Origin of the sequence: Haloferula sp. A504, assembly GCF_044385805.1 — a bacterium.
Classification (GTDB): Bacteria; Verrucomicrobiota; Verrucomicrobiia; order Verrucomicrobiales; family Akkermansiaceae; genus Haloferula.
The window spans coordinates 115,343-173,013 of the sequence record NZ_JBISBU010000004.1 but is presented as its reverse complement, the minus strand read 5'-3'; the positions used below and the strand labels follow the sequence as shown (position 1 = coordinate 173,013).

The window sequence follows — 57,671 nt, the reverse complement described above, 5'->3', positions numbered from 1 at the left end:
AGAGTTTTTCGGTGCGAACCTTGCGGGTCTCTCCATTCACCCGCACGGACACCTCGGCCGGCTCCTTCGAACGGATGCGGAAGTCGGTGACCTTTCCATCCTTCCATTCGAAGTCGACCTCGTGACCGCCCCGGGCGCGCATTCCGGTGACCCTGCCCTTCGGCCAGGCATCGGGCAAGGCCGGCAGCAGGCGGATCGTGTCGCCATGGCATTGCAGCAGCATCTCCCCGATGCCCGAGGTTCCTCCGAAGTTGCCGTCGATCTGGAAGGGCGGGTGCTGACAGAAGAGGTTCACCCCGCCCTTCTTGATCAGGTTCCCCAGCATCATGTGGGCGTGGTTGCCGTCGTGCAGCCGGGCCCAGAAGTTCACCTTCCACGCCATCGACCAGCCGGTGCCGCCATCACCGCGGCGTTGGAGTGAGACCTTGGCCGCCTCGGCGAAACGCGGCGTCGTCTCGGGGGTGATCTCATCGTAGGGGTGCAGCCCGTACAGATGGGAGACGTGACGGTGGGTTGGCTCCGCCTCGTCGTAGTCCTCCAGCCATTCCTGGATCTGACCATGCTTCCCGATCTGGTTCGGCGCGAGCTTGCCGCGGGTCTCGACGAGTTGCTTGCGGAAGGCCTCGTCGATGCCGAGGATTTCGGATGCCTCGATGCAGTTGGCGAACAGCTCGCGCAGGATCTGCATGTCCATCGTCGGCCCCATGCAGATGCGGGCATTTTTGCCGTTGGGCATGATGAAGGTGTTCTCGGGCGAGTTCGACGGTGCCGTGACCAGCCAGCCGGTCTTCGGGTCGGTGATCAGCATGTCGAGGAAGAACTCGGCCGAGCCCTTCATGATCGGGTAGGCCCCCTTCAGGAACTCCTTGTCGCGGCTGTAATCGTAGTGCTCCCACAGGTGATCGCACAGCCACGGCGAACCGGTGGCCGTGGCTCCCCATCCGGCCTGCTCGCCCGGCGCGGTGAAGCCCCAGACGTTGGTGATCACGTGCGCCACCCAACCGTCGGCGTCGTAGTAGGCCCTGGCCGTTTCGGCACCCGGTTCCTGCAGCGATTCGATGAGCTTGAAAAGCGGCGTGTGACAATCACCCAGCCCGCACATCTCGGCCGGCCAGTAGTTCATTTGGACGTTGATATCGAGGTGGTAGTCGCAGTTCCACGGCGTCTGGATCCCCTCGGCCCAGAGTCCCTGCAGGTTGGCCGGCATGTTGCCCGGCCGCGAGCTGCTGATCAGCAGGTATCGGCCGAAGTTGAAATACAGGGCCGCCAGCGCCGGATCGGGACCGCCTTTCGAAAGGGCCGCATGACGCTCGTTGGTCGGAAGTCTCGCCGTCTCCCGGCTCTCCGGTTGGCCGTCATCGAGGGTCAGGCTCATCCGGTCGAAGTAGCTCCGGTGGTTGGCAATGTGGTCCGCCCGCAGCTTGGCGTAGGGTTTGGACGACGCGTTGGTGAGATCGTTCATCGTCGCCACCAGCGGGTCCGGCGTGTTGCGGCCGGCAAAGCCTTGGTAGTCGGTCGCCGCAGCCACCAGCAACACGACCTCGTCGGCCGCGTCGACATGGAGGGTGTCGCCCTTCACCGAGACCCGTCCTCCGGTGGGAACCGCCAGCAGGCGGGCCACGAATTTCATGCCATCGACTCCGGACTGGCCGCTCGCGGTATTCCCGGCCATGACCAGACCGGCCTTGCCGTCGGCGACGGTCTCGGCGTCCTGCAGGCGATCGAGCGTCGCCGAAAACGAGATCTTGCCCGGCTTGTCGGCGGCAAACCGGAAGGCCATCACCTGGTCGGGCGCACTGGCGAAGGCCTCGCGGGTGAAGGTCACTCCGTCCTTCGTGTACTCGACCGCGGAAAGGGCGTCACGGAGATCGAGGCTGCGACGGTAGTTCTCCGTGGTCTCGCGGGGGTCGAGGGAGATCGACAGCGGGAGCTGACCCCTCCGGCGATAGTTCGAGCAGTAGATCGCGATGACGTTGTCGCCAACCTTGAGGAACTCGCTGACATCCCGCTGGAACTTGTCGTGCCCGCCCGCCTGCCATCCGGCGAACTCACCGACTTCCCGGCCGTTGACGAAGACCCGCCCATTCCGTGCCCGGGACCCCACCCGCAGCATCCCCAGCGTGGCGAGTTGCTCCTCGGTCAGCTTCAGGTGGTGACGCAGCAATGCCTTGTCGTTGATCTCGAACTTCCGGTCACCCTTCACCGCCTTGCCGCCCTCGATGACGTAGTCGGTCCAATCGGTGTCATCCACCCCGACCTGGACGCCTTCCTCCACCATGCGGGTGATCTCGCGCCGGTGCTCGCGGATATCCTCGATCCCCGGCGTGGTGAGCATGCGGTATTTCCAAACGTTCAGCGGCAGCGACTCGACCTCCGACTTCCACACGAGATTCAGGTTCCCAAGTTCCTGGAAGCACCCCCACGGGCCATTCGCGCCACCACGCGACCCCCCACCCTTGCAGGTGAAGGTCTGGTTCACCAGGGCCTCGGCCTCGTCGTTCCTCCCAGCGAGGAGAAGCTCGCGGATCTTCGGCAGGTTCTTCGAGGCGTCCTCGCGATTCCAATCGACCCGCGACCCGGACCACACGGTTTCCTCGTTCAACGCGATCCGCTCGTGCCCGACGCCCCCGAACACCATCGCACCAATCCGGCCATTGCCGATCGGCAAAGCCTCGTGGGACCAGCTGCGGGCCGGGGTCTCATACCAGAGTGTCGTCGAGGGATCCGGTCCACCAGCTTCAGCAAAAGAGGAGAGAGGCATCAAGCAGACCGCCAGCAGAAGCCCTCGGGGCGACAGGACAAGTTTCATCCCCCATGCTACGGCGCTCCGCGCCCGGTTCAAACAGTCAAGTGTCTGCCCCGGGAGCCTCTTTTCTCCCTACGCCGCCGCCTCGTCCACCTGCCGGTCGACGTCTTCGCGCAGGTTCTCGATGATGTATTGCTGCCGGTCGGGCGTGTTCTTGCCCATGTAGAATCCAAGCAGTTCCTTCACACCCTTGCCTTCCTCGTATTCGACCGGATCAAGCCGCATGTCGGGCCCGATCATGAACTTGAACTCGTCGGGCGAGATTTCGCCGAGCCCCTTGAAGCGGGTGATCTCCGCCGCCTTGCCGAGCTTCGCCAGGGCCTGATCCTTCTCCTCGTCGCTGTAGCAGTAGATCGTCTCCTTCTTGTTGCGGACGCGGAACAGCGGCGTCTGCAGGATGAACAGGTGACCCTCGCGGATGATTTCCGGGAAGAACTGCAGGAAGAAGGTCAGCAGCAGCAGGCGGATGTGCATGCCGTCGACATCGGCATCGGTCGCGACCACCACCTTGTTGTAGCGCAGGCCCTCGATGCTGTCCTCGATCCCGAGCGCCGCCTGCAGCAGTGCGAATTCCTCGTTCTGATAGACGATCTTCTTGCCCAGCCCGAAGGTGTTGAGCGGCTTGCCGCGCAGCGAGAAGACCGCCTGGGTCTCGACGTCGCGACTCTTGGTGATCGAGCCCGAAGCCGAGTCGCCCTCGGTGATGAAGAGCGTGCTCTTCTCGCGCATCTTGTGCTTGGTGCCGAGGTGCGCCCGGCAGTCGCGGAGCTTCTTGTTGTGCACCTTGGCCTGCCGCGCACGGTCGCGGGCGAGCTTCTTCACGCCCTTCAACTCCTTGCGCTCCCTTTCGGCGGCAAGGATCCGCTTCTGCAGGGCCTCGGCCGCCGGGGGATTCCGATGCAGGTAGTTGTCGAGGTGCTCCTTGAGGAAGTTCCCGATGAAGGTTCGAAGCGTCTCCCCCTTCGGTGATATCGTGCTGGAACCCAGCTTCGTCTTCGTCTGCGACTCGAAGACCGGCTCTTCCACCCGCACGCAGATCGCCGCCTCGACACCGGACCGGATGTCGGCCGCATCGTACTGCTTCTTGTAGAAACCACGGATCACATTGACCAGCGCCTCGCGGAAGGCCGCAAGGTGGGTGCCGCCCTGGGTCGTGTTCTGGCCGTTGACGAAGGAGTAGTACTCCTCACCACTTTCCGCGGTGTGGGTGAAGGCGATCTCGATATCCTTGCCCTTCAGATGCACCGGCCCGTACAGCGCCTCGCTCTCCATCTCCTCGGCGAGCAGGTCGAGCAGGCCGTTCTTCGATTTGAAGCGCTTGCCGTTGAAGTTGAGCGTCAGTCCGGGATTCAGGTAGCTGTAGTAGCGGCACATCCGCTCCACCACCGCCGGCTTGAAGTTCGTCCGCTGCGGGAAGATCGTGCGGTCCACCTCGAAGGCCAGCCGTGTGCCGGGCTCGCCGTCGTCCTTGCGGGGCGACTTCATTTCCTCGACCACCTCACCCTTCGAAAACTCGATCGCCTTGGTGGTGCCGTCTCGCCACGCCTGGATCTCGAAGAAGCCGGAGAGCGCGTTGACCGCCTTGATGCCGACCCCGTTCAGGCCGACGGACTTCTTGAAGGCCTCACTGTCGTATTTGGCACCGGTGTTGATCTGGGCCGCGCAGTCGTAGAGCTTGCCGAGCGGAATCCCGCGGCCGAAGTCGCGGACCTCGACCCGGCCCTCGTCGTCGATGTCGATCCGGATCTCCTTGCCGTAGCCCATGATGTGCTCGTCGATGGAGTTGTCGATCGCCTCCTTGAGCAGCACGTAAACCCCGTCGTCGGGCGAAGAGCCGTCGCCGAGCTTGCCGATGTACATGCCCGGCCGCAGCCGGATGTGCTCGCGCCAATCGAGCGATTTGATGTCCGCTTCCGTGTATTCCGCTGCCATGGATTTACTTTGGGGAAGTTAAGGGATCCGCCCCACCCTTGGCAAGCTCGGGGCCGGTTATTCAAGAACCGGAGCGATCAGCTCCCAGCGCCGCTTGAAGGCTTCGGAAAGCTGCGCGAGCTTTTCTCCGGCGGCCTTGGCCCGGTCTGCATCGCCCGCCAGCAGCCCGAAGGCGATGGCCAGCTCGTGCCGCCGGAGCGTCTCAATGTCGCCTTTCGAGTCCCGGATCAACTGCCGGTGAAGATCGATCAGGCTCTCGGGATCCAGCTCGGTCCAGGCCAGGCGCTGCCGGGATTCGTCCGCCGTGATCAGGTCCAATCCCTCCGCGTCCCCCCCGGCGACCTTCGGGAAGGTGGTGCCCTCCCGGTCCTTCACCGGTCCGCCCCGCCGGACCGTTCCCGCCTGCTCGCCGAGTTCGGTCAGGAAGGCGACCGCCGCCTGATTGAGAAGAAACAGCGAGTCGCGCCGCTTCCGCTGCGATTCCGTTTCCGGTTTCCATCTTCGGAGCACCTCCTCGGCCTCGGAGAAGCGACAGGCCTGGAACAACTCCTCCAACTGATCCGGTCCCGCCATCTTGGCCGTCCCCATGCCCCGCGCCCGCCGCTCGAGTTCGAGCTGCCAGCAGCGGACATTGAACCGCGCCCTGCCCTGGGTCTTCAGCTCGCTGCGGACCTGCTCAAGTTTCCGGATCAGCGCCCGGCACTGCTTCGGATCGAGTTCGAAATCCGCCGGCTCGGCTCCACGCAGCTTTTCGAGGTCCGAAAGATAACCCCCGGCGATCGGAACGTAGGTCGCCACCCACGGGTTGTCGCGGTCGGACGGCGCATCGGAGAGGTGAAGAAAATGCGGCTCCGCCTGCTCGAGCATCCCCTGCTCCCAGTTCTTCAAGCCGCCGAGCAACGACATCAGGCAATTGATCGGCGAGTGATCGTCGCGGTCGACCGGCATCACCGGCTCCCACTTCTTGAGCCCCTGCAAGGCGGTCTCCATCCGGGTGTAGATGGCTCCGTTCAGGCCGTTGGCCTCCTTGATGTGTCGCATTGCACGGTTCGCCTCGACCCGCGCGCGGCTCGCCTCGCCCTCGAGATAGCTCGCGATCACCGCCTCGCACGCCGCCCATGACCCGGTGGGTTCGAGGACCCGCGGATGATCCCTCACCGCTCCGAAACGCTGGCGCGCCAGGGCGTAATCACCGCGCTTCAGGGCATCGGTCGCCTCGGCGTAGAAGCGCCCCACCTCGACGCCGCCCGGATTCGAAGCCCCCGGGGTCCCCGCCCCCCCTGAGGTCGCGGAATTTCCAGGGACGACCACCGACCCGCTCACTTCCGGCACCTCCACGTCCATGACGGTCTTGACCGCAAAAACAGCCGCCGCGACGACCAGCACGATGGCCACCGCCAAGGCAACCTTTCCGCCGACCCCCATGCCCGCCGATCCCTTGAGCCCCTTCACCGGGACGGCACTGGTGACCGCTGGCGGGACGTAGTTGACCGAAACCTCCTTGGCGTCCCGCAACGCGGAGATCAGATCCTCGTAGGAGCGATAGCGCCCGCTCGGCTCGTAGCTCATGCAGCGGTCGATCACCGCGCAGGTGTCGGGATGCAGCCACGCCGCCGCTTTTCCCAGCGGGGAAACACTGCGCTTGGCCAATCGCAGCCGATTGGTGTCCATCGACTCCTCGTCGCACGGCGGCCGCCCCGCCATCGCATGGTAGAAGGTCGCGCCAAACGCGTAGATGTCCGAGCGAAAATCCTCCTCCCCTCCCTCGATGGCCTCGGGGGGCACATAGTACGGGGTCGCCCAGATTTCCGTGGCCTTCGCCTTGCCTCCCTGGGTCACCAGCGCCAGGCCGAAGTCGACGATCTTCGCGCTCCCTCCGGACTCGATCAGGATGTTCCCCGGCTTGATGTCGCGGTGGATCAGCCCGGCGTGATGCGCCGCCTTGAGCCCCTCGGCCACCTCGATCGCGAGTTCCAGCGCCTCGGTCTCCGGGATGGTGCCCCGCTCGCTGATGTGATGCTCGAAATGACCGCCGGTCACGTATTCCATCGCAATGTAGAAGCGACCGAAGGCGCGCCCGGTGGTGAAGACGCGAACCACATTCGGGTGGCTGATCGAGGCCGTGATCCGCGCCTCTTCCTCGAAGGCACCGATCCGCTTCTCGTCGGCCGAGTATTCCTTGTTGAGCAGCTTCACCACGACTTCGCGGTCGAGCGTGTTGTCCTGGGCAATGAAGACCACACTCATCCCGCCGACGGCGTGGCGGCGCGTCAGCGTGTAAGACCCGAACTCCCGTTTCACCCGCGTGTGCTTGGTGCACGACGGGCACTCGACATTGGTGAAGGGCTCGACGGCGGAAATGTCCATCGCCACCCCACAGGCATGACAATAGGCGATCTCCCCCTCAGGCATGCGGGACCCTAGTCCCCAAACCGGATTCGGGAAACCTCAAAGCACGCCATCTCGTCACGCCTGCATTGACATCAGCGGTCTCCTCCCACGAGCCTCGACACCCGATGGAGGTCCGCGTGGAAAGTGATGCCGGCACCCGGCTCGACGCCTGGCTGGCGAGCCGGTTCGACGACCTTTCGCGCTCGCGGATCCAGGAGTTGATCCGCGGACAGCACATCCGCCGCAACGAGCAGCCCGCCAAACCCCGCGACGCCGTGGCGATCGGCGACACGATCCAGGTCGAAATCCCCGAGGCCATCCCCGCCGAGGCGGCTCCGCAGGACATCCCGCTCGACATCCTCCACGAGGACGATTCGCTGCTGGTCCTCGACAAGGCACCGGGAATGGTCGTCCACCCCGCCGCCGGTAATCCCGACGGCACCCTGGTCAACGCTCTCCTTCATCACTGCCGCGGACGGCTCTCCGGCATCGGCGGCGTCGAGCGGCCGGGCATCGTCCACCGTCTCGACAAGGACACCTCCGGCTGCATGGTCGTGGCCAAGACCGACGCGGCCCATCACTCGCTGGTCGAGCAGTTCGCGGGCCGCACGACGAGCAAGCGCTACCTCGCCGTCGTCCAGGGCAGGCCCGCCGAGAAGCAGGGCACGGTCTTCACCCACATCGGCCGCCACCCCGTGCACCGGATGAAAATGGCGGTGGTCAACCCGCCCGGCGGCAAGGCATCCATCACCGACTACCAAGTCCTCGTTCACGACCCGGGAAACGACAGCTCACTGGTTGGCTGCGACCTGCACACCGGCCGCACCCACCAGATCCGCGTCCACATGCACCATCTCGGCTGCCCTCTGATCGGCGATCCCATCTACGCCAAGCCCGCGAGGCAGAAGGCGCAGCCCGGACGCCTGATGCTCCATGCCCACCGTCTCGGCTTCGATCACCCTGACGATGGCCGGCGCCTGGATTTCGAGGCGCCGATCCCCCCCGAATTCACGCCCTGGCTCCAACTTCTCGACCATCCCCTTCCGTAAAAGGAAACACTCAATCGCATTGACTCAGCCATGGATGAAAACACCGAAGCCGACCGATTTTTCGAGGAACTGCTCCACGCCGTCGATCAGCAGTTGGAGGCCCCCGGAACCGCCTACGTCCGCAAGACGCTCGACCGGTTGACCCGGGCGGGCATGGAAGCCGACGAGGCCCGCGAGGCGATCGCCCGCTGCCTGGCCGAGGCGACCGACCGGATGTATCGTTCGCAACGACCCTTCAACGAGGACGCCTACCGGACGTCGCTCGAAATGATCAACCCGGGCGAGTGAGGTTTCTCCTCCTGCTCCGCCACCAACTCGCGCAGCGGCTTGCGGTGGATCCACACGCTCTGGACCAGCCCGAGCAGGAACATGCACATCACCACGAAGGTGCCCGAGTAGCTGATCAGCGGCAGCGGAATGCCGGTGATCGGCATCAGCTGCACGCACATGCCGATGTTCTCGAAAATGTGGGCGAAGAACAATCCCACCACGCCCCCGACCAGCATCCGCCCCATCGGGTCGCGGGCATAGCTCGCCACGAAAAGACAGGTCACCAGCAACAGCGTGAAGCCGGTGATCAGCAGCATGCTGCCGCGGAACCCCTGCTCCTCGGCGATCACCGGGAAGATGAAGTCGTTGTGGGCCGTGTTGAAGGGAATCAGCTTCCGCGCGTGCAGCGACCCCTGCTCCTCGCCCGAGAGGTAGCCAGTGCCACTCCAGCCCGCATGACCGATCGCCACCGCAATATGGTGCGGCGCCCAGGCCTCGGCACTCACGTCGACCTCGCGGCCCTCGAGCATGTCGAGCCACAGCTCGATCCGCGCCGTGCCCCGCTCCGAGGCCTGCGGCAGGACGATGAAATACAACATCGGCAGGATGGCCATCCCGACCAGCGCCATGAAGCTCAGGTAGCGGAAGGGCACGCCGCTCACGATCATCGCGACCAGTGCCACCGGCAGCCAGACCAGCGCCGATCCCATGTCGCCCATCTTCACCACCACCAGGAAGGGAATTCCGGCGATCACCGCGATCGCGCCCAGCTTGACCATCGGCTCCTCCAGCAACCACCCGACCTTCGGAATCATGCGGCCGAGCCGCGGAAGATCCTGCAGCAACCAGGCCAGCATCAGGATTCCCGCCGCGATCGCCAGCTGCGCCGGCTGGAAGCTCAATCCGCCGACCGTGATCTGGTGGACCTCGTCGTCGGAATTCATGATCCGCGCGCACAGGCCGACGCCGACGACATACAGCGGAATCCCCAGCCAGCGGAACCAGCGGTAGTCGATGAGCGCGGTCACCAGATAGACCCCGGAACCGATCAGGATCCACTGCTTCTGCTGGCTGGCGAAATATTCGCCGCCCTGGGGCAAATGCCGCGCCGCACTCTCGATCGAGAGCACGCCGAACACGAGCAGCCCGTACATCCAGAAGACGAGCGCCCAGTTCATTCCCAGCAGCTTGCGCAAAAGCGGCGTCATGCGTGCCCGAAACCTTCCCGAAAGCCCCCGCCTGCGCAAGTCTCGGCAACTGCGGACCGCCGATCTCCGAATCGGCCCGCCCCGCAACCGGGCGCTCCCACTCCCATCCTTGCCGATCCCCGCCTCCCGAGTGATCATTGCCCCATGAAGCGAGTCGCCATTCCCGCCGTCGTCCTGATCCTGGCCGGACTCGCCTTCTGGTGGTTTTCACCCACCCAGGTCCTCAAGCGCCGGACCGCTGCCTTCATCGATACCGCCAGGGTTCCGGTGTCGATGAGCGACCTCGGCCGCAGCGCCCGCGGCCGCCACCTCGCCGACTACTTCGCCCCGCGCATCGAGGTCGAATCGCCCGAAAACCTCGCGCACGAGGTCGGCCGGACCTTCACCCGGGACGAGGCCGCCGCGCTCTACTCCGGCGTCGCCCGCTACTGCCGCGAAGTCTCCATCACGGACCTCGAGTTTGTGTCCGTTGGATCCAAGAACGAGGAGGCGCGGGTCGTCTTCACCGCCGACACCATCGTCGACCTCCCCAACCGCCGACCGGTCGACGGACTCGTGACCGTCGAGAGCCGGTGGCGAAAGATCGAAGGCGACTGGCTTCTTGAAGCGTTCGAGTGGACGGAGTCGGCGAGACCTTGAGTCCTTCTGCGTTGGACCTTCCGGCGCAGGCATGCATTCTCCGCGCCCGCCGATGCTTTCGATCCAGAACCTCCGCGTGGAATACGGTGCCCGCGTCCTCTTCAGCGACCTTTCGTTCGCGGTTCAACCGCGGGAACGCATCGCCTTCGCCGGCCCCAACGGTGCGGGCAAGTCGACCCTGATGAAGTGCATCGCCCGGGTGATCGAACCCTCCGGCGGGCTCATTACCGCGCCCAAGCACTTCCGCGTCGGCTACCTGCCGCAGGAAGGCATCCACGTCACCGGCCGCAGCCTGTGGGACGAGACGCTCTCGGCCTTCGGCGAGACGCTTGAACTCCAGTCACGGATCGACCGCCTGTCCGGCGAACTCACCAAGCTCGATCCCCGCTCCTCGCCGTATGCCGAGTTGCTCGAGGAGATCGGAGGGCTCGAATTGCGACTCGAGGCCTCCGACCCGTCACGCATGAAGCCCAAGGTCGAGTCGGTTCTTCAAGGACTCGGCTTCAAGCGTTCGGATTTCGCCCGGGATTGCGGTGAGTTCTCCGGCGGTTGGCAAATGCGGATCGCGATGGCGAAACTCTTTCTCCAGGAGCCGGAGGCCCTGCTTCTCGACGAGCCGACCAACCACCTCGACATCGATTCGCAGCGATGGGTCGAGCAGTATCTTCACGCCTATCCGGGCGCGATCCTGATCATTTCCCACGACCTCGCGCTGCTCGACGCGCTGTGCACGCGGACCATCGCATTCCACCACGGGAGGGCCGAGGAATACGCCGGCAACTACTCCTACTACCTCAAGGAGTCGGTCCACCGGAAAGAGATCCACCGCCGCCGCTACGAGACCCAGCAGCGCGAGATCGAGGAGACCAAGCGCTTCATCAATCGCTTCCGCGCCCAGGCCAACAAGGCCTCGCAGGTGCAGTCGCGGATCAAGCAGCTCGATAAGGTCGAGTTCATCCCGCCGCCCGAGCAGGACGATGCCGTGATGAACTTCCGCTTCCCGCAGCCGCCGGCATCCGGGCATCTGGTGGCGAAGCTGGAGGGGGCCACCAAGACCTACGGCAATCTCACCGTGTTCCGCGGTTTCGATTTCGAGATCAACCGCGGCGAAAAGTTCGCGATCGTCGGACCCAACGGCGCGGGCAAGTCGACCTTCTGCCGCCTGATCACCGGCCAGGAGGCGCCCAGCTCCGGCGAGCACGCCTTCGGCCAGAAGGTCCGGGCGTCCTTCTTTTCCCAGAACCACGCCGACGAACTCGACCCGGAAAAAACGGTGCTCGAAACCGTCGAGGAAACGGCCACCCGCGAGGCCGCCATGCAGTGCCGGAACATCCTCGGCTGCTTCCTGTTCCGCGGCGACGACGTGTTCAAGAAGGTCGGAGTGCTCTCGGGAGGCGAACGGTCGCGGGTCGCGCTGGTCCGGATGCTGGTCCAGCCCGCCAACTTCCTGATCCTCGACGAGCCGACCAACCACCTCGATGTCCAGAGCCAGGAGGTCCTCCAGAACGCCCTCATCGACTACGAGGGCACGGTGCTGATCGTCTCGCACAACCGCTCCTTCCTCGATCCGTTGGTGTCGAAAACCCTCGAGTTCCGTCCGGGCGAGCCCCCCCGGCTTTTCGCCGGAAACATCACCTACTACCTCGACAAGACCGCCGAGGAGTCCCCGGAGCCGGCCGCCAAGCGTCCGCCGTCCGCCGACAAACCGGCCTCCGCCGCGCCGGCCAACCGCAAGGAGGAAAGGCGCCGGGAGGCGGAACTGCGCCAGAAGCGCTCGTCGGTGCTCAAGCCATTGGAAAGCGAGCTGGAGTCGCTGGAGTCCGCGATCGCCGAGCTCGAGGGCGCGCAGGCCACCCTGACGGCGGCCCTTTCCAGCGATGAGGTGGCCATGGATCCGGACAAGCTCCAGCAGACGGGAAGCGCCGTGCAGCAGGTCACCGAGAAGCTGGAGAAGGCCTATTCCCGCTGGGGCGAGCTTTCTGACGAGGTCGAGCGGGTGCGGATGAGCCTCGGGGATCGCTGAGGTGCCGCCCTGGATTCTGCGTAAACCGAATCCGGTTCCATTCCGTTTATCATTGAGAATCCGCGCCCATGCGGACCGTCAAAACCCATGATTCGTCCGATCGCTCTCATCGCTCTCGCCACCGTCGGCTTGAGTCCCGGGCAGACCGTGTTCATTTCGCGGATGTGGCACAACCACCAGCCGCTCTACTGGCCCGAGTGGAACACCAATGGCGGCGAGACCAACCGGGTCGAGTACGCGTGGGACTCGATCACCCTGAAGCCCCTGCGCGGCTATGCCGGAAGCCCCTCGCAGCACCCCGAGAACAATCTCGGTGAAATCTTCGGCAAGGCCGACCGTGTGGTGGCCTACCAGAACGGCCCGCGCGCCTCGCTGGAGAACGCACCCGGCGCGGCCTTCTGCGTTTCCTACTCGGGATCGCTCATCGACAACGTCCGGCAGCTCGGGGCCGGCGGGCACCTGTCGTATGGCCCGGGCTGGTGGGACGGCAACCGCACCGCCCGCAACTGGACGACTCCATCCGGATCCCGTCGACTTGATCTGGTTGGCTTCACCTACCACCACTCGCTGGCCCCGCTCCTCCCCAAGGAGGTCTTCCGCAAGGAACTGCGGATCTTCAAACAGGCGTGGTGGAAGGCCTGGGGCGGCAACAGCGACCTCTCGGATCATTCGAAGGGCTTCTTCCCCACCGAAATGGCCTTCTCACGCCACCTCGTGGATGTGCTGGTCGATGAAGGTTACGACTGGAGCATCGTCGCGAGCCATCACCTTTCGCGAACCTGCCCGACCTACTTCAATCAGTTCGACCTGGGCAACGACCAGTACAACATCAACAGCAGCCCACCCAACCGTGCCGACCTTCTGGGACCCTCGCCGACGACCGGCTGGTGGCGGGCCGAGCCCAATCCGGGCAATGCCGCCTGGAATGTCTCGCCCTTCGCCTACCAGCTGCACCGGGTGGAATATGTCGATCCCGAGACCGGCAACACCAAGTCGATGATCGCGGTGCCATCGGACGACGTGCTGTCCTACCAGTACGGCTATTCGAATGCCGGGGTCGGCAACATCAACGACCACATCGCCCCCCACGCCACCGACCCGGCGCGCCCCGCGCTGGTGATGCCGACGACCGACGGCGACAACGCCTGGGGTGGCGGCAACGATTCGTGGATGAACGCCACCAAACAATTCTTCGAGTCGGGCTACACGCCCACGGCGGTGCAGGATTTCGTCAATGCCCACGGCGCGGCCGCCGGAACGGTGCACATCGAGGACGGGGCCTGGATCTTCCCGACCGACGACTACGGTTCCCCCTATTTCCTGAAGTGGATCGAGCCGCCCCTCGGCGGCGACCCTGCCAAGCGCTATCCGGGCACCATCGCCGAGCTCGAGTCGCCCGGCTTCGCGCTCAAGTTCTGGGCCTGGGCACCGGTCATCACCGGAGCCAACTGGTGCGAGACCGCCGAGCAGGTGCTGGAGGACGAGGGCGGCAGCGTGGAAGCCTGGAAGATCCAGGCACCCTACGACTGGGACGGAAGCTGGACGAACCCCAACGACGTGGAGTTGGCCTGGCACATCTACCTCGGCGGGCTCGACTCCGGCTTCAACTACTACGGCGGGCTGGGCAACGACGACGAGGTCAAGGCGGCGCTGGCCACTACCCGCACGATCGAGAAGCTGCAGCCCTTCATGACCCCCGAACGCCGGGCGCAGGACCGGACGCCGCCAAGCGTCCTCAAGCCCCAGCGCTTCCCCTACAATCCGGGCGCCCACACCTTCGGCTGGTTCAACCGGATCCCCGGAGGCGACGAACGCTACCTCAAGGAGATGCCGTCGGAATTCTACGTCTGGACCCACGCCTACGACCTCTCCGGCGTCGAGCGGGTCGAACTCAAGGTGCGGGTCGACGGCGACGGCATCAACTCTATGGCCACGGTGGACAACGAGACCTACTCCGGCGGAAGTGAGGTGGGATCGTGGATCACCATTCCGATGACCCGGCGCGTGCTACCGAACGACCAGGGCTCGCTCAACGCTGCAGCCAACCATGGCGAGATCAACTACTTCATCACGCCCCCGGAGTTGGCCGACTACTATTTTGCCAGGATCACCGACGCCGAGGTCCCCGATTTCCGCGGCAAACTCCTCGACTACCACATCGAGGCCGAGGACCAACTCGGAAACATCCACAAGTCCGAGATCCAGCACGTCTTCGTCGAGGACGACGGCGGCGGCGAACCGGTCGATCCGCCCGCGATTCCCGACGGTCTGGTGGTCATCGAAGAGGAAGCCACCTCGGTCCGGCTCGACTGGAACGACGTCGACGGCGCCACCAGCTACGTCCTTTACCGCGACGGCCACCCCATCGGAAGCGCGGCTGGTTCCGGGTTTCTGGACCAGGGTCTGGCACCCCTGACGAGCTACGACTACCACGTGGTCGCCCGCAATTCCGGCGGCGATTCGGCGCCCTCGGCGACCGTCACCGCGACCACCACCGCCGCAACCGGTCCCCTGCCCTTCATCATGGACGGCTTCGCCGACTTTCCCGGTTACCTGCTCTCCGATCCCGGGATGACCCTCTACGCCGCGGTCCGGGGCAGCACCCTGTACCTCGCCACCTGGGCCCCGGGTGAGTTTGGGAACGACCATCACATCCTCGTCGGCTCGTCATTGGAAGCCACCGCCAACCAACCGGCCCCGTGGGCCAAGGCCGGCTTGACCGCGCTTCCGGCCGACTCGCCCTTCATCGGGGCCGAGGGCGACAATGACTACATCGTGTGGTCGAATGCAGGGAACGTCGGGACCACCATGATCCGCGGATCCCGCGGCGGGCAGATGGAGGCCACCATCGATCTCGTCGATGCCTTCGGCACCGTGCCCGCCACCGTCCACCTCGCCGCGCTCGCCTACCAGTCTCCCGACGGTGGCCTGCTTGCCTCGCAGGCGCCGGCCCCGGTCATCAACGACGACAACCTCGATCCCGACGAGTTCCTCGGCATCCCGGTCGAGGCGCTGCGCGACGAGAACGCCGACGGCCTCTACGACCGCCTCGATCCGCGGATCGACTTCGTGACCACCGGCTTTGCTCCCGGAACGGGCGGACACCAGATCACCTGGAACTGCTTCCCGGGCTGCCGTTACCAGATCGAGTCCTCACCGGATCTCGGTCCGGACAACTGGACGCCGGTGCCCGAAGCCGAGGTCACCGCGGGTCCGCTGGACCTCTCGCTCTCCCACCCAGTCGCCATCGAGGGCACCCGCCGCTTCTACCGGGTCCGGCTGCTGCCTTGACGATGGTGAGACGCTCGGACCGTGGCCGGGGCTTCCAGCCCCGTTGCCAGTCCTCCCAGCAAATTTGGCGACGGGCCTGGAAGGCCCGGCCACATCCACTCACGTATCACCTTCGCCTGCCTTGCGAGCGACATAGACCGTGCTGGCGGCTTCGCGTTCCTGATGCGGATTGGGGAAGGTCACCACCTCGGCATCGCAACTGGCGAAGACCTCTGCGAGCGCGGTCATGAAGGGATCCTCGGGCGGATCGTCCGACCACAGGGCGAAGACCCCGCCCGGATGAAGCTTGTCCGCCAACCGGCGCAGGCCCGACGCCGCGTAGAACGCCGCATGGCGCTCATGCAGCAGCTTCGAGGGCGAATGATCCACATCCAGCAGTACCGCATGAAATCGGCGACCGGGCGTGGCGGGGTCGAAGCCGTCGCCCAGAGCCAGTTCGAAGAAGTCGCCGTGACGGAACCGGCAACGTGAATCCTCCACCAGTCCCGGGCCCAGCGGGACGAGACCCTTCTCGTGCCACTCGATCACCGGCGCGAGGTAGTCCACCACGACCAGCGAACCCAGCGAGGGATGATCCAGCGCCTCGCGGGCGGTGTAGCCGAGACCGAGTCCGCCCACCACCACGTCCAGCGCACCCTCACCCGGATGCGCCTCCGCCGCCGCGTCGAGACCCAGGCGGGAAAGCGCGCGTTCCACCTCGGTGAACAGGCTCGTCATCAGGTAGGCATCGCCGAGGATGACCTCGTGGACCTCCAGGTTGTCCAGCGGCAGCAGGGTACGCCGACGCAGGATCAGCTCGCCGAGCGGTGTCTCACGATAGTCGAGCTCTTCGAACTGCGGCCGTGCTTGCATGGACATTGCTATCCCTGATGTGTCACGAATTCGAGTTCGCGGGAATGACGAAATGCCCAATTACCCAAGCACGAAGGAATGACGAAGGTCCGAAGCCGAAGGTCGCGGCGACAGGCGGGTGAGTGGACGGCACCCAACCTTGCCGTTTCGGGTTTGCATTGGGTATTCGGGTATTTGGGTGATTCGCCATTCGTTCGCCCGCCACAAATGAAAACACCCGCACCGGAGACTCCGGTGCGGGTGTTGAAACGATTCGGACCCCGGGCTCAGATGCCCTTTTCGACGATGTCGTTCATCAGGTCGATGACGCGGTTCGAGTAGCCCCACTCGTTGTCGTACCAGCTGACGAGCTTGAAGAACTTCTCGTTGAGCTCGATGCCGGAGCCGGCGTCGAAGATCGACGAGTGCGCGTCGTGGATGAAGTCGGAGGAAACAACCTCGTCCTCGGTGTAGGCGAGGATGCCCTTGAGGTAGGTCTCTGAGGCCTTCTTCATCGCCTCGCAGATCTCCTTGTAGGAGGTCGCCTTCTCGGTCTTCACGGTGAGGTCGACGGCCGACACGGTCGGCACCGGCACGCGGAAGGCCATGCCGGTAAGCTTGCCCTTCACGGCGGGAATGGCGAGGCCGACGGCCTTGGCGGCACCGGTGCCCGACGGGATGATGTTCATTGCCGCGGTGCGACCGCCCTTCCAGTCCTTCTTCGAGGGACCGTCGACGACCTTCTGGGTCGCGGTGTAGGCGTGCACGGTGGTCATCAGGCCCTCGTCGATGCCGAAGCCCTCCTTGAGGAGCACGTGGACAACGGGAGCGAGGCAGTTGGTGGTGCAGCTCGCGTTCGAGATGATGTGGTGCTTGGCCGGATCGTAGGCGTCGTCGTTGACGCCCTGGACGATGGTGGCAACGCCGTCGCCCTTGCCCGGTGCGGAAAGGATCACCTTCTTGGCGCCCTGGTCGAGGTGCCCCTGGGCGGCCTCTTCGGCGGTGAACAGGCCGGTGCACTCGAGCACCACGTCGACCCCGAGTTCCTTCCACGGCATGGCAGAGGGACCTTCGCGGACGCCCAGCACCTTGATCTCGTGGCCGTTGACGACCAGCAGATCGTCCTCGGGGAGGTCGGCGGAGGATTTCTTCGACTCGACGGTGCCGGTGAAGCGGCCCTGCGTGGAGTCATACTTCAGGAGGTAGGCGAGGTTGTCGGCGGGCACGAGGTCGTTCACGGCGACGACGTTGAATTTCGTCCCGAGGTGTCCCTGCTCGACGAGCGCGCGGAAGACGAGGCGTCCGATTCGGCCGAAGCCGTTGATGGCGATGGTGGTCATGATGCTTGTTGGTAGTTGCCGCACGAGCGGCGATGTTCCGTCCGCTTTCGTGCGGCACGGGAGGTGGAATCCGACGGTTTTGCGCCGCCGGGAGCGGAATTATCCATTCACCGGCGGAGCCGTCAATGCCCGCCTGCGTCACGCTGTCGTGAGCGTCGGGCGCGAGCATTGGCAGAGCCAGAAGACCACGCCTGCCAGCAGAATTCCTGCCAGGCCCACATGCAGGACCTGCACCGCCGCGTAGATGTGGACCTGCGCCATGATCACGCCGAGGATCATCTGGACGACGACCATGGCGAGAACCAGACGGGCCGCCCGGCCCTCGTTCCCCGCCGTGGCGCGCCTCCCCTTGAAATACGCGAACAGGGTCAGGGCGAAGATCACCCACGAAAACGAGCGGTGCATGAGATAGACCGTGGTCTGCTCGAGTTCGCCGATCCATTCGGAGCGCGGCTCGCCCTCGTGGCTCTTGGCCATCTCGTCGGTCATTTCCCGGATCTGCGTGCCCATGATGCCCTCGATCACCACCAGCACGAAGAGCGAGGCCACCAGCCACCACAGGCCGGAGCGCTTCGCCTTTTCGAGGGGCAGCCGCAGCGGCCGGTCGGTGCCGCGCCACACGGTGAAGGCGAGCACCGCCACCAGCAGCATGGCCAGCGCCATGTGGGTCGTGAGCACCCCGGGCTTGAGTCCGCTGTAAACGACCTTGGCCCCCATCCAGGCATTGATCAGCACCAGCAGCACCGAAACGAAGGCGGTGAAGACGACGATCCGCTGGTCCCGCGGGCGTCCGAAGGCCGCGATCAGGGTGACCACCGAGAGCAGGCCGACAGGCAGGGCCAGCAGGCGGTTGGTGAACTCGGTCCAGACGTGGCGGGCGTTGAACGATTCGAGAAGGGACTCCGGGGTGACGCTCCCCGGATCGCGCCCGAGCCGCTCCGCCTTCTTCTGGAATTTCTCGAAGTCGATCTTCGAGAGATCGACCTGTTCGACCTTCCACGGCGGGATCAGGCATCCCCAGCAGGTGGGCCAGTCGGGACAACCCAGGCCGGCGCCCGTGACCCGGACGATGGCACCCGCAAAAAGAAGCACCAGCACCGAGACGAGGGCCGCGAAGGCCAACTTCTGAAATCGATTCATGCGACTGCCCGAACCAAGTCCGGATGCCCCGCCCACGCGAGCGGAAAAACTACGACCGCCCGACCGCATCCGCGGTTTCCTCGGCCGGCAGGTCGCCCTCGTCCCCGTCGGTCTTCACCTCGGTGAGGATGCGCTTTTCCTCCTTGGGCCGGTGCGTCTCCTTGCCGACCGCCACGGCGATCCAGCGGAACTCGACGCTGTTGTCCAGGAGCACCTTGACCATCATCGTCAACGGCACCGCCAACAGCATGCCGATCGGCCCCCACAGCCAGCCCCAGAAAATGACCGAGGTCAGGACGACCAGCGTCGACAGTCCGAAGCGGCGCCCCATCAGCATCGGCTCCACGACATTGCCGAGGAAGGTGTTGATCAGGAAATAGCCGCCACCGACCGCCACCGCCTCCGGGGGCCCCATCATCAGCAGGGCCAGGATCGTCGGCGGGACCCCGGCGATGAACGATCCGACCACCGGGATGTAGTTCAAGGCAAAGGCCAGCGTGCCCCACAGGGGCCAGAAATCGAGTCCGGCGGCCCAGCACAACGCACCGGCCATCACGCCGGTGACGAGGCTCACCCCGGTCTTGATGCCGAGGTAGCGCTGGGTGTCCTTCAACGCGCTGAGCATCCGCTGGATGTTCGGCCCGCGGGCCTCGCATATCGCGTCCATGCGCCGCCCGAACATGCGGGCCTCGGTGAGCATGAAAATGGTCAGGATGATGACGATCAGCGAGGTTCCGAAGAACTTCACCACCCGTCCCACCACATCGGTGCCGACGTTCCAGAACTGGGCGAAGCTGAGTTCCTCAAGTTGTCCAATGAGAACCTCGGCCGCCTTGCTGACCGGCTGCGGCTCGTCGAGTTCGACCCCCTCCACAGGCTCGGGCGGCGGCTCCACCGGGATCGCCCGCGGGGGCACCTCGACCTCGCCTTCCGGCACCGCGGCTCCGCCGGGCAGCGACCAGGCCCGCAGCTTGTTCTCCGCCTCTTCGAGCGAATCCACCGCCGTCTCGAGCTTCTCGATCACCCGCGGGGCATACTCCCCCTTCCACTTCGTCTGCAGATCGCCGATCGCCGAGAACACCAGCAGCACGATGCCCGCCAGGAAGGCGAAATCCACCAGCACGGTGAGCAGCACGGCGATGGCCCGCGGCACCCGGTGATTGCGCAGCCAGTTGGTGATCGGGAAACTGATGGTCGCGATGAAGAACGACAGCAGGATCGGGACGAAGAAGCCCTGCGCCGCCTTCAAGCCCGCGACCACGACGATCAGCGACGCCAGCAGGAGCAGAACCTGCGGCGCGCGCGTGCGTCTCGGTGTGGAGGCAGCTTGGCTCATCCGTGCGGCGGAATCATAGCCCAGTCAGATTCCACGACAAAGAAATCCTTGTGCCAATTCATGCCGGTCGCAGTCCGCGGCGAACCGTCCACGCCCGGGAACCGACGGCGCGCTTGACCGGCACCTCGAAAAACCCGGCCATCCCCCGCCGCTCCCGCAGATCGAGCAGTGCCGGACCGACCGCGGGAAAGCGCCAGAGGAAACCCATTTCTTCGAGTCGTCGCGGCCGGACCCACCGGCTCTTGGTCACCAGCTCGGTCTCGGTTCCCATGATCTTCGCCCCGACCTCCAGCATCCAGCTGGCGGCGGGCAGCCCGACCGGAACGGCCAGCACCTCGCGAAACCGCCGCATCCACTCCCGGTTGGAGGGAGCCTCCGGAGCGGTGAGGTTGAAAACGCCATCCGCCAGCGGATTCGACTCCAGCAACTCGAGCGCGGCGATGAAGTCCTCCATGTGGATCCAGCTCACCCGCTGGTCGCCGCGTCCCATGGTTCCCCCGAGCCCCTTGCGCACCAGGCCCGAAATCCGGTCGAAGACCGAGTCCTCCTCGTTCGCCAGAACCATCCCGATCCGCAGGGCAAGCTTGCGGGTCGCGGCCGGGACCACCGAGTCGAAGAAACCCTGCTCCCAGGCGCGTGCGACCTCGCAGGAAAACCCCTCCCCCGGTTCGCCGCTGCATTCATCCTGCGGACGATCCGTGGCGTGGCGATACCAGGTCGCCGTGCTGGCGTTCATCCACACCCTCGGCGGCACCTTGCAGTTGCGGACCGCCTGCCCGATCAGCGCCGTTGTCCCGACCCGCGAGTCCATGATCTCGCGGCGATTCGCCTCATCGTAGCGACAGTTCACGCTCCTTCCGGCCAGATTGATCACCAGCGCCGCCCCTTCCAGCGCCAGCGCCCACGGTCCGAGGGATCGACCATCCCAGTCCAGAAACATCACGTCGGGCGGAAGCCCGGCCTGACGGCGCCCCACCGCAACGACCTCCCTGCCCCTGCGGCAGTAGTGCTGACACAGATAGCGGCCGAGAAATCCGTTCGCTCCAAAGATCACCACGGTGTTGTTGGTCATGACGTGTTGGACAGTATTTTCGGGTGTTTCAGGAAAAAATGAAATACGGCGCGAGAAGAAAAATCATTTCAAGAGCTTTGCAGCCAGCTGCACGGCGAAGCCGTGCTTCATGCCGGAGATCTTGTCGGCGACCTTCGAGGCAAAGGCGACGAACTCCTCGAGTTCCCGCATCTGTTCGTGAAAATCCTTTCCCTCCTTGCTCCCGATGTCCTCGGTCTCCTTCGCGCACTTGCTCAACACGTGGATCGCCGGCTCGATCTCGCGGCGTTTCCGCTCCCGGGCCACGGTGGTGAAAATGTGCCAGACATCCTTGTCCGCCTCGAAAAACTCCCTCCGCTGACCCTTCTTGACCACGCTCCGGACCAAGCCCCAGGCGACCAGTTCCTTGAGGTTGGTGTGGGCGTTTCCCCGGCTGACCTCGAGCGCCTCCATCACGTCGTCGGTGCTCATCGGCTCCGGCGCGGTGATCAGCAGGGCGTGGATCTGCGCCATCGTGCGGTTGATGCCCCACTGCGTGCCAAGCGCGCCCCACTGGCCGACAAATTCATCGCGGGCTGCCTGCAATTTATCCACCCCGATTTTCATACTTTCAGTATTTACCGAAAGATTCGTAACACTCAAGAAAAATCGTCCTGCAATCCCGGTACAACCCTCAATTGACCGGATTTTTGTGGCAATAAGGTCACCAGAATGTCTCTAACGGCGCTTGGCGGCATGAAGCCTGCTAGCTACTCCAGTAACGGTTTCGCGCCTGAACGGCTTCGCCGTCGCACAGATTACCCAGAACCAGACATTCCCATGAGGACGCTCCCCGCACTTGTTTTCGCAGCATTTGGTTTTCAAGCAACCCACGCACTCAATCCCGGCGACATTGCGTTTACCGGATTCAACGTGGACGGCGACGACGACTTTGCGATTGTGGCCTTGGTGGACATTCCCCCGAGCACCACGATCCACTTCACCGACAACGAGTCCGACGGGGCAGGAGGGCTGAATACGGGCGAAGGAGCGATTTCTTGGACGAGTGACCCCTCTCCGACTCCGGCCGGCACCGTGGTCGTGTTCACGGATACGGCGAGTTCGAGCACTTTGACGGCGAGCCTTGGCACGTTGGTCGACGGAACCGGAGGCATGAATTTGGCCGCTGGCGGTGATGCCATCTTCGCCTTTGAGGGTCCCAATGACACAACGGTCACCACCTTTCTCGCGGCAGTCGCCAATGAGGCCGGCAACTTCGGAGATCTGACCGGTTCTGGCCTTACCGAGGGGACAACCGCATTCACTTTCACCACATTCGGCAATCCAGATGGGGGTGAGTATTCAGGGGCTCGGAGCGGGCAGGCCACGTTCGCGGATTACATTCCGCTGATCGCGGACCCTTTCAACTGGACCACCGAGGACTCCGACGGAGAGGCAAGCCTTCCGTTCGATTCGACACCCTTTACGACCGGCGGCGCTGCCCCGGTGCAATTGTTTTTATTTCTGACTGACTTCGAAATCTCGGAAAGCGGCGGCTCCACCACGCTTTCGGTCTTCCGCGATGGACCAACTACCTCGGCCGCCACGGTCACGCTCACATCGAATGACACCGGTGAGGCCACCGTTCCACTCACCGCCGATTTTCTGGTCGGCGAAGACACTGTGGATGTGACCGTGACCGCTGTGGACGACTCCATATTCGATGGCCCGCAAACGGTGACCTTCACAGCTGCGGGAGTGGGCTTTTTCGACGGGACTGCTGACCTCACGGTGAACGACGACTTCGCGGACAACGCAGACCTGATCATCAACGAGATTTACCCCAACAATTTCGATCTCGATCTCAACGGCGACGGAATCGCCAATGGCGCCGATGAGTTCATTGAGCTTGTGAACACCTCGGGGTCCCCCTTGGACATTTCCGGATGGACGATTTCGGACGAGAGCAGCCTCCGACACACCTTCGCACCTGGAACCATCCTGGGCACCGATTGTGCGATTCTTGTGTTTGACGAGCTCCCGCCGACAACTACCGGCATCGATGGCACGCAAGCGGTTGCAGCCTCGACGGGATCGCTCTCCCTCAACCCGGCCGATACCCTGACCATCCAAGACAACACCGCGGCGGTCGTCATGACCTGCAGCTATGACAGTCCATTCGCACCCACCGCCCTCGACTCGGTCAATCTCGAATCCGACGCCACGCCGGGTCCGTACACAGATCACTCTTTCGTGGTCGGAAGCGGCGGGGCTCAGCTTTCGCCGGGAACCAAGGTCGACGGCTCGGCCTTCTGCACGCAGCCCATCCTCACCCTTAGTGCATCCCCTACCTCGTTCACCGAGAACACCGCCGGAACCGCTTCCACTGGAACCGTGACTGCCACTCCCGCCCCCACGAACGATCTCATCGTGACGCTGACCTCCGGCGACACCACCGAGGCCATCGTGCCAGCGACTGTCACGATTCTCGCAAACGACCCGAGTGCGACCTTCCCAATCACCGCAGCGGACGACCTGGAAGTGGATGGGGATATTGTGGTCACCCTTGCGGCATCTGCAACCGGCTACGTGGGCGACACGTCCACCGTCACGGTACAGGACGACGGCGACACGGTGATCACACCGAACCTCTCGCCTGGCTCGATTGCCTTCACAGGATTCAACTCCGACGGTGGCGACAATCTTGCTTTCGTCGCTCTTCAGGACATCGATGCAGGTCAGGTGATCTTCTTCACCGACGACGAATGGGATGGTGGGGCGGTTGGTGCGGGAGGAGGCTTCGTCGACTCGAATGAGGGCACCATTCGCTGGACCAGCCCCATTGGTGGGGTTCCGTCCGGCACCATCGTCCTCATCGATGAGCCCGGAAGCTCCGCGACCATCTCCACCAACATCGGTGTCGCCGCTGTGGAAGACAGTCAGGTGGCTCTCTCCACCTCCGGCGACACCCTCTACGCCTATCAAGGGAGCGACTTCCGTACCGTCACCTCGTTCGTTGCCCTGATCTCGAGCGAGGGCGCTCCAAACCTCACCGGAACCGGACTAACGTCAGGCACGACGGCCGTCCTCCTTCCGGACAGTACGGATGGTGGCGTCTATTCCGCAGGCCGGTCGATTTCGCCAACTTTTGCAGGCTACCTGCCGCTGATCGGTGATGTGGCTGGCAACTGGACGCTCGCAAGCGATGGTGCGAGCCTTGTGCCGTTCGACACGACCGCGTTCACGCTAGGCACCGCCGATCCGTATGATACTTGGGCAGACTCCAAGGGTCTTACCCCGTCAAACAACGGCGCAGAAGATGATGCCGAGAATGGAGGCAGCGGCGACGGTATTGCGAACGTGCTCGAATTCATCCTCGGTGGTGACCCTCTTGCCGTCGATCCATCGATTCTACCGACCGCATCGACTGACAACAGCGACTTCATCTTCACCTTCAACCGGAGCGATGAGTCAGAGAGTGTCACCACGGCGACATTCCAGTGGGTTGCCGATTTGGACTTCTCTGGAGCGAATATTGTCCCAATCGGAGCGATCAGTTCTCCCGCCGATGGCAACGGTGTTACAGTGACCGTCGAGGAGAATGGTAGCGCGGTAGACACGATCACTGTGCGAGTGCCGAAGACCAATGCACCCGCCGGTGCGCTATTCGGGCGACTGACGGGCACTCGTCCCTGAATCCTGTCAAGATTGTCGATCTGGGAAAAGGTGCTTCGGGAAATCCGGAGCGCCTTTTTTGTATGACGTCATCTTTGGCATTGGGATATCACCCAGCCGAGCTACGAAGGGCGCATGGACTTGTCCGAGTTTCGAAAGGAATACAGCGACCGCGGACTGCATCGTGAGGATCTGGCGGCCGAGCCGGTCGAGCAGTTCGGCTCATGGTTCAATCAGGCCGTGGAGCTCGGCATCCCCGAACCCAACGCGATGTCCCTCGCCACGGTCGACGAGGGCGGCATGCCGCTGCTGCGCACGGTGCTGCTGAAGTATTTCGACGTTTCCGGCTTCGTGTTTTTCACCAACTACGAAAGCCGCAAGTCGGCCCACATCGCCGGCAACCCCCGGGTTTCGCTGATGTTCCCGTGGGTCACGCTCGAGCGCCAGGTCATCATCCAGGGCCGGGCCGAGAAGATCAGTTCCGCGGAGTCGCTGCGCTACTTTGCCAGCCGGCCCCGGGAGTCGCGGCTGGGTGCCTGGGTCTCCTGCCAGAGCTCGGTGATTTCCTCGCGCAAGCTGCTGATGCAGAAGCTCAACGAGCTGAAGGACAAGTTCGCCCACGGCGAGATTCCCCTGCCCTCCTTCTGGGGCGGCTACCGGGTGGTGCCAAGCACGGTCGAATTCTGGCAGGGAGGGCCCGCGCGGCTGCATGACCGCTTTCTCTACACCCGGTCGGGCGAGAACTGGAAAATCGAGCGCCTGTCGCCGTAGTGCTTTGTCCAACTTGAACGGATGGATGGAGTCGTCGCCAACGGGTCATCGTGATTGATCGACTGGGTGGCGCCCGCCCCGGGCAGGCCCTCCCGGTGCTTGCCCGTGATCGGTCCGAGCGACGATGCCTGAATCACCTCCACGACCTGCATCCTCCCACGGATCCATCACTTCAATCTGGACGGAGCAGTAGTCCGGGCTCTGACTTGGCGCTTGGCCGCTCCGCGCCGATGGCCTAAGCAGGCGGCCCGCCCGGCGACGCTATCCGAACACACCCCATGCGCACCCTTCTCATCCTTCTCCGAAAGGAGCTGAAAGGCTACTTCCACAACCCCTTCGGGTGGGTGATGATCGCGCTGGTCGTGTTTTTCAACGGCATCGGGATCTCGACCTCGATGAAGGGCTTCACCGAGAGCCCGTCCCAGCACAGCCTGGTCTTCGCGACCTTCCACTCGCCGGTCTTCTGGTTCTGGTTCCTCTTCATCTTCCCGCTGATCACGATGCGGACCTTCGCCGAGGAAGAGCGGAGCGGCACGCTGGAGACCCTGCTCACCGCGCCGGTGAAGACCGGACAGGTCGTCCTGTCGAAATACGGGGCCGCCCTGATCTTCTACGTCCTGATGTGGGTGCCCACGGTCTTCCAGTTCCAGATCTTCCACTGGGTCGCCGAGCTGCCCGAGGGATGGACGCCCGGAGAACTGATCGGCACCTACCTGATCCTGTTCCTGATGGGGGCCGCCTTCACGGCCATCGGCTGTCTGGCCTCGTCGCTGACATCGAGCCAGATCATCGCCGGCCTCCTGACCCTCTGCCTGCTGATGCTGATCTTCTTCCTCGGCTACGTGCCGGTGATCTGGGGGGGTGCCTTCCGCGGTGCGGGCCTGTTCCGGCACATCTCCTGCCAGGAGCACCTGGCCTTCTTCGCCCGGGGCTGGATTGATTCCCGGCCGGTCCTCTACTACCTTACCCTCGCAGGCACCGTCCTCTTCCTCACCTATCACGTCGTCGACTACCGGCGCTGGAAACGATGAGCGATCCCGAATCCAAAACGGTTCACCCGCCGTCCCGCCGCCCGGGCACCGGCTTCCTGTCGGTGCTCCAGGTCGTGTTCGTGATCTGCCTCTTCCTGGCCGTGAATTTCCTCGGCTCCCGGCACTCGCGACCGATCGATCTCAGCGACAACCTGGGCTTCACCCTGGCGGGCTCGACCCGCCGCTACCTGGAATCGGACGCCGTGCGCAACCGGGAGCAAGCCATCGACCTGATCGTGGCCTTTCGCGCCGACTCGCCCTTCTATGATCGGATCCGCCCGCTCGCCGAAGAATACGCGCGACTGTCCGGTGGCAAGATCCGGCTGCGACTCGTCGACCCGATCCGGGCCAATGATGTCGCCGAGTCGCTCTCGGCCGAGTATGGCCTCGTCTTCAGCCAGGACATGGTGATCATCGACGCGCGGGCGCCCGAAGAGAGGAGTTCGACCGGAGACCAAGGCCGGAGTCCCCACGTCCATGTCGCCAAAATCGAGGACATGCTGGTCTTCGAGACCGACGCCAACCAGCAGCGCAAGGTTCGCGCATTCCTCGGTGAAGATGCGATGCGCGCCGGTCTCGTGGAGGCGATCGAGGGAAGGCGGCGGAAAATGTGGGTCCTCGCCGACAAGAGCGACCTGACGAGCACGGAGAACGAAGGACTGTGGACCGTCTTCGCGTCGAACCTGCTGTCGCAGAACATTCTGCCGGAGCGCGTTCCCTTCGCCGGTGTCGAGAGGGTGCCCGACGACATCGAGGCGATTGCGGTCATCGACGCCGCCTACGATTTCACCAGCGAGGAAATCCAGGTCCTGGAAGATTACTGGTCACGGCCGCGCGCGGCCATTCTTGTCACCGTGGGAACCCACGATCCACCCCGCAGGCTGCGGGCATTCCTGCGGGAGCACGGGGTCACGCCGCGCAGCGAACACGTGGTGAGCGAGATCGACGGACTCGTCCGCACCTCGGTCACCGCCGGCTTCACCGAGGGCATGGAGTTCACCCGCGATCTGTGGGAGAAGACCACCGGCTTCGAGGGGGTTACGCGGGCCCTCGAGGTCCGGGAAGGCGCCGAGGACCTGCTCAACCGCCGGATTCAACCCTTCACGCTGGTCGAAGCGGATCCGCGCTTCTGGGGCGAGACGGACTTTCCCGCGGAGAGCGTCGAGTTCAATCCCGAGGAGGATCTGGCGGCGCCGGTTCCACTCGCGGCGGCCGTGCTGCGCGGCAACGCCACCGACGATCGCACCGCCGGCAGGGTCTCGCGCATGATCGTGCTGGGCAATTCCGCCTTCATGCGACCGGACAACGTGCGCAAGGCCAACCTCGACCTGCTGGCGAGTTGCTCGAACTGGCTCGTCGGCCGCGAGGCGCTCGCCGGCGAATCCGCCCGCAACATTCCGCGCTACCGCCTGCCGCTTCTGGAGCCCCAGATCACCTACATCAACCGTCTCAATCTCGTGATCCTTCCCGCCCTGCTGCTGCTGATCGGCGCCTCGGTGTGGTCGGCGCGACGAGCCTGAGTCCATGCGTTCCGTTCTTGCCACCGTCTTGCTCGGACTGGCCGCCTGCATCGCGGCCGGCCTGACCGGTCTGCGTCTCGCCGACGGTGATCTCACACGCGTCTTCGGAGCCCCGGCCTCGAAGATCGGCGACCACCTCTACGATTTCGATCCGAACGAGGTGGTCGAGATGCAGCTCGCGGGAAACGGGGTCAGCGCCATCTGCCGACGGGGTCCCGACGGCTGGGAAGTGATCTCACCCTGGAAGGACCGCGTGGATCCCCGGGTCATCCAGGCCCTGTTCTCCTTCACCCTCGGCACCCGGGTCGAGGGTGCCATTCCCAGGAACAAGGTCGAGAGCTTGAACCTGGGATTCGAGGACGGCCAGATCGGGGTCCGCCTGGCGGACGCGGAGGATGACCCGCTGGCGAAGTTCATGATCGGCCATCGCACGGCATGGGTCGGGACGGACCCGGAAACCGGTGAGACCTTTCCCACCATCTTCCTCCAACCCCGCGACAAGAGCCGCAAGGACTTCCTCTACGCCTGCACCGATCCCTGGAACATCCACACCGTGCTGGGTGACGGCTTCAAGCGCCTGCGGGACCACCACCCCTTCCTCTTCCAGCCGCAGACGATCCAATCGATCCGGATCCGCAACCGCTCGGGAGAGCTGCGGCTTTCGCGGGAGCGACCGGACCAGACCTTCGGCATCGTCAAGCCGCTCGAATTGAAATCCCGGCGCGAGGCGGTGGTTGAGCTTCTGCAGGGACTCTACGACCTCGAGGCGACCGAGGTGCTTTCGCGGTCGGCCGTCACACTCCCGGGCACCGATCCGGAGACGCTGGATCAGATCGCGCTCCTCCGGTTCGGCCAGGAGCAGGAAACCCTGCTCGAAATTTACCCGCCCGAGTCGGAGTCGGCGTCGAGCGTGCTGGCAACCGTCAGCGACCGCCCCGGTGCGGTGTTCCGCTTGCCCCTCACTCCCCGGTCCGCCGACCTCGCCGAGAAGTCCGTGCCCTCGATCTCGGACCTGCCGATGTCGGTCAACGAGCTGCGCGACCCGACCCTCGCGTCGATCACCCCGAGGGGTCTCGCCGGCATCCTGATTTCGCCCGCGATCGGCGATGACATCCTCGTCCGCCGAAATGGCCCCGAGGATCGCTTTTCGGTCATGCTCGACGGCCGGCTGCACCGGCCCTCGGAGACGGCCCTGTTCTCGCTGCTCCAGGCCGTCAACGAAGGACAGGTGCTCGAGTTCGTCTCCGACTCCGCCACCGACCTCGGTCGCTACGGTCTTGAGAGCCCCTTCCTGCTCCTGCGCTTTCTCGGCTTCGATGGAAGCAAGCTGACCCTGAGCTTCGGCCACGACCCGGAAGGCAACCTCTACGCGATCCGCGGAGGAAGCACCACGGTGGTCCGGCTCGACCCGGCGATGCTGGGTCTGATCCCCACCCGCACCCGGGACTGGCGCCCTCCCCTGGTCTGGAAGATCTCGGAAGTGAACGTGAACAGTTTCGTGCGGCGGCAGAAGGGGTCGAAGGAACTGGTCCTCTTCACCGACTTCAACGCCGAAAGCTGGCGCGCGCGACTCGGCAGCGAGGACGTCACCGACCGGCTTTCCAAGGAGCGGGCGCGGAACCTCCTCGCGAACATCCTCGACCTCAAGGCCGTGGCCTGGCTGCCGGTCGGCCAGAGCGGCGCCGACCAGGCCCTCGCGGACCCCGACCTGGAAATCACGCTGACGGTGCAGACCTTCGACGCCGAAGGCGAACCGGCCGGTCCCGAGTTGATGACACTGAGCGTCGCCAAAGTCACCCGGGGGCCGACCACGATCTGCTACGGCCGGGTGAGCCAGGAAGCGAACCCCTTTCTCCTCGACCCGGAGGTGGTCGAACTCCTCGCCGTTGATCTGATCGGGGAACCTTGACGACGGTGACGGGAAAGCCCCGGGCGGCGCTCATTCGTCCGAGTCGAAGCTGACGTCCGACACCAGATTGCCGGAGTTGTTCCCGCGGGTGACGTTGTTGGTGTAGATGTCCTTGCGGAGTCCCTGCTCGAGAATCAACCCCGGCCCGGAGTTTTCCTCCATCCGGTTGCCCTCGACCACCATGCTGATGGCCGAAAACCGAACCACCATGCCTCCCCGCAGGTTGCCGTAGCAGGAATTCTCGGTCACACGACCGGAAGCCCCGGCAGCCAGAACGATGCCGTATTCACGGTTCCCGAAGATTTCGTTGCCTGAAATCTCGATCCCCTCGGATGCCGCGTCGACGAGGATCCCGGCCCGGCTGTTGCGCTTCGAAGTCGAGTCCTTCAGCACCGCCCCGGCCCCGTCCCAGACTTCGAAGCCATGCCCGAAGTTCGACTCGGCGGTGGATTCCCTGACGTTCAGGCGGCTGCCCTTCCCATGAGCGGCGGCACCGTCCCACCCGTTGCCCTTGAACAGGCAGCGGACCGCCTCGGCCACACCTCCCTCGATCACTTCAAGTCCGTGGCCGGACGCCGACTCGAAGCGACAATCCGAAAACGACACCTCCGCGCCCCGGAGCTGCACCGCCGGATACCGGGTGTCGGACGGGTCGAAGCCCTCCTTCTGGAATACCAGCCCGATCGCGGTGGCACCCTTGGCATTCGGGCCGAAGGTCAGCACCGGCGATTCCCCGGCTTTCGCGGTGAGGATCGTCTTCCCCTCGCCCGCTCCCTCGAGCTGGATGGCGACATCGATCGAAAGCCCCCCCGGAAACGTTCCTTCCCCGAGCACCACCCGGTCCCGGTCGCGGCATCTTTCGAGGGCCTCTTCCAGGCTGGGGACGTCCTGCGGCACCCGGAGCGTCCGGCTGTAGGAAGCCACCTTCTCGTAGAAGGCCTGGATCTCCTCGTCCTCGGGGGCCAGCGCAATGGCTTCACGCATCCAATCGAGCACCTGTGAATCGAACTTCCCCTGGTCACGCAGTCGCGCGGCCGAGGTCAGTTCCCGCGCGCGGCGGAATTCCTGCTGCTGCTGCTCCCTGGCATCATCGATCTCCTTTTCGAGGACCCTCAGAATTTCGTCGCCGGGCAGGTCGCTTCGCAGTTGATCAAGGGCCACCCCCGCCTCCTCCCACTCCCGGGACTCGATAGCCGACCGCACCCGTTCCGTCCCCTTCTCCCGCACCTGCAACCGCCGCGCCGTCTCGATGCGCTCCTTGAGTTCCAGCACCCCCTTCTCGCCCGGATACCTGCCAAGCACCTTGTCGGCCGCCTCACGGGCATCATCCAGACGGCCCGCCTCGAAGGCCGCGAGGGCTTCCCCGGACCAGTAGCCGACGAACTGCTCCTGCTCCTCACGCATGCCGACTTCGATGCTCCGCCTGCCGTAGGCCGCAATCTCGGAGCCGGGATCGAGTGCCTCGATCCGCTGGTATGCCTGCTTGGCCTCCGGCCATCGCCGGCCTTCGACCAGCTTGGCACCGAGCCCCTCCAGAAAGGCGGCCTGCTGCTCGCGTTGGACCCGCCGCTCGGCCTCCATGTGAAAATACAACCAGCCCCCGCCGGCTCCGCCGACGAGCATCAGCAGGATCGCATAGACGAGATAACGCACCCGGGCTCCACCTCCGGAGTCTTTCTCAGCCGCTGCGGAAGGCTTCACCGGGGCCGCCTCGGGAGGGGCCGGCTCCGTGGTCGCGGGGGAAGGCGGGGCCTTCGGTGCCGGCGTGATCTTGTGAACGGGATGCGCAGGCGGCACCGGTTCATCGATGAAGCCCTCCCTCTTGGAGTTGATGTTCCGACCGCTGACCGAGCCCGGCACCAGCGCCATCATGGCCTCGACCTTTTTCTCCTTTTGCCGGGCGACCTCCTCGCGGACCGCCGCCAGTGCCCGGTCGAAATCCTGAAGCCCTCCCTGGTAGCGGAGGGCGATGGTGTCGTTGGGCGCGTGGCGAACGAGGTCGGCGAGACGATCACGAGCCTCCTCGAACTCCTCGAGACGGCTTGCCGGATCCTCTTCGGGATCGACACCCAGAATCCGTCTCGCTTCTTCCAACGTCACCGGCGTCCCTTAGCACCGCCTTGGACGAAGGTGAAGGGCGATTCGCCGCGAGGTCCGAGAAACTCAGGGGTTCACCGGGACGAGGGACCAAGCCGGATCCGGGGCCTCGAAGGCGACGTGTCCGCCGTGGATCGGGTGTCGGAGCTCGAATCGCCGGGAATGGAGGCACATCGGGGGGGCGCCGGGCCCGAGGGTCTGGATTCTCCCCGTCCCGCCATTCGGCAGATAGGCGGGATCGCCGACAATCGCATGCCCGGCGTGCCACAGGTGGATCCGGATCTGATTGGTCCTCCCGGTTCGGGGACGCACCCGGACCAGGCTGGTGCCGTCGCCCCGGCGCTCGATCACTTCGACCTCGGTCTCGGCGGTCAGGCCTTTCTCGAAATCAACGCCCCTCAGGCCAACCGGTCCCGGCTCCGCCGCAATCGGCGCATCCAGCACGAAGCGGTCCCGCGCCGGCTCGCCCGTCACCAGCGCCATATACTCCTTCCGGATCCCCCCGCCGGAAAACTGTGGCTGGACCTGCTTGGCAAAATGCCGCGTCCGGGCACAGACCACCACGCCGGTGGTATTGGCGTCCAGACGATGCAGCGCCCTCGGGACTTCGGGATGCCAGGCCAGGCGCAGGAAGTGCTCCATCGTGTTCCTCCGGAAGCGCCCGCAGGGATGCATCGGAAGCGGTGCCGGCTTGTCGATGACGATCAGGGCCTCATCCTCGTCAATCAGACGGATCCGTCCGTCCACCGGTGGTTCGATCTCCTGGGGCTTCAGGCGGAGGTATTCCTCGCCCGCACGCACGCGGCGATCCGCCGCGGCAGGCCCGCCATCCGGTCCAAGCACCCGGCCCTGGTCGATCATGTGCTGCCAATCCCCGGGATCGGAGTGCGGAAGAATCGCAACCAGCGCCTCGATCAACGCCATCCGGTCGCAACGACCCGGAATCCGGATCGGCTTCCGAGAATCCTCGGGCGTCGAACCCGGGCAACTCCCGGCGAGCCGGTCCAGCTTCGCCTGCATCGCCACGATCCGCTCCCGCCGTTTCACCTCATCGGGCTTGTGACAGTAGGGGCACGACTCGTTCGGCACGTAGCGCGGATCCGCCGACTCCTCGGCCGTGAGCGGAGTCTGGCAGGCGAAGCAAACCACCGAGTCACTCTCACGCAAGGCCGGGTCGAGTCCGACGCGATGGTCGAAGACGAAGCACTCGCCGTGGTAGTGCTCCCCTCCGACCTCCTCGAAATACTTCAGGATCCCGCCGTCGAGCTGATAGACCTCCTTGAATCCCAGTTTCTCCATCATCGGGGCCGCCTTCTCGCAGCGGATGCCCCCGGTGCAAAAGGTCACGACCGGCTTGTCGCGCAGGTCGCCGGGAAGCCCGTCGGCCGCCTCCGGAAAATCCCGGAAGTGATCGATCCCGATCACCCTCGCCGCTTCAAAGGTCCCCAGCTTCACCTCGTAGTCGTTGCGGGTGTCGAGCAGCACGAAGTCGCGGCCCTCGTCCAACCACTGCTTGAGCTCGCGCGGCTTGATCCGGGGCGAGGTGTGGCGGGCGGGGTCGATGCCCTCGACTCCGAAGGCGATGATCTCCTTCTTCAAGCGAACCAGCATCCGCGTGAACGGCTGCTCGTCGCTCTCGCTGTACTTCGGTTGCAGGTCCCGGAGACCGGGGATCGTCCGGATCGCATACACGAGTTCCTCGACCGCATTGTGCCGACCCGCCACGAAGAGGTTGATCCCCTCCGGGGCGAGAAGGATCGTTCCCTTCAGATCCTGATCCCTGCAGAGCCTCAGAAGCCGGGTTCTCAACCTCGGCAAGTCATCCAGTGGCGCAAAGCGATAGGCCGAAATATTGCTGATCCTGTCCACGAAGCGCTTTGAGGATGGACGGTGCGGCACTTGATGCCAAGTCACGGGATGACGTGATTGCCGCAATCTCCAGCCTCCGCTTCGCAGGCCAAACGGTCGCAGCTGTTGGAAACCCGCCGCCACGCCCCGCATTATCTCGCGAAAGGGGCGCTGATTCCCTCAACCGTTTGTATTCGACCGAAATTGCAGTCATAGACGCGGCTGCCGCCCAAAACCGTAACTCCTGCGCCTCCGGCCGAACGTCCGACGATCCGGGCACGGATCACCAGGCAAGCGGAACGGAGCGCCAACACCAAAAAACCAATCTCTGGATGGCCCACCCCTTCATCCCCGTCCTCGTATTCTTCGCGGTCGCCCTGGCCGTCCCGATCGGTGCGCTGGTGCTGGCGAGGCTGTGGATGAATTTCTTCACCCCGATCAAGCGCGGAAAGGAGAAGAACGCCCTCTACGAATGCGGCCTCGAGCCGATCGCCGAAAGCCAGACGCGCTTCCACTCACAGTACTACCTCTTCGGCCTGCTGTTCCTGCTCTTCGACGTCGAGACCGTCTTTCTCCTGCCCTTCGCCGTCACCTTCCTCGACCTGAGCGTGGGCGCCTTCGTCGTGGCGATGCTTTTCCTCCTGCTGCTCGCCGAGGGCCTGCTGTGGGCCTGGAGCAAGGGGCTGCTCAACTGGCGCGGCAGCCAGAAATCCAACTTCACGATCTATGGCGATTGACCCGAAACTCGCCGGGGAACTCAAACCGGCCGGCATCCACGTGACCTCCTTCGAGTCGCTGATCAACTGGGGCCGTTCGAGTTCGCTTTGGCCGATGCAGTTCGGCCTCGCCTGCTGCGCCATCGAGATGATCGCCGCCACCATGGCGAAGTATGACATGGCCCGCTTCGGTGCCGAGGTCTTCCGCCCGTCGCCGCGCCAGGCCGACCTGATGCTCGTCGCCGGGACCGTGACCAAGAAGATGGCGCCGCTCGTCGTGCGCCTCTACAACCAGATGGCCGAGCCCAAATACGTGATCGCCATGGGTGCCTGCGCGATCTCCGGAGGGCCCTTCAAGCAGGGCTACAACGTGCTCAAGGGCATCGACCGCTACATCCCGGTGGACATCGTGATCCCCGGCTGTCCGCCGCGGCCGGAGGCGCTGCTCGACGGACTGCTGGCCCTGCGCAAGAAGATCGCGGGCGAGAAACTCATCGGCGACCACCGCGTCCGCCACGCCGATCCAAAAGGCACCGCGGAATTCCCGGTGCCGGAATACGGAGCCCACGACCTGCAACCGGCCGCCAACCGCGAGATCTGGAACCCCGACCCGGTCGTCCACGAGGAAGCCGCCGACTGATGAACCCGGACGTCGACACCATCCTCACCCGCCTCCGCGGGGCCCTGCCCGACGCCACCGTCGAGTTGCGGGCAAACCCGGGACCGGCCGAACAGCACTCGCTCTTGGTCGCGCCCGCCGACCTTCCCGGAGTCTGCCGCTTCCTTCACGACGAACTGCGTTTCGACTATCTCTCGAACGTCACCGGCATCGACTGGCCCGACCCGGTGCTGGCCGACAAGGTGGCGGTCCCGGAGGACGACGAGGATTCCGGGGATCCGGGAAAAGCCACGGAGCCGCAGGGCTTCCTCGAAGTCGTCTATCACCTCTATTCGCACCCCGACCGCGTCGGCCCGCTGGTCCTGCGGGTGCGCACTGGCGACCGCACGGACCGCGTGGAGATCCCCTCCGTGGTTTCCATCTGGCGCAGCGCCGAGTTCCAGGAACGCGAGATCTACGACCTCTTCGGCGTCCGCTTCACCGGCCACCCGGACCTGCGCCGCATCCTGATGTGGGACGAGTTCGTCGATCATCCGATGCGCAAGGACTACGTCGCCCCCGACGACTTCGAATACGAACCCACCCCGCACGCCGAGGTGCTGGAACGCGCCAGGACCCACTATCCCGCGACAGAGAAGGACTGAACCACGGATTTCACCCCTATCAAACCCAATGATCTCCGACGCCACGCCGTTGTCCGCGCCCACCCTCGAAGGGACCGACGACGACCAGTTGCTGCGCGTTTCGCTCGGGCCGCAGCACCCGTCGACCCACGGCGTGTTCCGGATGAACGTCGTGCTCGATGGCGAGACGGTGGTCCGCCTCAAGCCGGTCTTCGGATACCTCCACCGCAACCACGAGAAGATCGCCGAAGGCGGGCCCTACCTCCATGCGATGCCGTACACCGACCGGCTCGACTACATCTGCCCGCTGACCAACAACTGGGCCTACGCCCTTTCGGTCGAAAAGCTCGCCGGCATCGAGGTCCCCGAGCGCGCCGAATACATGCGGGTGATCCTCGCCGAGCTGACCCGGCTGATCAACCACACCGCCTTCATGGGATTCATCCTCGGCGACATGGGCGCCTGGGGGTCGGCGCTGATGTATGCCTTCCGCGAGCGGGAGAAGATCCTCGATCTGTTCGAGGATCTCACCGGCGCGCGGATGATGGCCAACTTCATGCGTTTCGGCGGCTGCCGCTACGACCTGCCCGAAGGCTGGATCGGCCAGGTCTCCAGGATCATCGACGACTACGGGCCCTTCCTCGACGAGATGGAACAACTCCTCATCGGCAACGAGATCCTGCTCGCCCGCGCCCAGGACGTCGGCCAATTGCCGCCGGAGCAACTCGTCAACGGCGGTGTCACCGGACCGATGCTCCGCGCCGCCGGGATCAGCTACGACCTCCGCAAGGTCGAGCCCTACGGCATCTACGACCGCTTCGATTTCCGCATCCCGCTCGGCGAAAAGGGTGATTGCTACGACCGCATCATGATCCGCTTTCTGGAGATGCGCGAGTCGCTGAAGATCCTGCGCCAGGCGATCGATGCCCTGCCGGAGGGCGACTTCATCAATCCCAAGGCGAAGCTGCGCAACTTCAAGCCGCCGGTCGGCGATGCCTACGGCCGCATCGAGGGCCCGAAGGGCGAACTCGGCTTCCATCTGATCAGCGACGGCACCACCGACCCCTACCGCTTCCGCGTGCGGGCCCCCAGTTTCGTCAATCTGACCCTGCTCGAAGACATGTGCCTCGGCCTCGACCTGGCCGACGTCGTCATCATCCTCGGCAGCATCGACATCGTGTTGGGGGAGGTGGACCGATGAACGAGAACTCCAAACCCACTGAGCCGCTGAAAGAAGTGGCGACACTGAAAACCGCGGAGACGCGGAGATCGCAGAGATTCGCGGAGAAGTCCAACTGGTTCCGAAGGGGCCAAACATCCCTAGCCGGGCGCTTCAGCGCCCGGCCACCCGTGTCTCGTCCCTTCGGGACGCCAGGAACACCCCCACCGACAACGCCAGACCCCTGTGGCAACCGAGCCCATACATCCAAATCTCTCCGCGTTCCTCCGCGACCTCTTCGCCTCTTCGCCTCTGCGCCTCTGCGCCTCTGCGCCTCTGCGCCTCTGCGCCTCTGCGGTAAACCCGGCTCTTTAACCCGATGAAACCTCCCACCCAGAACGGGCCAAAACCCAAATCGGCAAAGCCCGGCAAGTGGGTCGTGCCCGGGCTCGGGCTGCTCCAGGGCCTTGCGGTCACCGGCAAGAACATGCTCCAGAGCTTCTACAAGAAGGAGCGGATGACGACGGTGCCGTATCCGGAGCAGCGTGCCCCGATCAGTCCCAACTACCGCAACATCCCCTTCCTCTGCTACGACGACGACCCCGAAGCCGGACTGCGCTGCACCGCCTGCAAGATCTGCGAGAAGTCGTGCCCGCCGGAGTGCATCTACATCGTCATGGATCGCGATGAGAACGGCAAGGCGCTCAAGCGTCCCAAGGTTTTCGACATCGACGCCTCGGTCTGCATGGGCTGCGGCCTCTGCGCAGAGGTCTGTCCCTTCGACTCGATCTACATGGACGGCCAGTTTGAACTCGCCACCGACGACCGCTTCGAGGGACTCCAGCTCCACCTCCACGACCTGGCAAAGTCCGCCGAATACCATCTTCAACTGAGACCCAAGGAAGCCTCCGAGGTCCTCGCCCGGCGCAAGGCCGATGCCGAAAAGAAGGCCGCCAAGGCCGCCGCGAAAGCGAAGGCCGATGCCGAAAAGAAGGCCAAGGCGGAGGCTGAACAAACGGCGAAAACCGAAGATCCGCCGAAAGAGGAAGGAGGCAGCGAATGAAGACTTTGATTGCCCAAGCCGCGGAACCTTCTCTCTGGTCGCCCGAATGGCTGCCACTGCTGCCGAAGCGGCTCGTCGAAAACCTGTTGGAGCATTTCAACGCGCCCGGGTGGCTGGTCTCGATCGGCGGCATCGCTGCCGGCGCGGCGACCGTGCTCGCCGTCTTCATGACCGCCTTTGCGCTGCTGTCGCTGATCGAGCGCAAGACGCTCGCCCGCGCCCAGAACCGCATCGGGCCCAACCGCGCCGGTCCTTTCGGGATCCTCCAACCGGTGGCCGACGGGATCAAGATGCTGACCAAGGAGGACATCGTCCCGGCCAAGGCCGAGAAGCTGCTCCACCTGCTGGCACCGATCCTGATCGTGATCCCCGCGATCATGGCGCTCGGCGTGCTGCCCTACGGTCGCGAGTGGACCCCGGTGCCGCTGGAACTGGGCCTGCTGTTCTTTTTCGCGCTCGGCGCGCTCACCGAGGTCTCGGTCTTCATCGCCGGTTGGGCCAGCGGCTCGAAGTTTCCCATGCTCGGCGCGATGCGCGCGATCTCGCAGATGGTCAGCTACGAGCTGCCACTGGTTCTTTCCGCCATCGCCGTGATCATGGTCTCGGGCACGCTGTCGCTGCCGGAGATCGTCGCCCACCAGGGCGGTTACCACCTGGGCTTCCTGCCGGCCTGGCACATCCTCACGCCATGGGGACTCGTCGGCGGGCTGGTGTTCTTCATCGCCAGCATCGGCGAGGCGAACCGCTGCCCCTTCGACCTGCCGGAGGGCGAATCGGAAATCGTCGCCGGCCACATGACCGAATACTCGGGCTTCAAGTACGCTCTGTTCTTCATGGGCGAATACCTCGGGCTGTTCGCCATTTCCGGCCTCGGCGTGACCCTCTTCCTCGGCGGCTGGCAGGCCCCCTTCCCCGGACTCGGCTTCGTGCCCTCCTGGATCTGGTTCTTCGCAAAGCTGGCCGCGGTGATCTTCCTCTTCCTGTGGATCCGGGCGACCTTCCCGCGCCTGCGGATGGACCAGCTCATGCGCTTCGGCTGGCTCGCCCTGATCCCGATGTCGCTGCTGACCATTCCCGCAGCCGGCATCTGGACGCTCCTGCACCGCGCCGGCCACGGCCTGATCGCCTGGGTCGTCACCATTGCGCTGCTGGTGGTGCCTTTCGTCATCATGACCGTCCTCTTCAACCGCGGACTCGCCCGGTCCAACCGCACCTACCGATTCGCCGAGTCATGACCGCACTGCTCATCCTTTCACCGCTGATCATGCTCGCCGCCCTCGGCGCGGTGTGGAAGGCGCGCCCGGTGCACGCCGGGCTGCTGCTGGCGCTCACGTTGTCGCTCGCCGGCATGCTCTACATCGCACTCGGCGCCGAGTTTCTCGGACTGGTCCAGTTCATGGTTTACGTCGGCGCGGTGGCGGTGCTGATCGTCTTCGCCCTCCTCATCACGCGCCCGCGCGACGAGATCGAGGAAATTGCCCGCCGTCCAAAGTCGGTCGGGCCCGGCCTGCTGTGCACGCTGCCACTGCTTGCGACGCTGCTTTACACCGTCGACCGCACGCTTCCCGAGGCACCACCCGGCACCGCGGATCTGCCGGTCAGGCGGATCGGCGAGTTGCTCTTCACCACCCACGCCCCGGCAGTGCTCGCCGTCGCCATCCTGCTCACCGCTGTGATGCTCGGAGCCGCCCTCTTCGCCCGGGAACCGTCGAAAAAGCCCTAGATCCAACAAGATGAACCACAGATTACGCAGATTTAGGGGATTGAGATTCTGAAGACCCTTGCAACGCCCGTCCATCCACTTTCCTCCATCCTCAAGAAAATCCCCTTAATCTGCGTAATCCACGGTTCCCCTCTCCAAATCCAGCACCTGTCCGGCGTCAAAAAAATCACAAAAACCGCCTCAATCCGTGGTTCAAACCATTCTCCTAACATGAACCCCCTCGCCGTTCTGCTCACCCTCTCGTCCGTGCTCTTCGCGCTCGGCCTGTTCGCGGTGCTCACCCGACGCAACACGATCCTCGTGCTGGTCGGCATCGAGCTGATGCTCAACGCCGCCAACCTCAACTTCATCGGCTTCTGGCGCTACGGCCCGCCAGACCCGCAACTCACCGGCCCGATGTTCGTCCTCTTCGGCATCGCCATCGCCGCCGCCGAGGCCGCGGTCGGTCTCGCCATCATCCTCATGGTCTTCCGCCACACGCGCTCGACCGACCTCAACGCCTCCAACTCGCTCCATGGCTGAAGCGCTCCAACCGCACCTGCCAACCCTGCTCTGGGCGATCCCGCTGCTGCCCTTGCTCGCAGCCACCGCGGTCGCGTTCCTGCCGGACGCTCGCGGACGGATCGCCTCCAAGCTGGCAATCGGCGCGCTGGGCGTGTCGTGCGTCCTCGCGCTGCTCGCGACTGCCTGCACCCTCACCCCGGGGGTCGACAAACCCTTCCGCCTCACCACGTCCGCGACCTGGTTCACCTTCGGTGAAAGCGCACTCAAGGTCGGCGTGCTGCTCGACCCGATGAGCGCGGCGATGATCGCGATGGTCACCTTCGTCGCGCTGTGGATCTTCATCTACAGCACCGGCTACATGGCCGACGAAAAGCGCTTCGGCCGCTTCTTCGGATTCCTGTCGCTGTTCTGCGGCGCGATGCTGATGGTGGTCCTCGCCAACAGCCTGCTGCTGCTGTTCATCGCGTGGGAACTGGTCGGCCTCGCGTCCTACCTGCTGATCGGCTTCTACTTCGAAAAACCCTCCGCCGCGGCCGCCGCGCAGAAGGCCTTCATCACCACCCGCGTCGGTGACATGGCCTTCTTCCTCGGCATGATCTGGCTCTACCGCCAGACCGGCACGCTGCTCTTCTACGACGGCGGCAACGGCCTGCTCGAATCCGCCGCGCTGGCTTCGCTCGCAGGTACGACGACCCTCGGAGGTCTCACCGTTTCCGCCGCCGCGGCGCTGCTGCTGCTGGTCGGCGCCATGGGCAAGTCCGGCCAGGTCCCCCTGCACACGTGGTTGCCCGACGCGATGGAGGGCCCGACCCCGGTCTCCGCCCTGATCCACGCCGCCACCATGGTCGCCGCCGGCGTCTTCATGGTCGCCCGCGTCCACCCGATCTTCGCCAACGGCGACGGCGTCACGACCGCTCTGACGGCCACCGCCTGGATCGGCGGCATCACCGCGCTCTACGCCGCCTGCGTCGCGGTCGCCCAATACGACTTCAAGCGCATCCTCGCCTACTCGACCGTCTCACAGCTCGGCTTCATGATGGTCGCGCTCGGCACCGGCGGGGTCGGCGCGGCGATGTTCCACCTCATCGCCCACGCCTTCTTCAAGGCGCTGCTCTTCCTCTCCGCCGGCTCGGTCATCCACGGCTGCCACGGCGAGCAGGACATCCGCAAGATGGGCGGACTGTCGAAACCGCTGCGCCGGACATTCCTCGCCTATTCGATCGGCATGATGGCGCTGGCCGGCTTCCCGTTCCTGTTCTCCGGCTTCTGGAGCAAGGAGGCCATCCTCCACAGCGCCGAGATCTGGCCCGGCGGCAAGGGCCCGTTCGCATTGGCCGTCGCCGCCGCGCTGCTGACCGCCTTCTACATGACCCGCCAGGCCCTGCTGGTGTTCTTCGGAAAACCGCGCCGGCCCGGCGTCGAGCACCCGCACGAAAGCCCCGGCGTGATCCTCGTCCCGCTCTACGTGCTGGCCGCCGGTGCGGTGCTGCTTTCGCTGATCGCCACCCCGTTCTGGCCATGGTTCGAAAAGTGGATCGACGGCGAGGCCGCCCGCTTCCACGGCGGTGCCTTCGGCGAGCACGGGGCGATCGGCCTGCTGATCCTCTCGCTGGCGCTGGTCACGGTCGGCGTCGGCGCCGGCTGGGCCGTCTATCGCCGTGTCTCGGACGACTCCGGCGCGCCCGATCCACTCTCCGGCAAGCTCGGTCCGCTGTGGCGCCTCCTCGAAAACGCGATGGGCTTCGACGCGCTCTATCAGAAAGCGATCATCGGCCCGCTGGCGATGCTCGCCTCGCTCATCGACGCCATCGAGCGCGGCATCCTGGTGCCGGTCATGGCCGCCGGCGAGACCGTCCTCAAGGCTTTCGGCCGCCTCACCGGCGCCAGCGACGAACGCGGCCTCAACGCCGGCTTCGACGGCGCCTGCTCCGGCCTGAAACGCCGCGCCGCCGGTGCGTCGGGTGCCCAGACCGGGCGCATCCAATCCTACCTCCGGACCATCGGCCTCGGTGTCGCGGTCCTGCTCGTTCTCTACCTCTGGCTCTGATCCCGCCATGCTGCTCACTCTCATCCTCGCTCCCCTGGCCGGTGCCGCGCTTCTCGCCGCGTGGCGCGGCGCGGGCGATCGTGCCGCCGGCCGGTTCGCTGCCTGGTGGTCGCTGATCCCCATCGTGCTGGTCGCCCTGCTCGGCTTCCGCGGCGCAAACCCCGGCGGCGCGATGGCTGCCTGGAGCCTCGACTGGATCCCCGATGCCGGTATCGCGCTCACCTTCGTCGTCGATGGCACCTCGTGGCTGTTCCTGCTGCTGACCTCGCTGGTCACCACCTTCGTGCTGGCGATTTCACTCCAAAAGGGTCTCACCAGCCGCAGCTACGCCGCGCTGATCCTGGTGATGGAAACCATGCTGCTAGGCGTCTTCACCGCGCGGCATTTCATCCCCTTCTTCCTGTGCTGGGAAATGACCCTGATCCCGGCCTACCTGCTCATTCGCCTGTGGGGCGGCCCGAATGCGCCCCGCGCCGCCCGACGCTTCTTCATCGTCACCCTCGGCGGCGGCGTCTGCATGCTGCTCGGCTTCCTCGCGCTGCAGATCGGCGTCGGCACGATGGACTTCGGCCAACTGGCCGAGATGGCCTCGAAAGGCGACCTCACCAAAACTCTCGCGACCGCCTTCGCCGGCACCGCCCTGACCGGCCCGACGCTGCTGCTTTTCGTCGCCATCGCCGTCCTGCTCGGCCTCGCGGTCAAGATCCCCATCGTCCCCTTCCACGCCTGGCTGCCCGACGCTTACGCCGAGGCCCCGACGCCCATCACCATCCTGCTCACCGGCCTGCTGTCGAAGATGGGCGTCTACGGCCTGCTGCGCGTCTTCCTGCCGATCTTCCCGGAGACCTTCGCCGTTCTCGCCCCGTGGCTTGCCGCGCTGGCGGTGGCGACCGTCCTGTTAGGCGCTTTGGCGGCGCTGGCGCAAAAGGACCTCAAGCGCATCCTCGCCTACTCGTCGGTGAACCACCTCGGCTACTGCGTGCTCGCCGCTGCGGCGGTGGTTGCCAGCCAGGGCGACCGCGAGTCGGCCTCCTCCGCGATCTCCGGCGCCTTCCTGCAGGCCTTCAACCACGGCATCATCGCCTCGGCGATGTTCTTCGGCATCGCGATCCTCGAGTCGCGCTCCGGCGGGCGGCGCGGTCTCGACGACTTCGGCGGCCTGCGCGCCCGGGTGCCGGTGCTGTGCGGCCTGATGGGCCTCGCGATCTTCGCCTCGCTCGGGCTGCCGGGGCTCAGCGGCTTCATCGGCGAGTTCCTCGTCTTCAACGGCACCTTCGGCCTGCTGCCCTGGGCCGCCGCCGTCTCGGTGCTCGGACTGCTGTTCACCGCGGTCTTCCTGCTGCGCCTCATCCGCAAGGTCTTCCACGGACCCCTCGGTGAGGGGCTCTCGACATGGCCCGACCTTTCGACCGCCGAACGCTGGCTCTTCGCGCCGGTGATCGCGCTCATCGTCATCCCCGGCCTGTGGCCGCAGGTGCTGCTCCGTTTCCTCAATGCCGACACGCTGCGGCTGCTCGACTTCCTCAAGCCATGACGCCCGCCTGGACCCTCCTCTCCGCCTTCGCCGGCGCCCTGCTGGTGCTGCTGCTGCCCGCCCGCAGCGCGGCGCTGTCGCGGGTGATCGCGCTGGCCGCCGCGACCATCGGGGCGCTCGCCGCCGGCGCCGGCTGCCTCGCCAAGCTCGCCCACCCGGATGCCGCACCGTGGTCCTTCGACCGCGACTGGATCCCCAGCCTCGGCGCGCGCCTGCACCTGCAGGCCGACGGCCTTTCGCTGGCGCTGCTTCTTCTAACGGGCCTCGTCGCCATCGCCGGCATCCTCTTTTCCTGGAACATCGACAAGCGCCAGCGCGCGTTCTTCTCGTTGTTCCTCACGATCATCGGCGGCGTCTATGGCGTCTTCCTCAGCCGCGACGCCTTCCTGCTCTTCGTCTGCTACGAGGTCGTCATCCTGCCGAAATACCTGCTGATCGCGATCTGGGGATCGACCCGCAAGGAATACGGAGCGATGAAGCTGACGATGTATTCGATCGGCGCCAGCGCGCTGATCCTCGTCGGGTTGGCGGCCGCCTACGCCGCGGCCGGCGGCACCAGCTTCGACCTCCAGCATCTCGCCGCCGCCGACTATTCGCCGGGCTTCCAGGCCTGGGCCTTCCCGGTGCTGTTCCTCGGCTTCGCGGTGCTGGCCGGTGTCTGGCCGTTCCACACTTGGGCCCCGACCGGTCACGTCGCCGCCCCCACCGCCGCCTCGATGCTGCTCGCCGGCGTGGTGATGAAACTCGGGGCCTTCGGCGCGCTGTGCGTCGCCATGCCGATCTTCCCCGAGGGCTTCGCCCAATGGCGCGGTGTCATCGCCGGACTGGCCGTGATGGGCGTCCTCTACGGCGCCTTCACCGCGTTGTCGCAGAAGGACCTCAAGTTTGTCATCGGCTACTCGAGCGTCAGCCACATGGGCTTCGTCCTGCTCGGCCTCGCCGCGGCCACCCACTGGGGCCTGCGCGGCGCGGCGCTGCAGATGATCTCGCACGGCGTCATCGCGGGACTGCTCTTCGGCATCGCCGGGCGGGTCGTCTATGCCCGCACCCACACCCGCGACCTCGCCGAGCTGCGCAGCTTCGACCTCTGGCGCACGCTGCCGGGCGCGGCGGTCGCCTTCACCCTCGCCACCGCCGCCTCGATGGGACTGCCCGGCTTCAGCGGTTTCGTCGCCGAGATCTCGGTCGCGATCGGCCTGTGGGAATCCTTCCCGCTGCTGCTGATCCCTTTGATCCTCGGCATCGTCATCACCGGCGCCTTCTCGCTGCGCGCGCTGCAGAAGGCCTTCTTCCCGGTCCGCGGTGAGACCGATGCCAAGCCGCCCAAGCTGCCGCCGCTCACCTGGCCGGAACTCACCGCCATCGTCCTGCTGCTCGCCGTTTCGCTGGCGATCGGGATTTATCCGAAGCCGTGGCTCGTGCTCATCGACGACGGCCTCGCCTCGCCGCTCTTCCAGTCCATCCTGCCGTGAACTACTCCGCCCTTTTCCAGCAACTGCTGCCCGAAGTGATCCTGGTGGTCACCGCGCTGGCGGTGCTTGCGACCGCGCTCGCGATTGAGGGACGCGGCAAGCCCGCGCCGCTGAGCGTGATCTCCAGCATCACCTGCCTCGGCCTGCTGCTTGCCGGCGCCTCGCTGATCCTGTTCCCGGCCACCGGCGAAGCCGCCACCCCGATGATCGCCCTCGATCCGCTGGCGCGGCTGTTCAAGGGCGTGGTGATCGCGCTCGGCCTGCTCGCCGTGCTGCTGCCGCCGGCGAAGGACGAGATCCGCCAGCCCGGCGAATTCCACGCGCTGCTGCTGTTCGCCATCACCGGGCTCTGCCTCACCGTCGGCACCAACCACCTGCTGTTCCTGTTCGTCGCGCTCGAACTCGCCAGCCTCTCGCTCTACCTGCTGGCCGGCTTCCCGCGCACGGCCCGCGCGTCAGAAGCCTCCTTGAAATACTTTCTCTTCGGCGGCGTCTCGGCGGCCTTCCTGCTATTCGGGCTGAGCTTGATCTACGGCTTCTCCCGTGCCGCCACCTTGCCCGAGGTGGCGACGGCCCTCGCGGCCGATCCAACCTCGCCGCTGGCCATCGCCGGACTGGCGATGGTCCTCGCCGGTCTCGGCTTCAAACTGGCCGCCGCCCCCTTCCACTACTGGGCGCCCGACGTCTATCAGGGAGCTCCGGCCACCAGCGTCGCGCTCGTCGCCGCGGCCTCGAAGGCGGTCGGACTGGTGGTGCTGGTTCGATTTCTCCTGGTCGGCTTCCACGCCTCCGGTGGCTCTGCAGCCTGGGGTGGGATCGTTTCCGGTTGGTCGGTGTGGCTTTCCATACTTGCGGCGGGATCGATCCTTTTCGGAAACCTTCTCGCTCTCGCCCAGACCAGCGTCCGCCGCCTGCTCGCCTACTCGGCAGTGGCCAACACCGGCTACCTGCTCGTCGGCCTCTGCGCCAACGGCGCCGCGGCCGCCGGTGCCGCGCTGTTCTACGTCGTCGTTTACGGACTCGCCACGCTCGGCGCGCTGGCGGTCACCGCCGCGGTCGAGCGCGAAGCGGGTGACGACTCGGTGGCGTCCTTCGCCGGACTCGTCCACCGCTCGCCGCTGCAGGCACTGGCGCTGCTCGTCTTCATGGCCTCGCTCGCCGGGATCCCGCCGCTGGCCGGCTTCGTCGGAAAGTTCGCCCTGTTCAGTCAGGCACTGGCGGAAACCACCGTCGGCACCGTCTCCGGCATCACCTGGCTCGTCGCCCTCGCGGCGGTGATGAGCGCGGTGTCGCTCTACTACTATCTCCAGGTGCTCAAGCAGGCCTTCGTCACTGACGGTGAGACGGCGGCGACCGGCATTGGCATCGGACACGCCCTGGCCATCGGCGTTCCCGCCGTGGCCCTCGTCGTCCTCGGCTTGTTCCCGTCGCTGCTCCTCGAACCCGTGAGCACCGCGGTCTTCGTCCTTTCCGATGGGCGGGTCAACCCGCTCTAAGAAAAGGGGTGCCGGGGCGCGCCGATCACCCGGTCACTCGCCCCCGGAGCCCGTCCCCTCTCCGGGACTGCTGAATTCGACGCCGTCCAGACAGGCGACCAGCGGGTTCGGCCATTGGTGGTTGTTGTAGAGCCTCTGGGCACGGACGACCGAGATCAGAATCCCTCCGTCAACGGCCTGCAGCCGTGCCTCCGGCTTTGCCTTGGGACTGTATTCGACGGTCTTGCCGCTCTGGCCGAGCACCGAGATGGTCGCATCAGCCCGGGCCCTCAGCGAACCGACCCGGAATTCCCGCCGATCGCCCCTCTTCCACCGCTCGTCCCCTTGGGGAATGATCAGATACACGCGGCCGTCCCGGTCCGGATCCCGGGTGAACCAAAGGTCGCCCTCCTTGACCACCGGTCCGGGGCGGACCCCATGAATGGCCTCGCCATTGACGAACATCCACAGCGCCAACTCCCGGAAGGCGCGCTCCTGCTCGAAGGGAATCTTGCCGGATGGGTCCGGACCCATGTTGATCAACAAGTTTCCGCCCTTCGCACGGACGTCGACGAGCATTTCGATGAGCCTGCCACCCGACTTGTAGTTCTCGTTGGTCGGCTTGAACTGCCACTGGGTGCCGAGCGTGAAGCAGGCCTCCCAGGGTCCGGGAATGGGTCCGTTCGGAATCTGCTGCTCGGGCGTCTTCATTTCGCCACGGGTCACCAGGCACTTCGGTTGCAGCTGGTGGATGAGGTCACGAATCACAGCGTTGTCGAAGGCGTCGAGAAATGCGACGTCGATGTCTCCGTAGGCCCCGCCGAAAAGCTCGCGGATCTGGGCTTGGTTATGGGCTAACAAATCCTTGTTGCTGGAGATGTTCGCATAGTCCGCCTTGCGCCTGATCTCGTGGCCCTGCTTGTGAATGAACAGAAAATCCTCCGGCGAGAAGTAGAAGCCGACCTTCATCTCATGGCGCCGGCATGCCTCGACGTAGGCTTTGACGATGTCCTTCTTATAGGGAGTGTTCGCGACCGAAAACTCGGTCGTCTTGGTCGGCCACAGGCAGAAACCGTTGTGATGCTTGGTGGTCAGCACCATGTACTTGCACCCGGCGAGCTTCGCCAGCTTGACCCAGGCGTCGGGGTCATAATCGGTCGGATTGAAGGTTCGCGGGAGTTCCCGGACGTAGCGTTCGATGTAATCCTCCGAGGCCCCCACCAGGCTGTGGGAAATGACGCTGCCCAGTTCCACGTCCACACTCCAGTGGACGAACATCCCGAGTCCCCAGTCCATGAACGCCTGCTCGCGAGCAGGGTCGTTGCGGTAATCGCCGAGTGGCTGCGGCTCGGCCCCGTAAACCACCGGGCAAAACACGAGAGCGACAAGAATTGGAGTCGTGAATTTCATGGGAGCGGAGCGGAGTCTCGGTCCGCGGGAACTGTGCATGCCGGAGGACGAATTGGCCATCCTTAGCTCTCATGGACACGGGCGGAACATTCCTCCAACTCGACTCCCGGGTGCGCAAGCCCCACCCTGGTTTTCGGGTTCATTGGCTCCAACGCTCGGGCTCGAACCAAGGAGCAACCTTCTGATAATGTACAGATTTCACGCCCATTTTAAGCCTGGCTTTCAGGTGACCTCCTCGAAGTGATCGAAGCCTGGGCGGGCCTGCCGTCGCCCTCGTCCTCCGCCGTCCTGACTCTGGTGCGCTCGGCTGACACGGCCTCTGACCCGCATGCCACTGAGTTTAAGGCGGACCTCAAGGTCCTGCCAATCTTCCCGGGACGGAGAGAACGTCTTAAGGCCAATGGTCGAAGTCCCTTAGTCCATGGATCGCAACGGCAGTGGCGCCCGCTTCGTCGGCGAGGGCTCGCGCACGCCGCTGATCCGGAAACGGTCTCCCTGAGAGCCCCGGCGCTCCCTATTCCCCGTGACTCAACTCCGAGAGTTTCCACGTCCGGTCCTCGCGCACCGTGCCGTCACCGTAAACGATGCGCACGCGGGCGGTCGCGTCCGCCACGGTCGTGTCGAAGTCGATGGTCGCGAAACTCAGGGAGCCACTGTTGGCGATCCCGGACGAAATGACTTCCACCAGCGGGTATCCGACCCGCTCCGACTCGTGATGCACCGCGATCGTCGAAGCATGGATGTCACCGGACATGTACATCACTCCGGACACCTTGTTTTCTCGAATGCCGTCGAACAGACGGTGCCTTGAGAAAGTGTAGATCCTCCAGCCATCGCCCTTGCTGTGATGCAGGGTGCTGCCCGAGGCGATCACCTTGAACTTCGCCTTCGAGTTCTTCAGGCCATCCATCAGCCACTCGAACTGCGCATCCCCCAGCATCCTCTTGCGGTCGTCATCCGGTGCCTTGTCCGGGGAGCGATGGTAACGACCGTCGACAACGAAGAACTCCACCTCGCCGCGGGTGAATTTGTAAAATGCTCCGGGAGTCTCGGGAGTCCCCGCACCGGGATTCATCCAGAACTGCTTCCAACCCGCCAGTGACCTCTCCTTGCCCTCGGCGGTGCCGTCCGAGTCGTTCGGACCGTAGTCGTGATCATCCCATATCGAGTAGGTCGGAACCTGTCGGTGGACCGTCGCCACGAAGGGCTCCCGACGATAGCGCAGGTGATGCTCGAGCTGCCCGTTGGGGTCGGTGGTGTCCGCGTAGTGGGTGTCGCCCACTGTCAAGTGCAGGTCTGGCTGCTGCGCCAGCAGCAGATACCACGACGCCTGCGGCTGGCCGAACTTCATGCACGAGGTCAGCGCCATCCGGAACGCCGCAGGTTCACCCACCGCTCCGGGCGTCTCGAATCCGCCCTTCCACGCCGGGTTGCCCTTGCCATTGACCAGAACCTCGTAGGCGTAACGGGTATCCGCCCGAAGCCCTGATAGCGTCGCGGTCGTCGCCTGACCGGGCAAGGTCGTCGCCGGAGCGTCAAAGCCCACCAACTTCACCTCCTGCCGCCCCCCGTCGGTGCCTTCCTCCCAGAACCGGACGACCCCCTCGGCCTTATCCGGCAGATACATCCACAGCCCGGCGCTCTTCGTCTCCACATGCCCGACCAGTGGGCCCGCCACCTTTCCAGAATCGGCAACCGCAACCAGCACGGTGCCCAAACTCATCGCGGCACCAACCAGCCGGCACCTGAAGCTTGAAGAAATGATTGTCATGGGTGGAAAGGCTACGGGCTCCACCTCTCGTTTCATGCGACCAATCGCATCGCGCCGAAGAGCTTCCGGCTCTGTGGGCGCGGCTCTGTGAGCTTGACGCCCCAGACCGCCTTCGGCGAAATCGGGAGCGATGTATTCCCTCCTCAAGGCCTTCTCGACCATTGCCGTGACCTTTGGCGTGACGCTGATCCTTCTGGCGGGGGTCTTGTGGATCTACCAAGCCTGGCACGGGAAGAAGTACGGCCCGATCCCCAAAGGGCGCATGACAATCATCAACCTGGGGATGTTCATCCTCGCCGCTCTCATCGCGCTTCCGATTTCGTTCGCCAAGATCAACAAGTCCAAGCGCCAGTCCACCACTCAACGGATCGCCTTGCTTGCCGGGCAACAGATGGAAATGAATCGCAAACGGCAGGAAGAGACCGTCGCCAATCTGAAACCTGCAGGCACGTCGGAACCTCGACCCGAGGTGAACCCAGCCGAAGCGGAAAAGCCCCGGGCACTCGAAGCCCGCCGGAAGGCTGAAGCCGTCGAAGGGCAGGCCGCCGCCCGTGAGCAGCAAGAACAACGCGTCCGCGAGATGAGGGAGCGCCACGAGGCCCAGCGGCAACAGGCTAAAGAGACTGAAGACCCCTTCGACGTCGCCGAAGATCGCCCCAAAGATGACACGCCCCCGATCACTGAAGCCCGCAAACAGGACGAGGACCGGCAGCTGGAGATCCGCGATCGGCAGGCGGCAAGCAGGCGCCATTCCGAGCGGATGCGGGCGATGCATGAGGCGGACTACTACGAGCCCCCTCCGGGACCGGCTTCCGACACGCAGCGGGCGCTCGATGAAAAGATCATCGCCGCCAATGAGGAACTTCAGGACCTCAAGACCGAACAGGAAGCCTACCGAATCGCCTACGAGTCCGCCCGCGACGAGCAAAAGCAGCTCATGAACGAGCGGCCCGTCGATCACGACCGGCTCAAACTGGTATCCAAGACCCTCCACGAGTCGATGCGCCGCAAGATCCAGATGTCTCCCAAGATCCACGACAAGCGCCGCGAACTCACCACACTCCTCAGCGAGCGCTACAAGCTCGGCGAATAGGTCGGGACCGCCCGATTTCCCAATACCTCAAAAGGCGAAAGCCCCAATCCATTGATGATCAGGGCTTTCCATTGGCTCCGGCGCTTGGGATCGAACCAAGGACCTAGTGGTTAACAGCCACCCGCTCTACCGCTGAGCTACACCGGATTGATATGGGAACACCCCTCGCGGGGCGGGCGCAAGATGCGGTTGGCCCACGGGGGGAGGCAAGGCAAAAATCGCTCGAAACCAAGACGACCCGGATGCGGCTGCGACGGGGCCTCAAGGCAAGCCGGGATCCGTCGCCAGGAGCACTGGAGTCTCGTCGTCCAGCATGTCCTCAAAGGTCTCCCGCGGCCAGCTGATCGGCTTCCCGGTGACGGGATCGTCGGCAAGCACGTGGTCGGAACTGACCTCCTGAAGCTGGACCCAGACCGGGGATTCAACCATCGGCGGGTGGGTTCTCACCACGACCGTCCGGCCGGCATCCACGTTGGTCGCCAAGGATGCGAGTGGCAGGCCACCAGCTTCGATCACTTCGCGCCCCGAGTCCCGAAGGGACTCCGCGAAGTCGGCGGGACTTGCCGGTGCCTCGGGCAAGGAAAGTCGATCGGCAAGTCCCGGGGGCGTCAGCGGGTCCGCCGACGATGCCGAACGGATTGACGACGAACGGGCTTGTTCTCCAGTGCTCCGGATTCGCTCCTCGGCGGCCTCACGCCAGTCAATCGAACCCCGATCCACCTCGCGCAACAGCGCCGTGATCTCGGTCGGTGGAACGCCGCTCAGACGCGCTCCGGTGATGGCGCGATCGAGGGCATTCTGAGCATCCGACACTTTGCGCAGCCGGTCCCGCTCCGCCTCCTGATCCGCGGTCAGGAAACGCCCGGAATTCACCGCCTGATCCAACTCGTCGAGGCGTGCACTGACCTTGGTGTCGAACTCCTTGCGAACCTCATCCGAACCCGGTCCACCAGCCAGATGCTGGAGGCCATACGCGCGGGCGGTCTGTCGCTGACGGTTTGCCTCCTCCCGGAAGGAACGGGATGCGGCGTTTTCCACCGACTTCTCGGCATCGCGTAGATTATTGACGAAACCCTTCAGCTCCGACTGGCCAACCAAACGCTTGTCGAGTTCCTCCTGCGCGGAAATCACCCGTTTCAGGTAGTCCTCACCGGTCATCCCATACTTGTCGAGCGTCCGCTGAAAGGCGGCCATGTTGCCGCGGTTCTTTTCCAGTTCGATCGTGGATTCGACAAGGTCACGGAAGGTGAAGTCGTCGGGAAAACCCGGAACCTTCACCCCGTTCATGTCGAGCTTGGCCATGCTGGCGGCATCGAGTTGGCGGACGAAGTATTTCGAGGCCTTGGTGGCGGCGGCATCCAGCTTTTCCGGTTTTGCAACGGTGAGCGGGCGACCGAGGTCATCAAGGACGTGCTTGCCATTGAGCTCCTTGACCAGGTTCGCCCCGTTCTCGAAGTAGGAATTGATGTAGTCGTCGGCCGGAAGTGGCTTCTTGGGCGGCTTGAGCGTGTGGTTGCCGCTCATGATGCTATCGGTCGTGATCACCTTCTTCGGGGGTGCCTGCATCTCCTTGACCACATGGTTGATGGTGGCCTCCGCCTGGTAGGCCTCGGCGGCGTAGTAGAGGGCTTCCCCCTGCTTGTTGCGGAGGTTGAGGATGGCGCGGTGCTCGAGGTCCTTGAGAAGATCCTGGCCGAGTTTCACCTTGGCGGGATCGCCGCTCCTGATGAGCTTCTCGGCTTCGCCGAGGGATTCCCTCAGGCCCGGCTGGTCGAGCATTCCCGGCAAAGGCACCTGGCCGGGAGGGATCTCGCCGTTCCGGGCCTTCTTTAGGCCATCGATCATCTCCTTGTAGTTGTCCATTCCCTCCAGCGTGTCGGCGTAGAGGTCGTTGTTGACGCGGAGTTTCTGAGCGTCGGTGGCGTTCTCGGGATCGAAGCCCATGTCGCGCAGCCGTTTGTTGATGCGCTCGGCGCCGAGTTTGTTGGCTCCTTCCGCCTGGTCGAGAATGTCCGAGAAGGCCTTCCGCGTCTCCGGCGGAACGCCGTCGAGGATCCGTCCGCGCAGGGCCTGCCACTGGCCTGGTGTTCGGTATTTCGCGTTTGCCATCTGCTGGAAGAGGAACTGGCGGGAGGTGTCGAGTTGCCTGGCACTGAGTCCGGCGAAGGCCCCCTCGAGTTCCGTGCCCTTGAACAGGGTGTAGATCGGGTCGGTGTAAACGTTGGTGTCGACGACCATTCCGCTTTCCCGTCCGCCGAAAAGATTTCGGACCTTCTGCTGAAATCGCCGGACCGCGAGCTCCGGCCCCCGTCCCGGGCCGCTCAACTTGGGGGCGTTGATGGAGATGTCGTAGTCGCTGGTGAGGTTGGTCGAGCCGAAGGCGCTCGGCTGGATGCTGCCCCTCTCCAGGCCGAGCATGTCCTCCGCCTCGTTGATGGACTCCCGGAGGGCTCCGTCCATCTGGTCGCGCCGCCACTGGTTGATCTTGTGGAGGAGCTTCTGGTCCTCGGGCGTGCCGTCGGCGAGTTTCTTGAGCTGTCCCCAGTCGCCCTCGGCATCGAAGATCTTTTCGACGACCTCGGCCTTGTCGAGCTCGCTCAACTCGGTCCGGTCGCCTCGCAGCAGGGCCAGATCGTTGTCATTGAGCTTCGGTTCGGGAGCGACGCGGCGAAACTCGTCGATGTCGCGGCGCACCTCCTTAAGGTCGTCGAGCCGGGCGCGAGCATCCTGAAGTGCGCGCGGAGAGGCGTTCGGATCGGTGGCGAGTTCGTCGATCGTCCGCCGGGTCTCGTCGGCGAGCTCGTCGACCTCCCTGGCCGCCTGGTTGAGATCGACCTTTTCAAATCCCTCGCTGCTGACCGGGGGACGGCCGTCCGCGAGGCGCTCGCGGGTGCCACGCATCGCATCGAACTCGGTGCGCGTGGGAGGCAGGCCGTCCTTGCTGAAGGCCTTGCCACGCAGGATCTCGGCCTGACGGGGAGGCACCTCGACGGTCGGCTGGTCGCGATAGCTCTTCACCACGTCCCGGCGCTGGGAAAGATCGCCGTTCTGGTTCCGCTTCGCCTGGATCTCCCTCTGGACTTCGCGGTAGCGCTCCGCATCCTCGGTGCCTCGCGGCGGCACCTCCCGATCAGGATGCCGGTCCTTGAGCGCCTTGGCCTCGGCCTCAAGCTCATCGATGTCCGCCTGGTTGGCCCGGATCTTTCCCTCGAGCGCCTCGTCGGCATCGCGCAGTTCGGCATCCCGGACGGGCCGCCTCGGCTGATTTTCGCCCGCCTCGAGGATCTTCTTCCGCTTGCGGGCAAGGTCGATGGCCTCGGAGGTGAACTCCTCCGAACCATCAAGCGCCTTGAGGATCGACTGACGGTTCTTGCTGGCGGCCAGGAATTCCTCCGGGATCTCACCGAACCGGCCGACAGCGGCGAGCGCCTCGCTGCGCTCGAGCATCTCCTTGAGCACCAGCTTGTCCTGCTTGCTCAGGGCTCGCAGGGCGGCCGCATCCGCAAAATCGATCTGCTTAAGCAACTTGCCGCCCTCCTCGGCAAGGGTGGCGGTGCGCATCGCCTTGACCGCCTTGTAGGCGGCGAAGCCGTCGGCACCGAGACCGATCCCGGAGCCGACGACGGCAAAGGTCTGCGCCAGGTCACCGAGAATCTTGCCCTCCAACTCGGCCGCCCGACCCGCGCCGAGCACCGCACCCGCACCCACCTCGAATTCCAGCTCCTCCTTGCGCAACGAATTGCCGTAGACGTCGGTGTAAACGGTGTAGGCGACATCGGCGGCACTGACTCCGGCGGCGACCAGGCTGGACCAGAAGCCCGCCCCCCCGAGGGGTGCCGTGGCCACCGCGGCGGCAGCCATCATCACCGTCGTGTCGACGGAGGAATAATCCTCCTGCGCCCGCACCGCGGATCCGATCACCCCGAGCGACTTCACATGGGCCCGGGCGAGCGGGTCCGGCTCCCACTGTGACTGCTGGAGTTCGCTGTCGATCTCCAGCTTCATCATCCGGGGCACCACCCGCTTGACCACCGGTTCAAAACCCAGACCGGTGAGCTTCAGCAGTCCCTTGACATCGCCATCGGGAATGGCGGCGGCCTGCGCCAGGCTTTGCCTCATCTGGGGACCCCACTGGCGATAGGCGTGGTTGAACGCACTCCATTGGAACAACTCGAAATACTCCGCCTCCGCCGGAACCCTCGTCTTGTAGCCGAGGAACTCGTTGTCGAAGAGCTGATAGAGATAGGGGTCGTCCTCGCGCCCGGCATCATCGCCGGCGAAGAACTTGATGACCTCGGCAAGAGCCGGATGCGTGTTCTCCACCGCCACCCACCACAGCTTGTTCTCGGCAAGATACACCCGGGCCTCGCTGATGGGACCCGAGCGCGGTTCCTCGCGGTAAACGGGAAGGTCCCGCATCGGGATGCGCATGAAGGAAAGCGGGCTCTGCTTGGCGGCGATCAGGTCCTTCTGGCTCTCGTAGAGACCCCGTACCTTGGCTGGCGACAGGTTGCTTTGCCAGTCGGCGATCTGCTCTTCCATCATCGTCAGGAACTCCCGACGGAGCAGAAGCGTGGCGGCGTGGTCACCCACGGAGATCTTGAGTGTCCGGATCCCGCCCGAGGGTTCGCGCTGCGGCAACCACTCGTGATAAGGCACGGTGACCCCGTTGCGTTTGGCGTAGTTGGCAATGTCGAGGAGTTGGCCGTAGAGCCCGAGGCCGACGGTATCAATGGCCGCGTTCCACGCGAACTCGGTGAAGATGAAGTTCGTCTGCGAATCGGCGGTACCGCGGACCACGTCTTCCCAGTCCTCGACCGGCTTCCCGGCGAGGTCGGCCGCCGTCTTGACGGCCTCCTTCCAATTCTGGTTCAGCTCTGAAGGCGTCGCCATCACATCGACGGCGAGCCGCGTCGGCTGGATCGCGTAGCCACTGTCGGTCTGCACGCGGACATGCAGCTTGTCGCCGGAGGATGCCTCCACGACGACTTCGCCCTCACCGAGGGAAACCAGCTCAGCGGTTCCCTTGCGCATCAGGTGGATCACCGGCGAGAGGTAGGCCTTGGGATCGTTCGGGTCAGGTTTGAGAATGAAGGGCCTCGGATTCTCCCCTTCCTGCACGTATTCCGACGAGATGATCTCGTTGTTGTGCCCCAGCACCGCCTGGATCTCGCCGATGGAGTCGGCCTGTGCCTCCAACTCGACCACGATGCGGATCTTCTCCGGGGCGAAGGCCGGATTGAGGGCCTCCCATTCCCCGGCCTCGGCCTCGTAGTCCTCCGTGGCGGCCTCACTCTCGGCGAGTTGACGGGCGAGCTTGAGGGTCCCCCGCAGGTCACCGAACATCAGGTTCCACTCGCCGTCGGCCTCGGCCAGCTTGAACGGCTGGGGTCCCGGCTCGGAATCATGCTTGATGATGGCGAGTACGAAGAGCCCCTCCTCAACCATCCCTTCCGCGAGGGCGGCGGTCGTGGGATCCGGGGCTTCTTCACCGATGGTCGCAGCCGGGCGGGTCGCTCCGGTCCGGCGCTGGGCCTCCCGGTACTGACGCCAGGCGTTCTTGAGTTCATCGGAATTGTTCGGGTCATCCTCCGCTCCCCGTGCCCGGATGCGGTATTCCTTCACACTGCTGCCCTCACCGATCAGGAGATCGGGATAGGGAAGCTTCTCGGTGGCGGGGGGTAGATTCCGGGCGACGATGAAGATCCGCCGGGTCGATTCGCCGGTCGGCCCGAAGATCGTCCGCTCGTCATCGGTGTTCCAGACCGGCCGGTCCGCATAGCGATTCCGATAGACCGGATGGCCCATGAACTCGCGGTCGACCGCGGTCTGGTCATCGGTCGCGTAGGACGCGAGGATCGTCGGTCCCATGCGCATCCACACCTCCCGTCCGGTGACGCGGCCGACCGTGGACTCCCCTTCCCCCTCGGTCCGGAGCAGCGTCCCCGCCCGTCCGAGACCCTCGCGGTCGCGTCCGGTGGCCCGGTCCCCGAGGTATTCCCAGTTCCAAAGCAGGGAGCCATTCGGGAGACCTCCGTGGAGTTCGAGCGTGACCTTGCGGAAATCCGGGACGTCGCGATAGGTGAGGTCCACCTCGGCCTCGAAATCCTTGGCCTTCAAGATAATTGGAGCGGCCTTCTGCGCATCGAGGAGCAGCCGATGCTCCTCGTCCGGGCTTGCCTTCTCGACCTTCTCGGACACCACGCCCCGGCCTTCGAACTCGAGGATCAGCTTGGGAAAGGCCGGGACCGCCGGTTGGTCACCGGCCGCCTCCGTGGCCTCGGTCTCGCCATCGACCCACGCGGACTTGAGTTTGAGATTGCGC

38 protein-coding genes and 1 tRNA gene (2 of these 39 running past the window's edge) are annotated in these 57,671 nt (G+C 64.8%); 23 read left to right on the top strand and 16 right to left on the bottom strand.

The window, feature by feature from the left end; all coding sequences use genetic code 11:
• The 3 genes from ACG2LG_RS03660 to ACG2LG_RS03650 all read right to left on the bottom strand — a co-directional run.
• Positions 1-2,809 carry the 5' portion of a glycosyl hydrolase family 95 catalytic domain-containing protein gene (locus tag ACG2LG_RS03660; RefSeq protein ID WP_396256404.1) on the bottom strand. The gene continues 2 nt to the left of window position 1, outside the view, so 2,809 of the gene's 2,811 nt are visible here — the first part of the coding sequence; its start codon is at positions 2,807-2,809; its stop codon straddles the left edge of the window (only 1 of its three bases is visible, at position 1).
• A 69-nt stretch (positions 2,810-2,878) separates the two neighbouring features.
• Complete coding sequence (locus ACG2LG_RS03655; protein WP_396256402.1) at positions 2,879-4,738, bottom strand: DNA topoisomerase IV subunit B; 1,860 nt, start codon at positions 4,736-4,738, stop codon at positions 2,879-2,881.
• A 57-nt stretch (positions 4,739-4,795) separates the two neighbouring features.
• Entirely contained in the window at positions 4,796-7,150 is a 2,355-nt protein-coding gene (locus ACG2LG_RS03650; RefSeq protein ID WP_396256400.1) for a protein kinase, read from the bottom strand.
• A 104-nt stretch (positions 7,151-7,254) separates the two neighbouring features.
• Here ACG2LG_RS03650 and ACG2LG_RS03645 point away from each other — a divergent pair, with 104 nt between their 5' ends.
• Together ACG2LG_RS03645 and ACG2LG_RS03640 are read left to right on the top strand one after the other, a co-directional pair.
• On the top strand, positions 7,255-8,178 hold the full coding sequence (locus ACG2LG_RS03645; protein WP_396256398.1) for an RluA family pseudouridine synthase: 924 nt from the start codon (positions 7,255-7,257) through the stop codon (positions 8,176-8,178).
• A gap of 30 nt (positions 8,179-8,208) precedes the next feature.
• Complete coding sequence (locus ACG2LG_RS03640) at positions 8,209-8,466, top strand: hypothetical protein (protein ID WP_396256397.1); 258 nt, start codon at positions 8,209-8,211, stop codon at positions 8,464-8,466.
• Here the strand turns inward: ACG2LG_RS03640 and ACG2LG_RS03635 are convergent.
• Positions 8,427-9,656, bottom strand: coding sequence for an FtsW/RodA/SpoVE family cell cycle protein (locus ACG2LG_RS03635; protein ID WP_396256395.1), 1,230 nt, complete (start codon positions 9,654-9,656; stop codon positions 8,427-8,429). The genes ACG2LG_RS03640 and ACG2LG_RS03635 overlap by 40 nt on opposite strands.
• A 144-nt stretch (positions 9,657-9,800) precedes the next feature.
• Between ACG2LG_RS03635 and ACG2LG_RS03630 the strand changes: the two genes are divergently transcribed.
• The 3 genes from ACG2LG_RS03630 to ACG2LG_RS03620 all read left to right on the top strand — a co-directional run bounded on the left by ACG2LG_RS03630 (position 9,801) and on the right by ACG2LG_RS03620 (position 15,609).
• Positions 9,801-10,295, top strand: coding sequence for a hypothetical protein (locus ACG2LG_RS03630; RefSeq protein WP_396256393.1), 495 nt, complete (start codon positions 9,801-9,803; stop codon positions 10,293-10,295).
• 31 nt (positions 10,296-10,326) lie between these two features.
• The gene (locus ACG2LG_RS03625) at positions 10,327-12,318 is read left to right on the top strand and encodes an ABC-F family ATP-binding cassette domain-containing protein (protein ID WP_396256391.1); all 1,992 of its coding nucleotides are present in this window, start codon (positions 10,327-10,329) and stop codon (positions 12,316-12,318) included.
• A gap of 87 nt (positions 12,319-12,405) precedes the next feature.
• Positions 12,406-15,609 (top strand): hypothetical protein, encoded by a 3,204-nt coding sequence (locus ACG2LG_RS03620; protein WP_396256389.1) that lies wholly within the window; start codon positions 12,406-12,408, stop codon positions 15,607-15,609.
• Between the two features lie 99 nt (positions 15,610-15,708).
• Here ACG2LG_RS03620 and ACG2LG_RS03615 read toward each other — a convergent pair whose 3' ends face one another.
• The 6 genes from ACG2LG_RS03615 to ACG2LG_RS03590 form a co-directional block, all read right to left on the bottom strand.
• Entirely contained in the window at positions 15,709-16,461 is a 753-nt protein-coding gene (locus tag ACG2LG_RS03615; protein WP_396256423.1) for a spermidine synthase, read from the bottom strand.
• 266 nt (positions 16,462-16,727) lie between these two features.
• On the bottom strand, positions 16,728-17,780 hold the full coding sequence (gene gap / locus ACG2LG_RS03610; RefSeq protein ID WP_396256387.1) for a type I glyceraldehyde-3-phosphate dehydrogenase: 1,053 nt from the start codon (positions 17,778-17,780) through the stop codon (positions 16,728-16,730).
• A 138-nt stretch (positions 17,781-17,918) separates the two neighbouring features.
• The gene (locus ACG2LG_RS03605) at positions 17,919-18,920 is read right to left on the bottom strand and encodes a heme A synthase (protein ID WP_396256385.1); all 1,002 of its coding nucleotides are present in this window, start codon (positions 18,918-18,920) and stop codon (positions 17,919-17,921) included.
• Positions 18,921-18,969: 49 nt separating this feature from the next.
• Positions 18,970-20,256 carry an AI-2E family transporter gene (locus ACG2LG_RS03600; protein WP_396256382.1) on the bottom strand — a complete coding sequence of 429 codons (1,287 nt, stop codon included), beginning with the start codon at positions 20,254-20,256 and terminating at the stop codon, positions 18,970-18,972.
• Between the two features lie 58 nt (positions 20,257-20,314).
• A complete protein-coding gene (locus ACG2LG_RS03595) occupies positions 20,315-21,328 on the bottom strand; it encodes an epimerase (RefSeq protein ID WP_396256380.1) in 1,014 nt (337 codons plus the stop codon).
• 63 nt (positions 21,329-21,391) lie between these two features.
• Positions 21,392-21,913, bottom strand: a complete 522-nt coding sequence (locus ACG2LG_RS03590; RefSeq protein WP_396256378.1) for a GbsR/MarR family transcriptional regulator — start codon at positions 21,911-21,913, stop codon at positions 21,392-21,394.
• A gap of 213 nt (positions 21,914-22,126) precedes the next feature.
• Here ACG2LG_RS03590 and ACG2LG_RS03585 point away from each other — a divergent pair, with 213 nt between their 5' ends.
• The 5 genes from ACG2LG_RS03585 to ACG2LG_RS03565 all read left to right on the top strand — a co-directional run bounded on the left by ACG2LG_RS03585 (position 22,127) and on the right by ACG2LG_RS03565 (position 30,192).
• Entirely contained in the window at positions 22,127-24,982 is a 2,856-nt protein-coding gene (locus tag ACG2LG_RS03585) for a lamin tail domain-containing protein (RefSeq protein ID WP_396256376.1), read from the top strand.
• A gap of 114 nt (positions 24,983-25,096) precedes the next feature.
• Complete coding sequence (gene pdxH, locus ACG2LG_RS03580; RefSeq protein ID WP_396256374.1) at positions 25,097-25,732, top strand: pyridoxamine 5'-phosphate oxidase; 636 nt, start codon at positions 25,097-25,099, stop codon at positions 25,730-25,732.
• A 278-nt stretch (positions 25,733-26,010) separates the two neighbouring features.
• Complete coding sequence (locus tag ACG2LG_RS03575; protein WP_396256372.1) at positions 26,011-26,763, top strand: ABC transporter permease; 753 nt, start codon at positions 26,011-26,013, stop codon at positions 26,761-26,763.
• Positions 26,760-28,283 (top strand): hypothetical protein, encoded by a 1,524-nt coding sequence (locus ACG2LG_RS03570; RefSeq protein WP_396256370.1) that lies wholly within the window; start codon positions 26,760-26,762, stop codon positions 28,281-28,283. Before ACG2LG_RS03575 ends, ACG2LG_RS03570 begins: the two co-directional genes overlap by 4 nt.
• A 4-nt stretch (positions 28,284-28,287) precedes the next feature.
• On the top strand, positions 28,288-30,192 hold the full coding sequence (locus ACG2LG_RS03565) for a DUF4340 domain-containing protein (RefSeq protein WP_396256368.1): 1,905 nt from the start codon (positions 28,288-28,290) through the stop codon (positions 30,190-30,192).
• A 30-nt stretch (positions 30,193-30,222) separates the two neighbouring features.
• On the opposite strand, the gene ACG2LG_RS03560 is transcribed toward ACG2LG_RS03565, so the two are convergent.
• Both ACG2LG_RS03560 and ACG2LG_RS03555 read right to left on the bottom strand, forming a co-directional pair.
• Positions 30,223-32,292: a right-handed parallel beta-helix repeat-containing protein gene (locus ACG2LG_RS03560; RefSeq protein WP_396256366.1), complete on the bottom strand. Its 2,070-nt coding sequence runs from the start codon at positions 32,290-32,292 to the stop codon at positions 30,223-30,225.
• A 63-nt stretch (positions 32,293-32,355) separates the two neighbouring features.
• Complete coding sequence (locus ACG2LG_RS03555; RefSeq protein ID WP_396256364.1) at positions 32,356-34,158, bottom strand: sulfurtransferase; 1,803 nt, start codon at positions 34,156-34,158, stop codon at positions 32,356-32,358.
• 311 nt (positions 34,159-34,469) lie between these two features.
• Here ACG2LG_RS03555 and ACG2LG_RS03550 point away from each other — a divergent pair, with 311 nt between their 5' ends.
• The 12 genes from ACG2LG_RS03550 to ACG2LG_RS03495 all read left to right on the top strand — a co-directional run bounded on the left by ACG2LG_RS03550 (position 34,470) and on the right by ACG2LG_RS03495 (position 47,093).
• Positions 34,470-34,874: an NADH-quinone oxidoreductase subunit A gene (locus ACG2LG_RS03550; RefSeq protein WP_396256362.1), complete on the top strand. Its 405-nt coding sequence runs from the start codon at positions 34,470-34,472 to the stop codon at positions 34,872-34,874.
• Positions 34,864-35,493: an NADH-quinone oxidoreductase subunit B gene (locus ACG2LG_RS03545; RefSeq protein ID WP_396256360.1), complete on the top strand. Its 630-nt coding sequence runs from the start codon at positions 34,864-34,866 to the stop codon at positions 35,491-35,493. The genes ACG2LG_RS03550 and ACG2LG_RS03545 overlap by 11 nt, the downstream gene beginning before the upstream one ends.
• A complete protein-coding gene (locus tag ACG2LG_RS03540) occupies positions 35,493-36,116 on the top strand; it encodes an NADH-quinone oxidoreductase subunit C (protein WP_396256358.1) in 624 nt (207 codons plus the stop codon). Before ACG2LG_RS03545 ends, ACG2LG_RS03540 begins: the two co-directional genes overlap by 1 nt.
• Before the next feature lie 28 nt (positions 36,117-36,144).
• Entirely contained in the window at positions 36,145-37,296 is a 1,152-nt protein-coding gene (locus tag ACG2LG_RS03535; protein WP_396256356.1) for an NADH-quinone oxidoreductase subunit D, read from the top strand.
• Positions 37,297-37,633: 337 nt separating this feature from the next.
• Positions 37,634-38,317 (top strand): NuoI/complex I 23 kDa subunit family protein, encoded by a 684-nt coding sequence (locus tag ACG2LG_RS03530; RefSeq protein WP_396256354.1) that lies wholly within the window; start codon positions 37,634-37,636, stop codon positions 38,315-38,317.
• Complete coding sequence (gene nuoH, locus ACG2LG_RS03525; protein WP_396256352.1) at positions 38,314-39,552, top strand: NADH-quinone oxidoreductase subunit NuoH; 1,239 nt, start codon at positions 38,314-38,316, stop codon at positions 39,550-39,552. Before ACG2LG_RS03530 ends, nuoH begins: the two co-directional genes overlap by 4 nt.
• Positions 39,549-40,040, top strand: a complete 492-nt coding sequence (locus ACG2LG_RS03520; RefSeq protein WP_396256350.1) for an NADH-quinone oxidoreductase subunit J — start codon at positions 39,549-39,551, stop codon at positions 40,038-40,040. The genes nuoH and ACG2LG_RS03520 overlap by 4 nt, the downstream gene beginning before the upstream one ends.
• Before the next feature lie 210 nt (positions 40,041-40,250).
• Positions 40,251-40,562, top strand: a complete 312-nt coding sequence (gene nuoK, locus ACG2LG_RS03515) for an NADH-quinone oxidoreductase subunit NuoK (protein WP_396256348.1) — start codon at positions 40,251-40,253, stop codon at positions 40,560-40,562.
• Positions 40,555-42,591, top strand: a complete 2,037-nt coding sequence (gene nuoL, locus ACG2LG_RS03510) for an NADH-quinone oxidoreductase subunit L (protein WP_396256346.1) — start codon at positions 40,555-40,557, stop codon at positions 42,589-42,591. The genes nuoK and nuoL overlap by 8 nt, the downstream gene beginning before the upstream one ends.
• Positions 42,592-42,598: 7 nt before the next feature.
• Positions 42,599-44,125, top strand: coding sequence for a NuoM family protein (locus ACG2LG_RS03505; protein WP_396256344.1), 1,527 nt, complete (start codon positions 42,599-42,601; stop codon positions 44,123-44,125).
• Entirely contained in the window at positions 44,122-45,597 is a 1,476-nt protein-coding gene (locus ACG2LG_RS03500) for a NuoM family protein (RefSeq protein ID WP_396256342.1), read from the top strand. Before ACG2LG_RS03505 ends, ACG2LG_RS03500 begins: the two co-directional genes overlap by 4 nt.
• A complete protein-coding gene (locus ACG2LG_RS03495; protein WP_396256340.1) occupies positions 45,594-47,093 on the top strand; it encodes an NADH-quinone oxidoreductase subunit N in 1,500 nt (499 codons plus the stop codon). The genes ACG2LG_RS03500 and ACG2LG_RS03495 overlap by 4 nt, the downstream gene beginning before the upstream one ends.
• A gap of 33 nt (positions 47,094-47,126) precedes the next feature.
• Here the strand turns inward: ACG2LG_RS03495 and ACG2LG_RS03490 are convergent, their stop codons facing one another.
• Complete coding sequence (locus ACG2LG_RS03490) at positions 47,127-48,482, bottom strand: alpha-L-fucosidase (protein ID WP_396256338.1); 1,356 nt, start codon at positions 48,480-48,482, stop codon at positions 47,127-47,129.
• A 514-nt stretch (positions 48,483-48,996) separates the two neighbouring features.
• The gene (locus ACG2LG_RS03485) at positions 48,997-50,205 is read right to left on the bottom strand and encodes an alkaline phosphatase D family protein (protein WP_396256337.1); all 1,209 of its coding nucleotides are present in this window, start codon (positions 50,203-50,205) and stop codon (positions 48,997-48,999) included.
• 178 nt (positions 50,206-50,383) lie between these two features.
• On the opposite strand from ACG2LG_RS03485, the gene ACG2LG_RS03480 reads away from it, so the two are divergent.
• Complete coding sequence (locus ACG2LG_RS03480) at positions 50,384-51,346, top strand: hypothetical protein (RefSeq protein ID WP_396256336.1); 963 nt, start codon at positions 50,384-50,386, stop codon at positions 51,344-51,346.
• Between the two features lie 72 nt (positions 51,347-51,418).
• On the opposite strand, the gene ACG2LG_RS03475 is transcribed toward ACG2LG_RS03480, so the two are convergent.
• Together ACG2LG_RS03475 and ACG2LG_RS03470 are read right to left on the bottom strand one after the other, a co-directional pair.
• Positions 51,419-51,493, bottom strand: a tRNA-Asn gene (locus tag ACG2LG_RS03475).
• Between the two features lie 114 nt (positions 51,494-51,607).
• A protein-coding gene (locus tag ACG2LG_RS03470; RefSeq protein WP_396256335.1) for a hypothetical protein crosses the window boundary here: on the bottom strand, positions 51,608-57,671 show its 3' portion. 932 nt of this gene lie beyond the right edge of the window; 6,064 of the gene's 6,996 nt are visible here — the last part of the coding sequence; its start codon lies beyond the right edge, outside the window; its stop codon occupies positions 51,608-51,610.

Excerpts from the sequence above, each read along its gene's own strand:
- ACG2LG_RS03620 (WP_396256389.1), top strand. The coding sequence starts at position 12,406 with ATGATTCGTCCGATCGCTCTCATCGCTCTCGCCACCGTCGGCTTGAGT.
- ACG2LG_RS03570 (WP_396256370.1), top strand. The coding sequence starts at position 26,760 with ATGAGCGATCCCGAATCCAAAACGGTTCACCCGCCGTCCCGCCGCCCG.
- ACG2LG_RS03645 (WP_396256398.1), top strand. The coding sequence starts at position 7,255 with ATGGAGGTCCGCGTGGAAAGTGATGCCGGCACCCGGCTCGACGCCTGG.
- ACG2LG_RS03505 (WP_396256344.1), top strand. The coding sequence starts at position 42,599 with ATGCTGCTCACTCTCATCCTCGCTCCCCTGGCCGGTGCCGCGCTTCTC.
- ACG2LG_RS03530 (WP_396256354.1), top strand. The coding sequence starts at position 37,634 with ATGAAACCTCCCACCCAGAACGGGCCAAAACCCAAATCGGCAAAGCCC.
- pdxH (WP_396256374.1), top strand. The coding sequence starts at position 25,097 with ATGGACTTGTCCGAGTTTCGAAAGGAATACAGCGACCGCGGACTGCAT.
- ACG2LG_RS03490 (WP_396256338.1), bottom strand. The coding sequence starts at position 48,482 with ATGAAATTCACGACTCCAATTCTTGTCGCTCTCGTGTTTTGCCCGGTG.
- ACG2LG_RS03625 (WP_396256391.1), top strand. The coding sequence starts at position 10,327 with ATGCATTCTCCGCGCCCGCCGATGCTTTCGATCCAGAACCTCCGCGTG.
- ACG2LG_RS03615 (WP_396256423.1), bottom strand. The coding sequence starts at position 16,461 with ATGCAAGCACGGCCGCAGTTCGAAGAGCTCGACTATCGTGAGACACCG.
- ACG2LG_RS03595 (WP_396256380.1), bottom strand. The coding sequence starts at position 21,328 with ATGACCAACAACACCGTGGTGATCTTTGGAGCGAACGGATTTCTCGGC.
- ACG2LG_RS03585 (WP_396256376.1), top strand. The coding sequence starts at position 22,127 with ATGAGGACGCTCCCCGCACTTGTTTTCGCAGCATTTGGTTTTCAAGCA.
- ACG2LG_RS03630 (WP_396256393.1), top strand. The coding sequence starts at position 9,801 with ATGAAGCGAGTCGCCATTCCCGCCGTCGTCCTGATCCTGGCCGGACTC.
- ACG2LG_RS03545 (WP_396256360.1), top strand. The coding sequence starts at position 34,864 with ATGGCGATTGACCCGAAACTCGCCGGGGAACTCAAACCGGCCGGCATC.
- ACG2LG_RS03605 (WP_396256385.1), bottom strand. The coding sequence starts at position 18,920 with ATGAATCGATTTCAGAAGTTGGCCTTCGCGGCCCTCGTCTCGGTGCTG.
- nuoK (WP_396256348.1), top strand. The coding sequence starts at position 40,251 with ATGAACCCCCTCGCCGTTCTGCTCACCCTCTCGTCCGTGCTCTTCGCG.
- ACG2LG_RS03485 (WP_396256337.1), bottom strand. The coding sequence starts at position 50,205 with ATGAGTTTGGGCACCGTGCTGGTTGCGGTTGCCGATTCTGGAAAGGTG.
- ACG2LG_RS03520 (WP_396256350.1), top strand. The coding sequence starts at position 39,549 with ATGACCGCACTGCTCATCCTTTCACCGCTGATCATGCTCGCCGCCCTC.
- ACG2LG_RS03540 (WP_396256358.1), top strand. The coding sequence starts at position 35,493 with ATGAACCCGGACGTCGACACCATCCTCACCCGCCTCCGCGGGGCCCTG.
- ACG2LG_RS03575 (WP_396256372.1), top strand. The coding sequence starts at position 26,011 with ATGCGCACCCTTCTCATCCTTCTCCGAAAGGAGCTGAAAGGCTACTTC.
- ACG2LG_RS03480 (WP_396256336.1), top strand. The coding sequence starts at position 50,384 with ATGTATTCCCTCCTCAAGGCCTTCTCGACCATTGCCGTGACCTTTGGC.
- ACG2LG_RS03550 (WP_396256362.1), top strand. The coding sequence starts at position 34,470 with ATGGCCCACCCCTTCATCCCCGTCCTCGTATTCTTCGCGGTCGCCCTG.
- ACG2LG_RS03655 (WP_396256402.1), bottom strand. The coding sequence starts at position 4,738 with ATGGCAGCGGAATACACGGAAGCGGACATCAAATCGCTCGATTGGCGC.
- ACG2LG_RS03600 (WP_396256382.1), bottom strand. The coding sequence starts at position 20,256 with ATGAGCCAAGCTGCCTCCACACCGAGACGCACGCGCGCGCCGCAGGTT.
- nuoH (WP_396256352.1), top strand. The coding sequence starts at position 38,314 with ATGAAGACTTTGATTGCCCAAGCCGCGGAACCTTCTCTCTGGTCGCCC.
- ACG2LG_RS03650 (WP_396256400.1), bottom strand. The coding sequence starts at position 7,150 with ATGCCTGAGGGGGAGATCGCCTATTGTCATGCCTGTGGGGTGGCGATG.
- ACG2LG_RS03535 (WP_396256356.1), top strand. The coding sequence starts at position 36,145 with ATGATCTCCGACGCCACGCCGTTGTCCGCGCCCACCCTCGAAGGGACC.
- ACG2LG_RS03635 (WP_396256395.1), bottom strand. The coding sequence starts at position 9,656 with ATGACGCCGCTTTTGCGCAAGCTGCTGGGAATGAACTGGGCGCTCGTC.
- ACG2LG_RS03565 (WP_396256368.1), top strand. The coding sequence starts at position 28,288 with ATGCGTTCCGTTCTTGCCACCGTCTTGCTCGGACTGGCCGCCTGCATC.
- gap (WP_396256387.1), bottom strand. The coding sequence starts at position 17,780 with ATGACCACCATCGCCATCAACGGCTTCGGCCGAATCGGACGCCTCGTC.
- nuoL (WP_396256346.1), top strand. The coding sequence starts at position 40,555 with ATGGCTGAAGCGCTCCAACCGCACCTGCCAACCCTGCTCTGGGCGATC.
- ACG2LG_RS03590 (WP_396256378.1), bottom strand. The coding sequence starts at position 21,913 with ATGAAAATCGGGGTGGATAAATTGCAGGCAGCCCGCGATGAATTTGTC.
- ACG2LG_RS03500 (WP_396256342.1), top strand. The coding sequence starts at position 44,122 with ATGACGCCCGCCTGGACCCTCCTCTCCGCCTTCGCCGGCGCCCTGCTG.
- ACG2LG_RS03640 (WP_396256397.1), top strand. The coding sequence starts at position 8,209 with ATGGATGAAAACACCGAAGCCGACCGATTTTTCGAGGAACTGCTCCAC.